At 64.6% G+C, this 54,741-nt stretch carries 60 protein-coding genes; 30 read left to right on the top strand and 30 right to left on the bottom strand.

The genetic code is table 11. The annotated features are described in order from the left end of the window. The first annotated feature begins 84 nt into the window (after positions 1-84). The 3 genes from ACIQ09_RS01815 to ACIQ09_RS01805 all read left to right on the top strand — a co-directional run bounded on the left by ACIQ09_RS01815 (position 85) and on the right by ACIQ09_RS01805 (position 1,560). Positions 85-216 carry a hypothetical protein gene (locus tag ACIQ09_RS01815; RefSeq protein WP_398305216.1) on the top strand — a complete coding sequence of 44 codons (132 nt, stop codon included), beginning with the start codon at positions 85-87 and terminating at the stop codon, positions 214-216. Positions 217-390: 174 nt separating this feature from the next. Beyond that, positions 391-825 (top strand): cyclic nucleotide-binding/CBS domain-containing protein, encoded by a 435-nt coding sequence (locus ACIQ09_RS01810; RefSeq protein WP_398305213.1) that lies wholly within the window; start codon positions 391-393, stop codon positions 823-825. 135 nt (positions 826-960) lie between these two features. Beyond that, positions 961-1,560 (top strand): riboflavin synthase, encoded by a 600-nt coding sequence (locus ACIQ09_RS01805; RefSeq protein ID WP_398305210.1) that lies wholly within the window; start codon positions 961-963, stop codon positions 1,558-1,560. Between the two features lie 6 nt (positions 1,561-1,566). Here the strand turns inward: ACIQ09_RS01805 and ACIQ09_RS01800 are convergent, their stop codons facing one another. Beyond that, complete coding sequence (locus ACIQ09_RS01800; protein ID WP_398305207.1) at positions 1,567-2,439, bottom strand: NF038132 family protein; 873 nt, start codon at positions 2,437-2,439, stop codon at positions 1,567-1,569. A 532-nt stretch (positions 2,440-2,971) separates the two neighbouring features. On the opposite strand from ACIQ09_RS01800, the gene ribBA reads away from it, so the two are divergent. From ribBA to ACIQ09_RS01730, 14 genes are all read left to right on the top strand, one after another. After that, positions 2,972-4,072, top strand: coding sequence for a bifunctional 3,4-dihydroxy-2-butanone-4-phosphate synthase/GTP cyclohydrolase II (gene ribBA, locus ACIQ09_RS01795; protein ID WP_398305204.1), 1,101 nt, complete (start codon positions 2,972-2,974; stop codon positions 4,070-4,072). Between the two features lie 27 nt (positions 4,073-4,099). Then, the gene (gene ribH, locus ACIQ09_RS01790; protein WP_398305201.1) at positions 4,100-4,570 is read left to right on the top strand and encodes a 6,7-dimethyl-8-ribityllumazine synthase; all 471 of its coding nucleotides are present in this window, start codon (positions 4,100-4,102) and stop codon (positions 4,568-4,570) included. Then, positions 4,567-5,043, top strand: coding sequence for a transcription antitermination factor NusB (nusB, locus tag ACIQ09_RS01785; protein WP_398305198.1), 477 nt, complete (start codon positions 4,567-4,569; stop codon positions 5,041-5,043). Before ribH ends, nusB begins: the two co-directional genes overlap by 4 nt. A gap of 31 nt (positions 5,044-5,074) precedes the next feature. After that, on the top strand, positions 5,075-6,043 hold the full coding sequence (thiL, locus tag ACIQ09_RS01780; protein WP_398305195.1) for a thiamine-phosphate kinase: 969 nt from the start codon (positions 5,075-5,077) through the stop codon (positions 6,041-6,043). Beyond that, the gene (locus tag ACIQ09_RS01775; protein ID WP_398305192.1) at positions 6,040-6,519 is read left to right on the top strand and encodes a phosphatidylglycerophosphatase A; all 480 of its coding nucleotides are present in this window, start codon (positions 6,040-6,042) and stop codon (positions 6,517-6,519) included. The genes thiL and ACIQ09_RS01775 overlap by 4 nt, the downstream gene beginning before the upstream one ends. Beyond that, a complete protein-coding gene (gene pncC, locus ACIQ09_RS01770; RefSeq protein WP_398305287.1) occupies positions 6,516-7,004 on the top strand; it encodes a nicotinamide-nucleotide amidase in 489 nt (162 codons plus the stop codon). Before ACIQ09_RS01775 ends, pncC begins: the two co-directional genes overlap by 4 nt. A 161-nt stretch (positions 7,005-7,165) precedes the next feature. Further along, complete coding sequence (gene recA, locus ACIQ09_RS01765; RefSeq protein ID WP_296407151.1) at positions 7,166-8,197, top strand: recombinase RecA; 1,032 nt, start codon at positions 7,166-7,168, stop codon at positions 8,195-8,197. A 28-nt stretch (positions 8,198-8,225) separates the two neighbouring features. After that, positions 8,226-8,675 carry a recombination regulator RecX gene (gene recX / locus ACIQ09_RS01760; protein ID WP_398305188.1) on the top strand — a complete coding sequence of 150 codons (450 nt, stop codon included), beginning with the start codon at positions 8,226-8,228 and terminating at the stop codon, positions 8,673-8,675. Beyond that, positions 8,662-9,384 carry an LPS export ABC transporter ATP-binding protein gene (gene lptB / locus ACIQ09_RS01755; RefSeq protein WP_296407156.1) on the top strand — a complete coding sequence of 241 codons (723 nt, stop codon included), beginning with the start codon at positions 8,662-8,664 and terminating at the stop codon, positions 9,382-9,384. Before recX ends, lptB begins: the two co-directional genes overlap by 14 nt. Before the next feature lie 15 nt (positions 9,385-9,399). Beyond that, on the top strand, positions 9,400-10,863 hold the full coding sequence (locus ACIQ09_RS01750; RefSeq protein WP_398305184.1) for an RNA polymerase factor sigma-54: 1,464 nt from the start codon (positions 9,400-9,402) through the stop codon (positions 10,861-10,863). 16 nt (positions 10,864-10,879) lie between these two features. Next, the gene (gene hpf, locus ACIQ09_RS01745) at positions 10,880-11,203 is read left to right on the top strand and encodes a ribosome hibernation-promoting factor, HPF/YfiA family (RefSeq protein ID WP_398305181.1); all 324 of its coding nucleotides are present in this window, start codon (positions 10,880-10,882) and stop codon (positions 11,201-11,203) included. 159 nt (positions 11,204-11,362) lie between these two features. Further along, positions 11,363-11,848: a PTS IIA-like nitrogen regulatory protein PtsN gene (ptsN, locus tag ACIQ09_RS01740; RefSeq protein WP_398305178.1), complete on the top strand. Its 486-nt coding sequence runs from the start codon at positions 11,363-11,365 to the stop codon at positions 11,846-11,848. Next, positions 11,817-12,752, top strand: a complete 936-nt coding sequence (gene hprK, locus ACIQ09_RS01735; protein WP_398305175.1) for an HPr(Ser) kinase/phosphatase — start codon at positions 11,817-11,819, stop codon at positions 12,750-12,752. Before ptsN ends, hprK begins: the two co-directional genes overlap by 32 nt. A gap of 144 nt (positions 12,753-12,896) precedes the next feature. Continuing rightward, positions 12,897-13,190 (top strand): PsiF family protein, encoded by a 294-nt coding sequence (locus ACIQ09_RS01730; protein ID WP_398305172.1) that lies wholly within the window; start codon positions 12,897-12,899, stop codon positions 13,188-13,190. 75 nt (positions 13,191-13,265) lie between these two features. On the opposite strand, the gene ACIQ09_RS01725 is transcribed toward ACIQ09_RS01730, so the two are convergent. From ACIQ09_RS01725 to ACIQ09_RS01715, 3 genes are all read right to left on the bottom strand, one after another. Further along, positions 13,266-14,126 carry an FHA domain-containing protein gene (locus ACIQ09_RS01725; RefSeq protein WP_398305169.1) on the bottom strand — a complete coding sequence of 287 codons (861 nt, stop codon included), beginning with the start codon at positions 14,124-14,126 and terminating at the stop codon, positions 13,266-13,268. A gap of 99 nt (positions 14,127-14,225) precedes the next feature. Beyond that, the gene (gene ttcA / locus ACIQ09_RS01720) at positions 14,226-15,164 is read right to left on the bottom strand and encodes a tRNA 2-thiocytidine(32) synthetase TtcA (protein WP_398305166.1); all 939 of its coding nucleotides are present in this window, start codon (positions 15,162-15,164) and stop codon (positions 14,226-14,228) included. A 68-nt stretch (positions 15,165-15,232) separates the two neighbouring features. After that, entirely contained in the window at positions 15,233-15,982 is a 750-nt protein-coding gene (locus ACIQ09_RS01715; protein WP_398305163.1) for a pteridine reductase, read from the bottom strand. Positions 15,983-16,093: 111 nt separating this feature from the next. Here ACIQ09_RS01715 and ACIQ09_RS01710 point away from each other — a divergent pair, with 111 nt between their 5' ends. Beyond that, complete coding sequence (locus ACIQ09_RS01710) at positions 16,094-17,254, top strand: class I SAM-dependent methyltransferase (RefSeq protein ID WP_398305160.1); 1,161 nt, start codon at positions 16,094-16,096, stop codon at positions 17,252-17,254. A 77-nt stretch (positions 17,255-17,331) separates the two neighbouring features. Here the strand turns inward: ACIQ09_RS01710 and ACIQ09_RS01705 are convergent, their stop codons facing one another. Further along, positions 17,332-17,538, bottom strand: a complete 207-nt coding sequence (locus ACIQ09_RS01705) for a hypothetical protein (protein ID WP_398305157.1) — start codon at positions 17,536-17,538, stop codon at positions 17,332-17,334. Between the two features lie 221 nt (positions 17,539-17,759). Further along, positions 17,760-18,563 (bottom strand): alpha/beta hydrolase, encoded by an 804-nt coding sequence (locus ACIQ09_RS01700; RefSeq protein ID WP_398305154.1) that lies wholly within the window; start codon positions 18,561-18,563, stop codon positions 17,760-17,762. Between the two features lie 188 nt (positions 18,564-18,751). Between ACIQ09_RS01700 and ACIQ09_RS01695 the strand changes: the two genes are divergently transcribed. Beyond that, entirely contained in the window at positions 18,752-18,949 is a 198-nt protein-coding gene (locus tag ACIQ09_RS01695) for a DUF2905 family protein (protein ID WP_398305151.1), read from the top strand. A gap of 3 nt (positions 18,950-18,952) precedes the next feature. Here the strand turns inward: ACIQ09_RS01695 and ACIQ09_RS01690 are convergent, their stop codons facing one another. From ACIQ09_RS01690 to ACIQ09_RS01675, 4 genes are all read right to left on the bottom strand, one after another. Then, positions 18,953-20,953: a transglycosylase domain-containing protein gene (locus ACIQ09_RS01690; RefSeq protein ID WP_398305148.1), complete on the bottom strand. Its 2,001-nt coding sequence runs from the start codon at positions 20,951-20,953 to the stop codon at positions 18,953-18,955. 46 nt (positions 20,954-20,999) lie between these two features. Continuing rightward, positions 21,000-22,268 carry a multifunctional CCA addition/repair protein gene (locus ACIQ09_RS01685; RefSeq protein WP_398305145.1) on the bottom strand — a complete coding sequence of 423 codons (1,269 nt, stop codon included), beginning with the start codon at positions 22,266-22,268 and terminating at the stop codon, positions 21,000-21,002. After that, complete coding sequence (locus tag ACIQ09_RS01680) at positions 22,265-23,221, bottom strand: complex I NDUFA9 subunit family protein (protein ID WP_398305142.1); 957 nt, start codon at positions 23,219-23,221, stop codon at positions 22,265-22,267. The genes ACIQ09_RS01685 and ACIQ09_RS01680 overlap by 4 nt, the downstream gene beginning before the upstream one ends. Positions 23,222-23,290: 69 nt before the next feature. Next, a complete protein-coding gene (locus tag ACIQ09_RS01675) occupies positions 23,291-25,258 on the bottom strand; it encodes a transglycosylase SLT domain-containing protein (RefSeq protein ID WP_398305139.1) in 1,968 nt (655 codons plus the stop codon). A 40-nt stretch (positions 25,259-25,298) separates the two neighbouring features. Here ACIQ09_RS01675 and ACIQ09_RS01670 point away from each other — a divergent pair, with 40 nt between their 5' ends. After that, positions 25,299-25,919, top strand: a complete 621-nt coding sequence (locus ACIQ09_RS01670) for a 5-formyltetrahydrofolate cyclo-ligase (RefSeq protein WP_398305136.1) — start codon at positions 25,299-25,301, stop codon at positions 25,917-25,919. Here the strand turns inward: ACIQ09_RS01670 and ACIQ09_RS01665 are convergent. Next, a complete protein-coding gene (locus ACIQ09_RS01665; protein ID WP_398305133.1) occupies positions 25,909-26,826 on the bottom strand; it encodes a hydrogen peroxide-inducible genes activator in 918 nt (305 codons plus the stop codon). The two genes, ACIQ09_RS01670 and ACIQ09_RS01665, sit on opposite strands and share 11 nt — an antisense overlap. Positions 26,827-27,014: 188 nt before the next feature. Here ACIQ09_RS01665 and ACIQ09_RS01660 point away from each other — a divergent pair, with 188 nt between their 5' ends. Next, positions 27,015-28,541 (top strand): DegQ family serine endoprotease, encoded by a 1,527-nt coding sequence (locus ACIQ09_RS01660; RefSeq protein ID WP_398305130.1) that lies wholly within the window; start codon positions 27,015-27,017, stop codon positions 28,539-28,541. Between the two features lie 272 nt (positions 28,542-28,813). Continuing rightward, positions 28,814-30,754, top strand: a complete 1,941-nt coding sequence (locus tag ACIQ09_RS01655; protein WP_398305127.1) for a TonB-dependent receptor plug domain-containing protein — start codon at positions 28,814-28,816, stop codon at positions 30,752-30,754. A 34-nt stretch (positions 30,755-30,788) separates the two neighbouring features. On the opposite strand, the gene ACIQ09_RS01650 is transcribed toward ACIQ09_RS01655, so the two are convergent. The 5 genes from ACIQ09_RS01650 to ACIQ09_RS01630 all read right to left on the bottom strand — a co-directional run bounded on the left by ACIQ09_RS01650 (position 30,789) and on the right by ACIQ09_RS01630 (position 37,190). Beyond that, entirely contained in the window at positions 30,789-31,124 is a 336-nt protein-coding gene (locus ACIQ09_RS01650) for a P-II family nitrogen regulator (RefSeq protein ID WP_398305124.1), read from the bottom strand. A 55-nt stretch (positions 31,125-31,179) separates the two neighbouring features. Next, positions 31,180-34,278, bottom strand: coding sequence for an efflux RND transporter permease subunit (locus tag ACIQ09_RS01645; protein WP_398305121.1), 3,099 nt, complete (start codon positions 34,276-34,278; stop codon positions 31,180-31,182). Positions 34,279-34,287: 9 nt separating this feature from the next. Continuing rightward, positions 34,288-35,484, bottom strand: a complete 1,197-nt coding sequence (locus tag ACIQ09_RS01640) for an efflux RND transporter periplasmic adaptor subunit (RefSeq protein WP_398305118.1) — start codon at positions 35,482-35,484, stop codon at positions 34,288-34,290. Between the two features lie 14 nt (positions 35,485-35,498). Then, positions 35,499-36,731 carry a TolC family protein gene (locus ACIQ09_RS01635; RefSeq protein ID WP_398305115.1) on the bottom strand — a complete coding sequence of 411 codons (1,233 nt, stop codon included), beginning with the start codon at positions 36,729-36,731 and terminating at the stop codon, positions 35,499-35,501. A gap of 108 nt (positions 36,732-36,839) precedes the next feature. Beyond that, positions 36,840-37,190 carry a hypothetical protein gene (locus tag ACIQ09_RS01630; protein WP_398305112.1) on the bottom strand — a complete coding sequence of 117 codons (351 nt, stop codon included), beginning with the start codon at positions 37,188-37,190 and terminating at the stop codon, positions 36,840-36,842. Between the two features lie 71 nt (positions 37,191-37,261). On the opposite strand from ACIQ09_RS01630, the gene ACIQ09_RS01625 reads away from it, so the two are divergent. From ACIQ09_RS01625 to lipA, 4 genes are read left to right on the top strand one after another with little or no spacing between them, the layout of a single operon-like run. Beyond that, a complete protein-coding gene (locus tag ACIQ09_RS01625) occupies positions 37,262-38,386 on the top strand; it encodes a D-alanyl-D-alanine carboxypeptidase family protein (RefSeq protein ID WP_398305109.1) in 1,125 nt (374 codons plus the stop codon). Between the two features lie 13 nt (positions 38,387-38,399). Then, positions 38,400-38,669, top strand: coding sequence for a YbeD family protein (locus tag ACIQ09_RS01620; RefSeq protein ID WP_398305106.1), 270 nt, complete (start codon positions 38,400-38,402; stop codon positions 38,667-38,669). Continuing rightward, entirely contained in the window at positions 38,666-39,283 is a 618-nt protein-coding gene (gene lipB, locus ACIQ09_RS01615) for a lipoyl(octanoyl) transferase LipB (RefSeq protein ID WP_398305103.1), read from the top strand. The genes ACIQ09_RS01620 and lipB overlap by 4 nt, the downstream gene beginning before the upstream one ends. An 18-nt stretch (positions 39,284-39,301) precedes the next feature. Then, on the top strand, positions 39,302-40,249 hold the full coding sequence (gene lipA, locus ACIQ09_RS01610) for a lipoyl synthase (protein ID WP_398305100.1): 948 nt from the start codon (positions 39,302-39,304) through the stop codon (positions 40,247-40,249). A gap of 54 nt (positions 40,250-40,303) precedes the next feature. Here lipA and ACIQ09_RS01605 read toward each other — a convergent pair whose 3' ends face one another. After that, positions 40,304-40,750: an NUDIX hydrolase gene (locus ACIQ09_RS01605; protein ID WP_398305097.1), complete on the bottom strand. Its 447-nt coding sequence runs from the start codon at positions 40,748-40,750 to the stop codon at positions 40,304-40,306. Positions 40,751-41,081: 331 nt separating this feature from the next. Between ACIQ09_RS01605 and ACIQ09_RS01600 the strand changes: the two genes are divergently transcribed. Then, positions 41,082-42,863: an alkaline phosphatase D family protein gene (locus ACIQ09_RS01600; protein WP_398305094.1), complete on the top strand. Its 1,782-nt coding sequence runs from the start codon at positions 41,082-41,084 to the stop codon at positions 42,861-42,863. A gap of 156 nt (positions 42,864-43,019) precedes the next feature. Beyond that, entirely contained in the window at positions 43,020-44,018 is a 999-nt protein-coding gene (locus ACIQ09_RS01595; protein WP_398305091.1) for a LysR substrate-binding domain-containing protein, read from the top strand. 60 nt (positions 44,019-44,078) lie between these two features. Here the strand turns inward: ACIQ09_RS01595 and uraD are convergent, their stop codons facing one another. Both uraD and ACIQ09_RS01585 read right to left on the bottom strand, forming a co-directional pair. Next, complete coding sequence (gene uraD, locus ACIQ09_RS01590) at positions 44,079-44,600, bottom strand: 2-oxo-4-hydroxy-4-carboxy-5-ureidoimidazoline decarboxylase (protein WP_398305088.1); 522 nt, start codon at positions 44,598-44,600, stop codon at positions 44,079-44,081. A gap of 44 nt (positions 44,601-44,644) precedes the next feature. Further along, positions 44,645-46,048: a nucleobase:cation symporter-2 family protein gene (locus tag ACIQ09_RS01585; RefSeq protein ID WP_398305085.1), complete on the bottom strand. Its 1,404-nt coding sequence runs from the start codon at positions 46,046-46,048 to the stop codon at positions 44,645-44,647. Positions 46,049-46,343: 295 nt separating this feature from the next. Here ACIQ09_RS01585 and uraH point away from each other — a divergent pair, with 295 nt between their 5' ends. Together uraH and ACIQ09_RS01575 are read left to right on the top strand one after the other, a co-directional pair. Further along, on the top strand, positions 46,344-46,700 hold the full coding sequence (gene uraH, locus ACIQ09_RS01580) for a hydroxyisourate hydrolase (RefSeq protein ID WP_398305082.1): 357 nt from the start codon (positions 46,344-46,346) through the stop codon (positions 46,698-46,700). Beyond that, entirely contained in the window at positions 46,700-47,878 is a 1,179-nt protein-coding gene (locus ACIQ09_RS01575) for a urate hydroxylase PuuD (RefSeq protein ID WP_398305079.1), read from the top strand. The genes uraH and ACIQ09_RS01575 overlap by 1 nt, the downstream gene beginning before the upstream one ends. Before the next feature lie 9 nt (positions 47,879-47,887). Here the strand turns inward: ACIQ09_RS01575 and ACIQ09_RS01570 are convergent, their stop codons facing one another. The 11 genes from ACIQ09_RS01570 to ACIQ09_RS01520 all read right to left on the bottom strand — a co-directional run. Continuing rightward, positions 47,888-48,160, bottom strand: a complete 273-nt coding sequence (locus ACIQ09_RS01570) for a hypothetical protein (RefSeq protein ID WP_398305076.1) — start codon at positions 48,158-48,160, stop codon at positions 47,888-47,890. Positions 48,161-48,521: 361 nt separating this feature from the next. Further along, positions 48,522-49,034: a metal-dependent hydrolase gene (locus ACIQ09_RS01565; RefSeq protein ID WP_296410838.1), complete on the bottom strand. Its 513-nt coding sequence runs from the start codon at positions 49,032-49,034 to the stop codon at positions 48,522-48,524. A gap of 50 nt (positions 49,035-49,084) precedes the next feature. Then, on the bottom strand, positions 49,085-49,471 hold the full coding sequence (locus ACIQ09_RS01560) for a VOC family protein (RefSeq protein ID WP_398305071.1): 387 nt from the start codon (positions 49,469-49,471) through the stop codon (positions 49,085-49,087). Positions 49,472-49,480: 9 nt separating this feature from the next. Further along, on the bottom strand, positions 49,481-50,014 hold the full coding sequence (locus tag ACIQ09_RS01555) for a DinB family protein (protein ID WP_398305067.1): 534 nt from the start codon (positions 50,012-50,014) through the stop codon (positions 49,481-49,483). Positions 50,015-50,780: 766 nt separating this feature from the next. Continuing rightward, positions 50,781-51,182, bottom strand: coding sequence for a hypothetical protein (locus ACIQ09_RS01550; RefSeq protein WP_398305064.1), 402 nt, complete (start codon positions 51,180-51,182; stop codon positions 50,781-50,783). A 266-nt stretch (positions 51,183-51,448) separates the two neighbouring features. Then, positions 51,449-52,009, bottom strand: a complete 561-nt coding sequence (locus ACIQ09_RS01545) for a hypothetical protein (RefSeq protein WP_398305061.1) — start codon at positions 52,007-52,009, stop codon at positions 51,449-51,451. Positions 52,010-52,100: 91 nt separating this feature from the next. Then, entirely contained in the window at positions 52,101-52,601 is a 501-nt protein-coding gene (locus ACIQ09_RS01540) for a hypothetical protein (protein WP_398305058.1), read from the bottom strand. Beyond that, a complete protein-coding gene (locus tag ACIQ09_RS01535) occupies positions 52,591-52,902 on the bottom strand; it encodes a hypothetical protein (RefSeq protein ID WP_398305055.1) in 312 nt (103 codons plus the stop codon). Before ACIQ09_RS01535 ends, ACIQ09_RS01540 begins: the two co-directional genes overlap by 11 nt. Positions 52,903-52,972: 70 nt before the next feature. Continuing rightward, positions 52,973-53,296: a DUF6572 domain-containing protein gene (locus tag ACIQ09_RS01530; RefSeq protein ID WP_398305052.1), complete on the bottom strand. Its 324-nt coding sequence runs from the start codon at positions 53,294-53,296 to the stop codon at positions 52,973-52,975. Positions 53,297-53,746: 450 nt separating this feature from the next. Further along, the gene (locus ACIQ09_RS01525) at positions 53,747-54,205 is read right to left on the bottom strand and encodes a hypothetical protein (protein ID WP_398305049.1); all 459 of its coding nucleotides are present in this window, start codon (positions 54,203-54,205) and stop codon (positions 53,747-53,749) included. Between the two features lie 99 nt (positions 54,206-54,304). Next, on the bottom strand, positions 54,305-54,741 hold a 437-nt coding region (locus tag ACIQ09_RS01520), incomplete at its 5' end, for a hypothetical protein (protein ID WP_398305046.1).

The raw sequence follows: 54,741 nt of genomic DNA, 5'->3' as shown, positions 1-54,741 counted from the left end.
GCATTCCAACGGGCTCGCACGCCCCTTGCGAAACCCGCCCGGACGTTCCATCATGAAGCATCAACCCGATCCGGAGATGCCGACATGATTCGTTCCCTTGCCCTGCTGCTCGCCCTGGCCCTGGGTTTCACCGCGGGCGCTCAAGCCTGTGGCGACAACGCCAAGCACACCAAGCCCGACATGAGCAAACCGGCGGCCCCCAAGACAGGTACCTGACAGGCCAAAAGCACAAGGGCGCCTGCAAGCGCCCTTTTTTACATCCGGAACGCCCCAAGGCCGCAAACACGCATCCGGGGCTGCCACCCACGCGGAGGCGCGTGGGATCTTTTGTTCCTGACCGCCTTTTCCTGTTTCAACGCATCGGCCATTAAACCCATAAAGGAGACACCTATGCCCAACAGAACCCTGAGTCAGGTCGTGGAAGGCCAGACACTGATTTCCGCCATCGCCGACACCTCCGTCCGTGCGGCGGCCATCGCCATGGCCAACAGCAAGGTCGGCGCCATCATGGTGGTGGATGACAAGGGCCAGCTCGCCGGCCTGTTCACCGAACGTGATGTGCTCAACCGGGTCGTGGCCAAGGGGCTTGATCCGGACAAGACGCCCCTGTCGGCGGTCATGACCAGCACGCTGCAGACGGCCTCTCCCGACAAGCCCCTGGCCCACGCCCTGCACATGATGTTCGAAGGCGGCTTCCGCCACGTGCCTGTCGTCGAGAACGGTCGGCCGGTAGGCATGGTTTCGGCCCGCAACGCCCTCGGCCTGGAGATCTGCCAGTTCGAGAAGGAGCTGAAGGACCGCGACCACATCGCCGAGATCCTCTGAGCGCGGCATCCACCCACGCCCCGAAAGGCCCCGCAAGGGGCCTTTCTCCGTTCACGACGCCCTCCCCGGCACGCCCGGGCCCGGCCAAATCGCCTAAGATTGCGCTTTCCCCACCATCAAGAAAGCGTCAAGCCCATGTTTTCCGGAATCGTTGCCGCCACCGGCCGCATCCTGAATGTGTCCCCCCTTGAAGAAGGCGTGCGCCTCACGGTGGACGTCGGCACCCTGGATCTGGACGATGTGCAACTGGGTGACAGCATCGCCAACAGCGGCGTATGCCTCACGGTGATTGCCCGGGACGGCAACACCGTCCAGTTCGATGTCTCCCGCGAAACCCTCAACTGCACAGTCGGCCTGGATGCCCCCGGCGAGGTCAACCTGGAGAAGGCCCTGCGTCTGGCCGACCGCCTTGGTGGTCACCTGGTGACCGGCCACGTGGACGGCCTCGGCGAAGTGCTCCGCTTCGCCCCGGTGGGCGAGAGCCATGAACTGGTGATCCGCGCACCTGCCGCCCTCGCCGGCTACATCGCCCGCAAGGGATCGATTACGGTGGATGGCGTCAGCCTGACCGTGAATCAGGTCGATGGCTGTGACTTCTCCATCAACCTGATTCCCCACACGGTGCAGGTGACCACCCTGCGCCGCCTGGCGACCGGCAGCAAGGTGAACCTGGAGATCGACCTGATCGCCCGCTACTGCGAGCGCCTGCTCAGCATGGACCGCAGCGCGAGCTGACCGGAATCAGCCACGCTTGCGGCGCAGCCCGCCCATCAGGCCCAGGCCCAGCAGCGCCAGGGCCGACGAGGCCGGCGCCGGCACCGTGCTTGAGGGCGGCGTCGTGGCGTCCGGGAAGCGCGCCTGATCCAGACCGGAGAAGTCGAAGGCCAGCGCCGAATCGAAGACTTCGTCGCCCCAGTTGACGACGCCAAACTCCAGGACGAAGTTGCCTGCGCCGGTAAAGGTGTAGTCGGAGTGGATCCAGCCCGACGGGCCGCACGTGTTCGCTGCATCCCAGCAGAAGCCGCTGGATGCCCCGAGCGGGTCCCACACGGTGCTCGACACATTGAAGCCGATCGACGCGCCATCGTTGAGCACCGCATCGAGCTCGTCCGGCAGGCTGTTGTCCTGCTGCCGCTTCAGCACATCCCCCGGCACCACATTGCCCCGCGCCGAGTTGGTGCTGCGGGCGGTGAACAGCCACGCCGCCGTGGTGTTCGTGCCGGCCGTCACCAGCCGCGCCCAGGCGTAATCCTCGTAGCCGCGGCCATCGGTGGAGATGTAGTTGAAGTTCAGGGACAGGGTGTCGTTGGCCTGGGCGCTGAAGACGCTGGAGACCACCGTGGAGCCGTTGTTCGCCGCTTCATTGCCCTTGCCGTCGGTCTTGAGCAGCAGCGGGGAGACGCCCGACACGCCGCCGGCGGTGGAGACGTAACCGAAGCGGGCATTGCCCGTCGGCGAGGTGGTGACGGTGCTGTCGCCGGCAATCAGACCGGTGGCGCCAGTGGCAGCCCAGGTGGTGCCGTCGAGGGACAGCACGGCTGCCTGGGCGACCGGGGCAAGCACCATGGCCGCAAGCCCCCAGGCGAGCTGCACTGAAGAAGACCGGAGTTTCATTGTTTTTCCCTTCCCTTGTTGTCTCGTCCGTCGGGACGTTTCGGTGCGGTGCCGATTGACCGGATGCACACCCGTGCGACCCCGCGGCACAGACATAAGCGCAAACCTCGTGCCACCACCCGTCACACCAACAAGCCACTGATATCAAATACTTTTCCGCCGAAAAACGGCGCCTGACCGACGCGCAGGGGCAAAGAGCCCAGAAAAATCGGGGCATTTACCCCACTTCTGGGGGTCGGCCGCACCGCCGGATGCCCGCCCGCCAGGCGACGCCCGGAATCCTGCCCGCGCGGCAGGAACGGCTTACGGTGGATAAAGTCGCGCTTGGCCGCCCGGGTGTGGGAAAATGGCCGGCCCAGGAAACACTTGACGGCCTGACTGCCCGCTGTCGATCCGACAGGGCACTCAGCACCATGCTCATGAATCGCAGAAGATCACTGAAGAACCCGTCGTTGCGGCCAGGCGGGCCTGTCGCCCGCGAACACGCGCGCCTCCAGGGTCAGCACTCACCCCTTGCCGGAGAATCCTTGCCATGAGCGCACTCGCCCCCATTCAGGACATCATTGCCGACATCAAGGCCGGCCGGATGGTCATTCTCGTGGACGAGGAAGATCGGGAGAACGAAGGCGATATCGTCATCGCCGCCGAGTTCATCACCCCCGAAACCATCAACTTCATGGCCAAGCACGCCCGCGGCCTGATCTGCCTCACCCTGACCGAAGAACGCTGCCGCCAGCTGGGCATCAACCACATGGCGCGGGACAACCGCAGCCAGTTCAGCACGGCCTTCACGGTGTCCATCGAGGCCGCCGAGGGCGTCACCACCGGCATCTCCGCGGCCGACCGGGCACGTACCGTGCAGGCCGCAGTGGCCCGTCATGCCAAGGCCACCGACATCGTCCAGCCAGGCCACATTTTCCCGATCATGGCCAAGCCGGGCGGCGTGCTGATCCGCGCCGGTCACACCGAAGCAGGCTGCGACCTGGCCGGCATCGCCGGGCTGGAGCCCGCATCCGTGATCTGCGAGATCATGAACGACGATGGCACGATGGCGCGCCTGCCGGAACTGATCGAGTTCGCCAGGGAACATGATCTCAGGATCGGCGCCATCCGCGACCTCATCGAGTATCGCGCCCGCACCGAAAAGTTGGTCGAGAAGGTCAGCGAGAAGAACGTGGATACCCCCTACGGCCCCTTCCGCCTGTCGGCCTTCGAGGACAAAACCTCTGGCGAAGTGCACCTGGCCATGGCCTTTGGTGACATCCGCCCCGAGGTGGACACCCTGGTCCGCGTCCACGAGCCCGTCTCGGTGCTCGACTTCCTCGACCCCGCCAGCGGTCGCCACAGCTTTCCGGTGGATGCCGCCCTCAAGCACATTGCCGAGCACGGCCACGGTGTCATCGTGCTGCTCTACCGCCCCCAGACCGGCCAGGATCTCCTGGCCCAGCTGTCCGGTGAAGCCAGCGCCAGCCGCCCCGCCCAGAAGTGGGATCCGCGCCTGTTCGGCATCGGCGCGCAGATCCTGTCCGGCCTCAATGTGGGCCGGATGAAGATCCTCGCCAGCCCGCGCAAGATCCCCAGCATGGCCGGCTTCGGCCTGACCGTCGTCGGCCACGTGGCGCCTGACGCCTGACGCCCAGCCTCACTTACAGGACATCCCATGCCCCGCTACGAAAACATCCGTGAAATCGAACCGAACCTGGACGGCCGTGGCCTCCGCGTCGGTGTCGTCATGTGCCGCTTCAACCTTGACGTCTGCGAGGGCCTGCTGTCCTCGTGTACCGCCGAGCTGCAACGCCTCGGAGTCGCCAGCGACGCCATCACCATCGCCACCGTGCCCGGCGCCCTCGAAGCACCGCTGACCCTGCAGGTCATGGCCCGGAGTGGTCGTTTCGACGCCCTGGTCGCCCTCGGTGCAGTGATCCGCGGCGAGACCTATCACTTCGAACTGGTCTCCAATGAACAAGGCGCCGGCATCAGCCGCGTCACCCTGGATACCGGCGTGCCCATCGCCAACGGCATCCTCACCACCGAAGACGACGACCAGGCCCTGGCCCGCATGCAGGTCAAGGGTGCCGACTGTGCCCAGGCCGCCGTCGAGATGGCCCGTCTCCTGAAGGCACTGGCATGAGCACCCCCAACAAATCTCCCCGCCGCCGCGCCCGCGAGTTCGCCCTGCAGGGCGTCTACCAGTGGCTGCTGAGCCAGGCCCAGCTCACCTCCATCGAAAGCCAGCTCGGCGAAGTCGGCGGTTTCGACAAGTGCGACCGGGATCTCTTCCTCGGCCTGCTGCGCGGCACCATCAGCAACGCGCCCGAGCTGCAAGTGGGCTTCGCGCCCTACATCGATCGCCCGCTCAATGAGCTGTCGCCGATCGAGCGCGGCATCCTGCTGATTTCCACCTTCGAGCTGATCCACCGCCCGGAGACCCCTTACCGGGTCATCATCAACGAGGCCATCGAACTGGCCAAGGGCTATGGCGGCACCGACGGGCACAAGTTCGTGAACGGCGTACTCGACAAGCTGGCCGCCCGCGTGCGCACCGACGAGGTGGAGGCCAACGCCCAGCAGCGCCGCGCCGCCCGCAACGGCGACCAGGGCTGAACCCGGCACTGACGGCGCCCAGCCCATCGCGATGCCCTCCGAATTCGCCCTGATCCGCCGTCACTTCACCCGCCCTGCCCGTCATACTGACCTGGCAGTCGGCGATGACGCCGCCCTGATCCGCGCCCGCCCCGGCATGCAGCTGGCCATCTCCACCGACATGCTGGTGGCCGGCACCCACTTCTTTGCCGATACCGACCCGGAAGACCTGGGCTGGAAGACCCTGGCGGTGAACGTCTCCGACCTTGCCGCCATGGGCGCAGAACCGCGCTGGGTGGTGCTCGCGGCGAGCCTGCCGAGTGCCGACGAAAGCTGGATCGCGCCCTTCGCCAAAGGCTTCTTCGCCTGCTGCGAGGCCTTCGGCATCGATGCCATCGGTGGCGACACCACCCGCGGCCCGCTCAACCTGTGCCCGACCATCTTTGGCGAGGTGCCGGCTGGCCAGGCCATCACCCGCAGCGGCGGCCGGCCGGGCGATGACCTGTGGGTGTCCGGCGCACCGGGCCGGGCCGCCCTCGGTCTGGCTCACCTGAAAGCCGAAGTCCGGCTCGCTGCCGACTGGCGCAGCAACTGCCTGGCGGCCCTGCAACGCCCCCAGCCCCGGGTCGCCCTCGGGCTGGCCCTGCGCGGTATGGCCACGGCCATGCTCGATGTCTCCGACGGCCTGCTGGGCGACCTGGATCACATTCTCGAATTGTCCGCGGTCGGCGCCGAGGTGGATGAGGCCGCCCTGCCCCTGGCGCCGCTGATCGCCGCCTGTGGCGACCCGGCCCGGGCCTTCCAGGCCTGCACCGCCGGCGGCGACGACTACGAGCTGCTGTTCGCCGCACCTGCCGAGCGCCGCGCCGAACTGGCCGCCCTGTCGGCCCGCCTCGACCTGCCCCTGCACCGCATCGGCCGCCTCACCGCCACAGCAGGCCAGCTGCAACTGCGCCACGCCAATGGCCAGCTCGACGACCTGGCCGTCCGCGGCTACGACCACTTCGGCCGCAACACATGAAGCCGACCCTGCGCTTCCTGGTGTCCGACCCAGCCCACTTCATCGCCCTGGGCTTCGGCTCCGGGCTGATGCCGAAAGGCCCGGGCACCGCCGGTACCCTGGTCGGCTGGCTGCTCTTTCCCTTTGTGCGTGCGCCCCTGTCCGACCCCCTGTTCGGTGGGCTGCTGCTGGCCAGCTTCCTGTTCGGCATCCTGGCCTGCGAGCGTACCGGGCGGGCCCTCGGGGTGGCCGATCATGGCGGCATCGTGTGGGACGAGATCGTTGCCATCTGGCTGGTGCTGTGGCTCACCCCACCCACCCTGGCCTGGCAAACCACCGCCTTCGTGCTGTTTCGCTTCTTCGACATCGTCAAACCGCCCCCCATCCGCTGGGTGGACGAGCGCACCCGCGGCGGTCTGGGCGTGATGTTCGATGACCTGCTGGCCGCCGGCTATACCCTGCTGGTGCTGGCTCTTCTCGTGAGGTTGATTGCCTGATGGACGCCCGCCTGGAAACCCTCTCCCACCTGGTCGGCGAGCGCCTGCAGGCCCGCGGCTGGCGACTCGCAACCGCCGAATCGTGCACCGGCGGCTGGGTCGCCGAGGTGGTCACCGCCACCGCTGGCAGCTCGGCCTGGTTCGACTGCGGATTCATCACCTACTCCAACGATGCCAAGTGCGCCCTGCTGGGCGTATCGCCCATGACCCTGGCACGCCATGGCGCCGTCAGCGAGCAGACTACCGCCGCCATGGTGCGGGGCACCCTCGAACGGGCCGAGGCCGACCTGGCCTTATCCATCTCGGGGGTAGCCGGACCCACCGGCGGCTCGCCGGAAAAACCCGTGGGCACGGTGTGCTTCGGCTGGGGCCGCGCGGGTGAAACGCCAGGCACCGCAACCTGTCATTTCGATGGAGATCGGGAGTCCGTGCGCTACCAGGCCGTGATCTTCGCCCTCGAAGAGCTGCTGCGCCGCTACGCCTGAACGGCAGCAGGGAGCCCCCCTGCGATCAAGGTAGACCTTTGCCGATAACTGTATAAAATATCAGTATCGCGCAAGCACACTCTGTACCTGCTGCAGCGCGTCCACCCGCACGCAAACTCTGTGCCATAATCTCCAAAACCCTTTCAGCAAGGATCAGACAGATGGATGACAACAAGGCCAAGGCCCTCGCCGCCGCGCTTTCCCAGATCGAAAAGCAGTTCGGCAAGGGTTCTATCATGCGTCTCGGCGACGGCGAGGTCGAAAGCGACATCCAGACCGTCTCCACTGGCTCGCTGGGTCTCGACATCGCCCTCGGCATCGGCGGCCTGCCGCGCGGTCGGGTCGTCGAAATCTACGGCCCGGAATCCTCCGGCAAAACCACCCTCACCCTCCAGGTGGTGGCCGAAATGCAGAAGCTCGGCGGCACCGCCGCCTTCATCGATGCCGAACACGCCCTTGACGTCACCTACGCCCAGAAGCTGGGCGTGAACGTCGGCGAGCTTCTCATCTCCCAGCCCGACACCGGCGAACAGGCCCTCGAAATCGCCGACATGCTGGTCCGCTCCGGCGGCGTCGACGTGGTGGTCATCGACTCGGTCGCAGCCCTCACCCCCAAGGCGGAAATCGAAGGCGAGATGGGCGATCAGCTCCCCGGCCTGCAGGCCCGCCTGATGTCCCAGGCCCTGCGCAAGCTCACCGCCAACATCAAGCGCACCAACACTCTGGTCATCTTCATCAACCAGATCCGCATGAAGATCGGCGTGATGTTCGGCAGCCCCGAGACCACCACCGGCGGTAACGCCCTCAAGTTCTACGCCTCCGTGCGCATGGACATCCGGCGCATCGGTACCATCAAGAAGAACGACGAGGTGATCGGCTCCGAGACCAAGGTCAAGGTCGTCAAAAACAAGGTCGCGCCCCCGTTCCGCGAAACCCTGTTCGACATCCTGTATGGCGAAGGCACCTCCCGCGAAGGCGAGATCATCGATCTGGGCGTCACCCACAAGTTCGTGGACAAGTCCGGCGCCTGGTATGCCTACAACGGCGAGAAGATCGGTCAGGGCAAGGACAACGCCCGCGAATTCCTGAAGGCCAATCCGCACATCGCCCGCGAGATCGAGAACAAGATCCGCGTCGCCTGCAGCCTGCCCGAGATGGCGGTCATCCCGCCGGTCACCGCAGCCGCAGCCTGAAAGCCCCGAAGGCGAAAGCATCAGGTCGATGGCCCAGAGTCTGCATGAGCGCGCCCTGCGCTGCCTGGCCCTGCGGGAACACTCGCGGGTCGAACTGGCCCGCAAGCTGGACGGGCTGGGTAGCCAGGACGAAGTCAATGCCGAGCTCGATCGCCTGGTCGAGCTCGGGCTGCTCTCCGATGCCCGCTTCGCCGACGCCTACATCCGTGCCAAGGCCACCCGTTTTGGTGCCAGCCGGCTGCGGATGGAACTGGCCAGGCGCGGCGTGGCCCAGGACCTCATCGCCTCCGCCATTGAGGAGAGTAATACCGACAGCGAACTCGACCGGGCCCGCGAAATCCAGCGCCGAAAATTCGCCACGCCACCCGCAGACGCGCGAGAATGGGCACGGCAGGCGAGATTCCTTCAAGGTCGCGGCTTTTCAACCGAAATCATTCGTAGAGTCCTGAGAGAACACCCCGGCGATGAGCCTGCTTAAAGTCAGCAACCTGCGCAAGAAGTACAAGGCCCGCACAGTCGTCCACGACGTCTCCTTCGACGTCGGCAGTGGCGAGGTCGTCGGCCTGCTCGGCCCCAACGGCGCAGGCAAGACCACCTGCTTCTACATGATCGTCGGCCTGGTGGCTGCCGACGGGGGCGAGATCACCCTTGACGACCAGGTTCTGACCCATCGCCCCATCCACCAGCGCGCACGCCTCGGCCTGTCCTACCTGCCCCAGGAAATGAGCGTGTTCCGCAAGCTCACCGTAGCCGAGAACATCCAGGCCGTGCTCGAGCTACAGCACCACGGCAAGGCCCAGATCGCTGCACGCCTCGACGAGCTGCTCAACGAGCTGGGCATCGAGCACCTCCGTGACAGCACCGCCATTTCCCTGTCGGGTGGCGAACGACGCCGTTGCGAGATCGCCCGCGCCCTGGCCACCGACCCGCGCCTGATCCTCCTTGACGAGCCCTTTGCCGGCGTGGATCCGATCGCCGTGATCGACATCCAGAAAATCATCCGCTTCCTGAAGGACAAGGGTATCGGCGTCCTGATCACCGACCACAACGTCCGCGAAACCCTCGGCATCTGCGACCGCGCCTTCATCATCAATGCGGGCGAAGTGCTCGCCAGCGGCCGCCCGGACGAGATCGTCCACAATGAGCAGGTGCGCCAGGTGTACCTCGGCGAACACTTCAGGCTCTGAGCACCGAGACGACTCATGAAGCCCAGCCTCCAGCTCAAACTCTCCCAGCACCTAGCACTGACCCCGCAGCTGCAGCAGTCCATCAAACTGCTCCAGCTGTCCACCCTTGAGCTCAACCAGGAGATCGAGAAAATCCTTCTCGAGAACCCGATGCTCGAACGGGAAGAGCCCGAAGGGGACCTGGGCTCCAGTCGTATCGAAACCCCCGGCCCGGTGGCGCCGGCGGGCAGCGAGGCCGCCCATGAGCGAGACCAGGAGCAATCCCGGGAGGCCGACCGGGAGCGGGAGCCCGACCGGGATTTCGACAACAGCGGTGAAGCCGGCGAGTGGATGGCGGCTGGCAGCGGTAACGGGCAGCGGGACGACGACGACGACGCCGATTTCCAGGAGTTCCAGGCGGCCGTACCGTCCCTGCGTGACCACCTGGACGCCCAGGTGGCCCTGACCCCCCTGTCCGACCGGGATCGGGCCCTGGTGCGCTTTCTCATCGAAGCCCTCGATGACGACGGCTACCTTACCCAGGATCTCGAAGATCTCCTGCCCCTGCTGCCTGCGGAGCTCGAGTTCGAGATCGACGACCTCAACATCGCCCTGCGCCAGATCCAGAGCCTGGACCCGGCCGGCATCGGTGCCACCGACGTGAGCCAGTGCCTGGGCCTGCAGCTGCGTACGCTGCCCCCCAGCGAGGCACGCCAGCTGGCCCTGGCCATTGTTGCCGAGCACCTGGAACTACTCGCCGCCCGCGACTTCCTCAAGCTCAAGCGGGCCCTGCGCTGCAACGACGATGCCCTGCGCGAAGCCCACAACCTGATCCTGGGGCTCAATCCAAGGCCGGGAGCCCAGTTCTCCCAGGCTGACACCCGTTACGTGGTCCCGGACGTGGTGGTGCGCAAGATCCGCAGCGCCTGGACGGTGAGCCTCAACCCCGATGCCATGCCGCGGCTGCGCATCAACCAGTTGTACGCCCAGATCCTGCGCGACAACCGCGGCGCCAGCGGCTCCCTGTCCAGCCACCTGCAGGAGGCCCGCTGGCTGATCAAGAACGTACAGCAACGTTTCGAGACCATCCAACGCGTCTCGCAAGCGATCGTTGACCGCCAGCGCCAGTTCTTCGATTATGGCGATGTGGCAATGCGCCCGCTTACCCTGCGGGAGATCGCCGAGCAGCTGGATCTACACGAATCCACCGTCTCCCGGGTGACCACCCAAAAGTACATGGCCACGCCGCGGGGCATTTTCGAGTTCAAGTATTTTTTCGGCAGTCACGTCGCCACCGACAGCGGTGGTGCTGCCTCCTCGACGGCGATTCGGGCGCTGATTCGCCAGCTCGTGGGGGCAGAAGACAAGAGGAAACCCTTGTCCGACGCGAAGATTGCCGAGTTGTTGGGCCAGCAGGGTATCGTGGTCGCTCGACGGACGATTGCAAAGTACCGCGAGTCCCTCGACATCCCGCCGGTCAGTCTGCGCAAAACCATCTGACAGAAAGGTAGCAACCATGAACCTCAACATCACGGGGCATCACGTCGAAGTTACGCCGGCGATCCGCGAGTACGTCACCTCCAAGCTCGACCGCGTGATCCGGCATTTCGACAACGTGACCAGCGTCGGCGTGATCCTCTCGGTGGAGAAGCTGCGTCAGAAGGCTGAAGTCACCGTTCACGTGCGCGGCAAGGACATCCATGTCGAGAGCGAAGACTCCGACATGTACGCCGCCATCGACGCCCTGACCGACAAGCTGGACCGTCAGGTTCTGAAGTACAAGGACAAGGTCTCCGACCACGGCCATGACTCACTGAAGCACCACGTGGCCGAATCCTGATTCGACGGCGCAAGTAATCCCGTTTTCCCCGGGACCGTTGTGGCTATAATGCGCCCCAGTTGACACAACGGCCCCGGCGGCTCAAGCCTCCGGATCCCCCTGAATCGCCCTTCATCGGAAACCTGTGTCGGTCCTTGCCGCATGCAGGAGAGTCCAAGCATGAATCTCATCGCCAAATTACTGCCGCCGGCCAACGTGGTCGTCGGACTCGAGGCGAGCAGCAAGAAGCGCGCTTTCGAGCAAGCGGGCCTGCTGTTCGAGAATAACCACGGAATCGGCCGAAGCACCGTCTTCGACAGCCTGTTTGCCCGGGAGAAGCTTGGCTCCACCGGGCTGGGACAAGGCATTGCCATTCCCCACGGCCGCATCAAGGGCCTCAAGGACGCCCTTGGCGCCTTCATCCGCCTGGCCGAGCCGGTTCCCTTCGACGCACCCGACGGACGCCCGGTTTCCCTGCTGTTCGTGCTGCTGGTGCCGGAACAGGCCAACGAACACCACCTGCAACTGCTGTCCGAGCTGGCCCAGATGTTCAGCGACCGCGCCTTCCGCGAGCAGCTCCTGAGCGCCCCGGACGCCCTGGCCGCCCATGCCCTCTTCGCCCAGTGGGGAAGCGATGCGCCAGACGACAGTAGCGCGGCTGTTTGACGACAACCTTGAACGCCTGAGGCTGCGGCACATCTGCGGCAGCCTCGCCACCCGCATTTCGGTCTCTGAAGACCGCATCTGGCCGGCCGACATGGTCGGCCACCTGAACCTGATCCATCCCGACCGCCTGCAGATTCTCGGCGCCTCCGAGATCGCCTGGGCCCGGCGCCAGACCCGGGAGAAGGTCATCCACCACGTGCGGGAGATCCTCTCCTACGCACCCCCGGCCCTCATCGTCGCCGACGACGAAGACATCCCCAGCATCATCCGCACGCTGTGCGCCAACGAAGACGTGGCGCTGTTCGCCAGCCCCCTGCCGGCGGCCAACGTCATCGACCACCTGCGCAGCTATCTGTCGCGCAAGCTCGCAGAGCGCGTGGCCCTGCACGGGGTGCTGATGGACGTGCTGGGCCTGGGTGTGTTCATAACCGGGGACTCGGGTGCCGGCAAGTCCGAACTTGCCCTCGAACTGATCTCCCGGGGCCATGGCCTGGTGGCCGACGACATCGTCGAGTTTTCGCGCATCGCCCCAAACGTCCTGGAAGGCCGCTGCCCGGAGCTGCTTCAGGACGTGATCGAGGTTCGCGGCCTGGGCATCCTCAACATCCGCACGATCTTCGGCGAAACGGCATGTCGCCGGAAGATGAAGCTCAAGCTCGTGGTTCATCTGCAGCGCCGCCAGCCCGGTCAGGAAGACCCTCTCCGCCTCAGCCACGATACGGAGGAACAGCTGATCCTGGGCATCCCCGTGCGACGGGTGATCCTGCCGGTTGCGGCCGGCCGCAACCTCGCGGTGCTACTCGAGGCGGCCGTACGCTCCACCATCCTGCTCTTGCGTGGCATTGACTCCACCCAGGAGTTCGTGGATCGCCAGCGCCGGGCCATGGAAGAGAACAGCATCTGAAGCCTGGACACACAAAGCTGCAAAAAAATGTGACCCAGGAGGCGTAATCACGCCCCCGCGCCGTGGGCCGTCAACGCCATGGCACATGCTCCGTTTATGATGGTGTCGCAGTTCCTGATAATCCTTCCTACGAGGAGTGGCCTGATGAAGAAAATGATCCTGAGCGTCGCCGTTTCCCTTTTCGCCGCCAGCCTGGCGCCCGCTGCCCTCGCGGCCGGCACCCAGCAGAACAAGATGAAGGAGTGCAATGCCTCCGCCGGTGAAAAGGAGTTGAAGGGCGACGAGCGCAAGGCGTTCATGAAGGAGTGTCTGTCCGCCAAGCCGGCCAAGACCACCCAGCAGGACAAGATGAAGTCCTGTAACAAGGATGCCGGCGAGAAGGCACTGAAGGGCGATGATCGCAAGAAGTTCATGAGCGACTGCCTGAAGGCGAACTGATTCGCCCTCCCCATCAGCACGAAGGGCCGCATTTGCGGCCCTTCTGCATTTCAGCCCTGCGCGCCGCGCACCTTGTCAGTCGATGGCGAAGGCCACGGCGTCGGACATGTTCTCGGCCGGTGAAAAACCGCAGCCGATATGCCCTTTCTCGCCCAGGATGAACTCGTCGCGCTTGATGCAGTGCTCCGAATTGCCCTCTTCGAGCAGATAGGTGCCATTGGTGCTGGAGTCGGCCAGATAGAACAGACCGCTACGTAACTCAATGCGGGCGTGCTGCCGGGACACCCGCGGATCGGCCACGACAATGTCGTTGCCGGTTTCGCGCCCGAAGAGCAGCGTCGGATGGGCTGCGTCTATGACCCAGTTCTGCCCGCGGAAGCTCACCCGGAGCTGTTTGAGGGCCTGTGCCGCCTCGTGGCGCAACTCTGCCGGGGTCGGCGGCGGGAGATCGCCCAGTTCAAGTGTCGGAAACGGAACCCCGCTGTTTTCTTCCATGCGGCTGAGCATGCGGCGCATGGACGGAGACAGGGCCTCACTGAAGCTCTCGGATACCGATATGGTGTCCGGGTTATGACTGGTAACCAGCCTGACGGCCATCACTTCGGCCTTCTCGTCGGCCTTTTCTGCCTCGGCCTCGAGCACCACTCCGGCCCGCAAGACGAGCTTGATGCCGCTCATGGGCGGCAGTGCCCGCACCCGCTCACGCATCTCCCGGGCGGCGAGCAGAGCTGAATCAGCCTCCGGAAAACGTGCCAGCAAACCGTCCGGGTGCAACTCAAGGCCGCTGGCGGAATAAGCCTCCGCACATCGGGACATCCGGTTCAGGCAGCGCTCGACCGCATAGCCGGCCTCAGCTTCGCCGAGTTTGACGGCAAGGCGTGCACCGCCGGCCACATCGGCATACAGCAGGCAGGCTGCGGAGGAACGCTCAATCATTCTCACAGACTCCGACGACGGTAATTGACGGCTCGCCCGGCACTGCGCCGGCATCCCCGGGGAAGGCCCGGCACAGGTCAGGCGCAAAGGGCTCCGACACTAGTTTCTCCATACCTCGATGGGAATCGCGGCAGACCCGGTCGGAGCTTCGGGCATGTCGGGATTGTCGAAGACTACATCTCCCTGCTCAACCTCTGTATCGCAGGACACCCCCTGAAAATCAAACAAGGCATTGTCGGCCAGATGGGATGGCACCACATTCTTCAAGGCTGTGGAGATGGACACGATACGGCCCGGAAAACGGGCATCCCAATCACGAAGCATAGCCTTGATCTGCTTGCGCTGGGCGTTCTCCTGGCTGCCACAGAGGTTGCACGGGATGATCGGATATTCCATGCCCCGGGCAAAGCGCTCGATGTCCTTCTCGGAACAATAGGCCAGCGGACGGATAACGACATGCTGGCGATCGTCACTGACCAGCTTGGGCGGCATGGACTTCATCTTGCCGCCGAAGAACATGTTGAGAAACAGGGTCTCGATCATGTCATCACGGTGATGGCCGAGGGCGATCTTGGTGGCCCCGAGCTCCTTCGCGGTGCGGTAGATGATGCCCCGGCGCAAGCGCGAGCACAGGGAGCAGGTGGTCTTGCCCTCAGGGATCTTGTCCTTGACGATCTTGTAGGTGTTCTCGGTGACGATGCGGTACTCGACCCCGATGGACTCGAAGTAAGCAGGCAGGACGTGGTCGGGGAAGCCTGGTTGTTTCTGGTCCAGGTTCATGGCCACGATGCGGAAATCGATCGGCGCCCGTTCGCGCAGGGCCAGCAGGATGGACAGCAGGGTGAAGGAATCCTTGCCCCCCGACACGCACACCATGACCACGTCACCGTCGGCAATCATGCCGTAATCACCGATCGCCTCGCCAACCTTGCGCTCGAGGTGTTTCTTGAGGCGCAGGATGGTGTTCGAGAAACGGGACTCCTTCTCCGGGGCGGGGTCGGCGGGTGAAAAAGCGGGGGCTGCCACTACGTGTTCCATGTCAATCCAGTTCAGATGATTATAGTCCGACCGAATATCCGCGCGGCCGGCTTGAAGTGTAAAACAAACTACAGATGGGCACTGCGCCCACCATCGACGGCAATGATCTGCCCGGTGATGTAGGGGGCATCAAAGAGCAGGAAGGCCACGGTCCGGGCGATGTCTGACGGCGCGCCGGTCCGGCCCAACAGGGTGTGGCGGACGATGGCCTCCCGCTCGGCAGGAGGAAACTGCCCATCATCGGGCCATTCTATGGCGCCCGGCGCCACCCCGTTGACACGCACCTGCGGCGCCAGCTCAAGGGCCAGGGCACGGGTCAGGCCGAGCAGGCCGGCCTTGGCCGCCGAATAGAGGGGGTAGCCCTTGAGCGGACGCTCGGCGTGGATATCCACGATGTTGATGATGGCGCCGCCGCTGGCCTTCAAATGAGGCGCCGCCGCCTGGGACAGGAACAGGGGCGCCTTGAGGTTGGAGCCGATCAGATCGGCCCAGGCCGTTTCGTCGATCTCGCCGAGGGCGGTGGGGAAGAAGCTGGAGGCGTTGTTCACCAGCCCGTCCAGCCGCCCGAAACGTTCAAGCACGGCCGACACCAATCCGGGCAGGGCCTTTGTATCAAGCAGATCGGCCTGCAGCACGAGGGCGGAATCAGGCCGCTCGGCATTGAAGCGCGCGGCCAGCGCCTCGGCATCGGCAGAGGAGCTGCGGTAATGCAGGGCCACCCGGGCACCGGCGTCATGCAGGTGTCGGGCGATCTCCGCACCGACGCGGCGGGCACCGCCGGTCACCAGCACGACGGGTGCAATGGAGTGTGTGTTCATTTGTCCCAGGAGGAAATCGACTGCGGGGATGGTAATGATACGGTGCCTCAGCCCTGCCGGGGCACCGGCCGGGGCAGGTAGAATGCCGGCTTTGTCTTCGGCGCCCTCTCCATGAACCTTCCCCAGCCTTCCCCGGACGCCCTCGAACAGAGCGGGCGCCTACTGACCCGCCTGCGCGCCCTGATCGACGCCGAGGGCGGCTGGATCTCCTTCGCCACCTACATGGCCGAAGCCCTGTACGCGCCCGGGCTGGGCTACTACAGCGGCGGCGCCCGCAAGTTCGGTGCGGGGGGCGATTTCATCACCGCACCCGAGCTCACGCCCCTGTTCGGGCAGGCCCTGGCCACCCAGGTCCAGCAGATCATGGACCTGTCGGCCCCCCACGTGATCGAAGCCGGTGCAGGCACCGGCCTGCTCGCCGCCGACCTGCTGCTGGAGTTGGAGCATCGCGGCGCCCTGCCGGAAAGCTATGGCATTCTCGAAGTGTCTGCCGAACTGCGTGAACGCCAGTTCGACACCCTCACCAGCAAGGTTCCCCATCTGGCCGGCCGGGTCAGCTGGCTGGACGGGCTGCCCGAGCGCTTCTCGGGTGCCATGGTGGCCAACGAAGTCCTGGATGTGATGCCGGTGCATCTGATTGCCTGGCGGCCGGAGGGGATTTTCGAGCGAGGTGTGGCCCTGGATGCCGAAGCTCGCTTCGTGTGGGCCGACCAGCCTGCGACCGGCCGGGTGGCCGCGGCCGCCGAGGCCCTCGGCCTGCCCCTGCCGGACGAGGGCGAATACGTGAGCGAGCTGAATCTGGCCGGACGGGCGTGGATTGGCGAATGGGCGGCCCGCCTGGAGCAGGGCGCCCTGCTTCTGGTGGACTACGGCTACCCGCGGGCCGAGTACTACCTGGCCAGCCGCAGCACCGGCACCCTGTTGTGCTATTTCCGGCACCATGCCCACGCCGACCCCTTCCTGTGGCCGGGGCTCAACGACATCACCGCCTTCGTGGATTTCACCGCGGCCGCGGAGGCCGGCTTCGAGGCGGGGCTGGACGTGCTGGGCTACGCGGACCAGGCCAACCTGCTGTTCAATTGCGGAATTCTGGAGTGTCTGGCGCGGCGGGCGCCGGAGGAGAGCACGGATTACATCCGCGCTGCCAAGGCCGTGCAACGCCTGACGGGGCCCCATGAGATGGGCGAACTGTTCAAGGTAATCGCCCTGGGCAAGGGCATCGTGCAGCCGCTGATCGGTTTCCGGCGCGGCGACCGGCTGCACACACTGTAACTATGCGCGGACCCGCCTGACAAGGAAACGCCGGCTCAAGGGCCGGCGCATCCTCCACCCTGCGGGCGTCGGGAGGCTTATTCCTGGAAGCGGTAGACCGCGTTCAGGAAGGCATCCACGTCAGTGGGAACAAAGTGTCGCTCGGGAGACGACACCGGGATCTCCTGCAGGCCAAGGGCAAGTTCGAGGGGCAACAGATTGGCGTTCAGCACTTCTTCGCTGTAGGCCAGGCCGGACTCACCATCCAGGTCCAGGGGGGTGCAGGCACCACTTTCCATATCCATGCAGATCACCATTTCGGCCTCCGTTGCGGGGGGAAGGGATCAGTCCCCGCTGATTTTCTTAACGGCTGCAGCGTCCAAAGGTTGAAGGGACTCCGGCGTGATGCCGGGGGACAAGGAAGCGTCCCCATCAAGACATCGTCCGTGTGCATGGCGCTAGGATGGGCTGCCGACAGATCCGTCGCAATGACGAAGTTCACAACCTGCCGTTTTTTGCCGCCCGATTACAAATCCTGACTTTTCAGCCACTCAATGATCGGGTCGGCTGCTACCCGCCAGTCGCTCTCCATCATCATGCCGTGCCCAAGACCGGGCAGAATCCTTGCCTCCACCCCATAGCGGCGGGCGGTCATGCGCACCTGATCGGGCGGGATCAGCACGTCGTGCTCGGCCCCGAGGACCAGCATGGGCGGCAACTGCATGCGCGACACGAAGGGCAGGTCGAACAGGGACATGTCCCAGATTGCCCGATGGGACTCGGGCTGGCACAAATGGTAGTAGCGCTGCAGGCGCTCCAGCTCGACCACCTCGTGGAACATGGCATGGCGCAGGGTTTCCATCTGGGGCTGGCCGCCACCCATGATGCGGTTCAGGTCACCCATCAGGTTGGGCTTGGAAAAAGCCAGCCCGAACGCAGAACCGAGCAGCCCCTGGGGCGGCACCGACGACATCAGCACCACGGCTGGCGCAGAACGCTTCTCCAGATACTTCTGGAGCACCATGCCGCCCATGGAGTGGCCGATCAGCACCGGGGGCACGGACAGCTTGTCCACCACCTCGGCGACGTCATCCACGTAGTCGGCGATGGAAAAGCTGTCGAGATAGGCCCGCCCACGGCTGCCGCCGTGCCCGGACAGGGAGACGGCGTAAGCCGCATAGCCCTGTGCCGCGAAATGGCGCAGAAAGAACTCGTCCCAACACCACGCCGCCGTGTAGGCACCATGGACGAAGAGCAGCGGGGTCTCATGGGCTTCGCCTTCCGGGCTGCGGCACAGGACCTCCAGGTCACCGAAACGGGCGCGATTCATGCCGGGATGCCCCGCAGACAGGGGCGCAGGGACGCGGGGAGAGAAATCAAGGTCATGAGCTGTTCTGGATTGCTATTGTTGTGGGGACACAACTTACAGCACGCCACCCAAGTGGGAAAGCAGAAAACCTGCCGGCCCGTCCCAATCCGCGGTTAAATCGCGCTTTCGAAGCGAACGGATCAAGGGCAATGCTCAAGTGGTTGCTGGCAATCGTGGTACTGGCGGTAGTGTCGGGCCTGGGCTCCGGCCTGGCGCTGCGACGCTGGCGCATTGGCCATCTCCCGGGTGATCTGCACTTCGACCTGTTCGGTCGCCACATCCACATCCCGCTCACCAGCACGCTGCTCATGTCGCTGCTGGTCTTCCTGGTCATCCGCTGGCTATAGGGCTCAGTCCAGCGGGGCCCGCACCGCAAAGATCACGCTGTCGAGGATCTGGCCCTCGGCCGACACCAGCTCCAGCACATGCCGGCCAGCCACCGGCCGCCAGGCCAGGCGCAGTCCGTTGCTGCCGTTCAGCTTCTCGCCGTTGAGCCGCCACCATGCACCGGCCGGCGCATGGGTAGCGTCAAAGCTCACCCGGAAGGACGGATCGTCGGCCAGCGCCATCGCATCTACCAGGAGACCATCGGCAGGGTAGGTAATCCGCGGCAGGCTGCGCGGCAACCCGACCCGCTCCATCTCGGTTCCGCGGATGAACCACTCCCGGCGCGGGCTTTCAATGGGTGGCTCGAAGACCACCAGGGCCGACACCACCCCCGGTGGCGGCACCAGGCGATGGGCCGCCTGCTGGCGATGCAGCCCCCGCAGGACGTCCTGCCAGGCCTGACTGGCCAGCGCCGGGATGCCCCGCCCCGATGTCCACAGGACCACCGTGAAACGATCCGAATAGCCCGCCCCAAGCGCATCCCGCCCGTCTGCCGCGTACTGGCGATAGACCACCGGCAGGGTGCCCCCCTCCAACTCGGTATCCACCAGGATCTCGCTGACGATGAATGCCGCCTCGGGCCGCAGCATGCGCCGGGGCTGGCGTTCGGACGCAGGCAGCAGGCGCGGAGCCACCCACTGCCCGCCGGCGGGCAGACTGCGATACAAGCCGGCCAGCTGGACGAGGCCGAGCTCGAGGGTATTGCCGCGCGACAACTCCACCTCGACCTGCCGCAGCCGTTCGGCCAGGCTTTCTCCCAACACCCTGCCGACCGTCTGAGCCGGATCAGCCATACCGCCAGCCAGGGCCTGGCGAACACTCACCCACATACGCTCGTCGGGCAGGGTCGGCGCATGATTGGAAAGAGGCTCTTCGATCAGGCTGGCCGCGGTGAGCAGTCGCCGCTCCAGCGCCAGCCCGTAGGCAAAGGGTTGCAGCAGGTTGCCGACGTTGCGTGGCACGGCAATCACGTCGGGCTGGGCCGCCTCGACACCGCCCACATAGGCCAGTATGTCGCCGGTCGCATTGTCCACCACCACCCCGGCAGCCTCACCCAGGCCCGTGCGCCGCAAGGCGCCGAGAAGAACACGCTGGGCCTCCGGATCAAGGGTGCTGATCAGCCGCTCGCCCGGGTGCTGCAGCAGCAGACGCGCCGCGTGGGGCGCCAGATCCCAGCGCGGGCCGGTGTTCTGGCGGTCGAGGCTGGCATTGATGAGGCGCTGGGCCAGGGCGCAGGCGCCTGGCGCGTTGATCCGTTCAGCCAGCACACAGGCACGGTGGGAGACGACTTCGGCCCGGGCATTGGGGCCACGCAGCAGCACCGCCAGAACCAGCGCTTCCGGCCGGCCAAGCTCTCCCGGCCCCTTGCCGAAAAATGCCCGGGACGCCGCATGGACGCCCTGCAGGTCCCCCCGGAAGGGCGCCAGGTTGAGATAGGCCTCGAGGATCTGCTCCTTGGTCCAGCGGGCCTCCAGCGCCTGGGCGGCCAGGGCCTGGTCCCATTTTTGGCCGAAGGAGCGCCGCGGCGCGCCATTACGCCCCAGGGCCAGCTCCGGATCGAGCAGCCCGGCGAGCTGCATGGACAGGGTGGACGCTCCGCGCTTGCGGTCGTACCACAGGTTGTGCCACAGGGAGCCGGCAAAGGCCCGCCAGTCCACCCCCGAGTGTTCGAAGAAGCGCTTGTCCTCGGCCGCCAGCAGAGCCTCCTTGAGGGCGGGCGAGAGGCTGTTAAGGCTGACCCATTCGAGCCGCCGCACCCCCATGTCGAGGCGCCGCTCGGCCAGGGGCGTGCCATCCCGGGCGAGCAGCACGGCCACCGACGGCCGCGCCCCGGCCCGGACTTCGGCAAAACCGGGGATCGGCTGGACAGCCTGGGCCAGCGATGCCGCGACAAGCAGCAGCGCCGGCAGCACAAGGCGCCGGATCAGCAGATCGAGAGCAGGAAAATGGCGGGACGGGTGCATGGGTGGCGGGCATTGTATGCCCCATCCCCCCTGGCCAGACGCGGGATTACTGACGCTCCCCGAGGGGAAAAGTGTCAATCTTCGTATCCTCTTCCACCACCGCAAGCCCCAGCGCCTTGACTGCCCCAACACGGGCCGCATGGACCGCCGCGGGGATGCGCGACTTGTCCTCGAGGCCCCGGGCGATGGCCCCCGCATCCACCCCCCGCACGGCGTGCAGGGCGGCCAGGAGACGTGCCTGTTGGGGATAAGGTCGCCCACCGGCCGGATCGCCACGGCCCCGGTGATCACAGGCACACGCAGCCAGCATGGCCTCGAAGCGCTCTGGCCGGCGCAGCCCGTCGCAGCGCTCGATGAGCTTCACGGTGGTTTCGGGGCGCAGCTGCAAGGCCTGATGGACGATGCCGTGCTCACGGGCCGTCATCACGGCCAGGTCGCGACAGTCGGCCGGGCACTTGAGGCGATCACACACCTGGCGCGCCAGGGTCTCGCTGGCCGCCTCATGGCCATAGTGGTGGGGCAGGATGTGCGCCGGGGTCAGGCCCTTGCCCAGGTCGTGGAACAGGCAGGCCAGGCGCACCGCGAGGGGCTGCCCGGACGCGGCGGCCGCGTCGATGACCAGCAGCTGATGCACGCCCGTATCAACCTCCGGGTGGTAGCGGGCCGGCTGGGGAACGCCGAACAGGCAGTCCAGCTCGGGCAGGATGCGCGCCAGGGCGCCGCAGTCACGCAGCAGCTGGATCATGCGCGAAGGCCGGGCTTCCATGAGGCCGCGGGCCAGCTCCTGCCACACCCGCTCCGGCACCAGGGCATCAACCTCACCGGCAGCCACCATGGCCTGCATCAGTTGCAGGGTTTCGGGCGCCACGCGAAAGTCGGCAAAGCGGGCCGCAAAGCGCGCCACACGCAGGATGCGCACCGGGTCCTCGGCAAAGGCCGGGCTGACATGACGGAAGACCCGCGCCTGCAGGTCGGCCTGGCCGCCGTAGGGGTCCACAAGCACGTCGTCGTCGCCCCGAGCCATGGCGTTGATGGTGAGATCACGCCGGGCCAGGTCCTCTTCGAGGGTCACCGTCGCATCGGTGTGGAAGACGAAACCGGCATAGCCCGGCGCCGTCTTGCGCTCGGTGCGGGCCAGGGCATGCTCTTCGTGGGTGCGGGGATGGAGGAAGACCGGGAAATCCTTGCCGACCGGACGATAGCCCTCGGCCAGCAGGGCTTCCGGCGTGGCGCCGACGACCACCCAGTCCCGGTCCTTCACCGGGAGCCCGAGGAGTTCGTCGCGAATGGCGCCACCGACACAGTAAATCTTCATGAGCGATGGAGCTGGAAGGTGGCAAAACGACAACGCTTGTTGGCCTTGCCCAGATAGATGGGGGCGATGGCCTCCAGGGGGGTGGGCACCCGCCCCCAGGGCTGGGGCGGGCCGGAAGTAACGTTGGGGGCACGCATGGAGCGCACGTTGTCGCGGCTCATCAGCGGCCCGGGCAGCATTTCGAGCACGCCCGCCTGGAGCATGGCCAGCCCTTCGGGCAGGGGAATGACGGGCCGGGGATAGCCGGTCAGATCCCCGACATACTCGACCAGCTCCCGAAGGGAGTACTGGGTGGGGCCGGCCATGTCGAAGGTCTGGCCCGCCGCATCGCTGCGCTGCAGGGCTTCAGCCACCACGTCGGCCACATCCTCCACATATACAGGCTGGAAGCGGGCATCCGCACCGCCCAGGGGCATCACCGGAAAACGCCGGACCAGGCTGGCAAACAGGTTGAGAAAGCTGTCTCCGGGCCCGAAGATCACGGAGGGTCGCAGGATGGTCCAGGCGAGATCCGGCGCAGCCGCGCGAATCGCCGCCTCGCCGTCGGCCTTGGAGCGCTGGTACTCGGACGGCGCGTCGGCGCTGGCGCCCAGGGCACTCACGTGCACGATGCGCTGCACGCCCGCCTGGCGGGCAGCGGCGACCAGGCGCTTGGGAAGCTCCACATGGGCACGGGCAAAGCCGGGGCCGTAGGGCGAGCCGGAGCGCGAATGGAGCACGCCGACCAGGCTCACCACTGCGTCCATGCCGGTCATCAGACTCGCCAGGGTGGGCGGATCGAAGACGTCGGCCTCGACCACCTCAGCGGTGGGCAGGAGCAGCAAGTGACGGGCACGCTCGCGACGACGCGTGGGGATGACAAGGCGGAGGCCGGCGGCCGTGAGGCGCTCAGCCACGGCAGAGCCGACGAAGCCGCTGCCTCCGACGACGAGTACGTTGCGAATGGGGGTCATAAGGGTCTCCTGGGTTGTTCCATAATGACAGATCAAAACCGGAGCAAAGAATTCCCCACCGGACGGTGCTTATTCGAGGCCGGCCCCCGGCGCCGGGCTGCCCATGCTGCCGCTGACGTCGCCGTTGCTGGCGGCAATCGTGCCCAGCCGGCTCTTCAGGGAGGCCGAGCGCCCCTCCAGCAGGAGGGCATAGACGACGGCATTGGCCATCACCTTCTTCACGTAGTCGCGGGTTTCACCGAAGGGAATGGTCTCGGCGTAGATAGCCCCTTCCAGCGGCTTCACGTCCTTCCAGCGCTTGGCCCGGCCGGGGCCGGCGTTGTAGGCGGCAGAGGCCAGCACCGGATGGTTGTCGAGGCCTTCGAGGACCATCCGCATGTAGGTGGTGCCGAACATCACATTGGTGTCGGGATCGCGCAGCCAGCCGACGTTGTAGCCCTTCATGCCGAGCTTGCCGGCAATCCATTGCCCCGTGGTCGGCATGATCTGCATCAGGCCCTGGGCACCAACGCCCGAACGGGCCGAGGTGACAAAACGGCTCTCCTGACGCATCAGGCCATACACCCAACCGGTGTCCAGGTCACGGCTGCGGGCATTGGGCTCGATGCGCTCGCGGTAGGGGGCAAGGTAGCGCAGGCTGTAGTCGTGCTCGCTGCGGGTCCGGTCGGCAGCGTTGATGGCCCGGTCGTAGATGCCGAGTTGCTGGGCGAACTGGGCCGCGGCGAGGAGGAAGCGATCATCCCGGTTGCGCATGGTCCAGTTCCATTCCCGCGTGCCTTCGGTACGCATGTCGAGCCGGAACAGCGCCAGGGCGCGCTGCACGCCCTGGGTCTGGCGCACCCGCTCGGCTTCTTCGTCGCTGGTGGCGCGGGCTTTGTCGGGCAGCTTGAAGCTGCGGCCCAGCTCTTCGTCCGCAAGAATGCTGTAGAAGGTCGGGTGCCCGGCCAGCCGCTCAAAAGCCTGGCGCGCAGCCTCCTTGTTGCCGAGGGCCTGCTGTGCCCGGCCGAACCAGTAGGTCCAGTCGGGCAGATCACGCTGGGCTGCAGGCATGGCCTCAACTGCAGACTTCACGGCCCGCCAGTCGCCGGCACGCAGCGCAGCGCGAACGCGCCAGGCGGCCTGCTCTTCAGACATGGGGGTATCGCCAGCCGCCTTGAACCAGGAATGGGCTTCGGGAAGCAGCTTGGTGGCAGCCTGCCAGGCAATCTGGCCTAGGGCGTAGCCACGCTCAGCCGCATTGAAACGCTCGTCGAGCCGGGCATAGCGCATATACGCGCCCATCGGATCATCGCGGGACAAGCGGGCCAGGGCGATCAGGGCCAGCTCGCGCCCCTGGCGGCTGGCCGCAAAATTGACGGGCTGACGGTCGAGCCAGGTAGACGGGTTGGTGCTGGCCTTGTCCAGATCGGACGGACCCAGCGCCTGCTCGGCCGGCAGCCAGCTGGCCACGGCCCGGGCGCCGGTAAGGCGCTTGGCCTCCATCAGACGCCGGATGCGCGCCCACAGGTCGTCCGGCGCCACCAGCGCTTCGCGGACCAAGGTCTGGAGAACCGGAATGCAGCTTTCCGGGGTATCTACCAAACTGAACCACAGGGGGCGCACTTCACCCAGCACCGCAGCGTCGCCGTTCTGCAGACGAGCCTGATAGTGATAGCAGCGCAGTTCCTGGTCCGGCTGCTCCTGGTACGGAAACTCGGCCGCAAAGCTGCCCCACTCACCCCGCTTGCCCAGGCTGCGCAGCCATTCGCCGCGCACCTTCTCGGCCAGCCAGCTGCCGCTGTTGCGTTCGAGGAAGTCCTGGATGCGGGCCGGATCGAAATCGGCGGATGGGCGGGCGATCTGGTTGGACAGGGCCCAGTATTCGGGATAGGGATCGAGCACGTGACCGGTGGCCGGCGCATTGAGGGCAAGGCGGTTGCGATCACCACTGCGCGCCGCGTCCCGGGCCAGCAGGATGCGCTCGTCACCGGGGTCGCCACCAGCCGGCATGGCCATCCACAAAACTGCCGCCAGTACGGCCCACGCGCTATTCTTCATCGATTTTTGTCCCGCCAAAATGCCGCCGGAGAATAGCACAGTGAACACCCCGAACTCCCCCGCCGGACGCGATATTGCTGCACTGCGAAAAGCCTTGCGCCAGGCGGCCATCGCCGCGCGGGAGACACTGCCCGCCACGGCACGGGCCGAACGCTCGGCCCGCATCGAAATCCACCTGGACGCTTTGCTGGAAACGCTGGCGCCCCGGACCCTGGCTTTTTGCTGGCCGTGGCGTGGAGAGGTGGATCTGGTTGCCTGGACAGGGCGTTGGCTGGCCGCCGATCCACTGCGGCAAGCGGCCTTGCCCGAAGTGACGGGGCCGGCGCAGCCAATGCGTTTCCGGCGCTGGCAGCCGGGCGACGCCATGGCAACGGATCATCACGGCATTCCGGTGCCGGCGCACGGTGCATGGGTAGAGCCGGACATGATCCTGGTGCCCCTCAACGCCTTCGACGCGGCGGGCTACCGGTTGGGCTACGGCGGCGGCTATTTCGACCGCACCCTGGCCGCCCTCGATCCGGCGCCGCTGTGCATCGGCGTGGCCTTCGAACTGGCCCGGACCGAAACCACCCACCCCCAGCCCCACGACCAGCCCATGGACTGGATCGTCACCGAGGCCGGCAGCTTTCGAGCCGCCGCGCGGCCCGACTTCAGCGGCTGACCGGACGCACCCCTTGTAGCGGGCTGCCGAGAATGGCCGCCCGGATGACATCGATGGCCCCGCTGCGGGGATAGGTGACCCGCCAGGCCAGGGCAATGCGCCGGAAGGGTTCCGGTGCCTCGAAGGGGCGCACGGTGAGCAGGGAATTGCCACCGGGCAGGGGGTCGGCAGCGGAGCTGGGCAGCACGGTGATACCGGCGCCGGTGGCCACCATGTGGCGGATGGTCTCCAGGGAGCTGCCTTCCAGGGTGCGCTGCAGGCCCTCGCCGCCGCGGCACAGGGGGCACACTTCAAGCACCTGGTCGCGAAAACAATTGCCGGCCCCGAGCAGCAGCAGCGGCGCCTCGGCGAGGCGGGCGGCCGGGATCGCAGAGTCGGCCTCCCAAGCGTGCCCGGCAGGCATCAGCACCCGGAAGGGTTCGTCATAAACCGCCTGGGTGACGATGCCAGGCTCCTCGAAAGGCAGGGCCACCACGATCACGTCCAGGTCGCCCCGCTTGAGCGACTCAGCCAGCCGCGCGGTATAGTTTTCCTGGATCAGCAGGGGCATGGATGGGGCCGCGGCATGAACCCGGGGGATCAGGTGCGGCAGCAGGTAGGGGCCGATGGTGTAGATCACACCCAGCTTGAGGGGGCCGGACAGGGGATCTCGCCCCGCCGTGGCCAGCTCCTTGATCTGCCCGGCTTCGAGGAGCACCTTTTCGGCCTGGGCGACGATGCGCGCCCCGATGTCGGTGATCTTCACGTCAGCCGCACTGCGTTCAAAGAGGGTGACGGCCAGTTCGTCCTCAAGCTTCTTGATGGCCACCGAGAGGGTCGGCTGGCTGACATTGCAACGTTCGGCCGCATGGCCGAAGTGACGCTCGCGGGCCAGAGCGACAAGATAGCGAAGATCGGTAAGCGTCATCAGGTCACCCCAGGTGGCAATAGTGATTAACTATACAACGTCGCCGCCCAAAGGGCGCACCAGACCGGGCACCTTCGGCGTGGACTTGCACTCCGCCAAAGCGCCCCCATTTTGTAAGCACTTGTTTAAGCACGGAACGCGATCCTCCCCGGGAGCGTCAGTTTTCAGGCTATCAACTGGAGCAATCGATGAAACCTGTCCTGGTTCGGTCCACCTTCGCCTTTTCAGCCCTTGTGCTGGCCCTCTCCGGCTGCCTGCAGGAGGGTGGCGCCATCTCGCCGTCCCACGCCGCCAATGGCGCACCCGCCAGCGTTGCCCCCCCGCCCCAGCTTGCACCCGCCTCCGCCACACCGGCCAGCCGCTACGGGCTGCCCGATTTTTCTGCGCTGGTCGAGCAGGTAGGGCCGGCGGTGGTCAACATCAGCGTCACCCAGAAGGTCTCCCGCAGCGGTGGCGCCACGGCCGGGGAAGACCCCTTCGCCGGCGACCCCTTCTACGATTTCCTGCGCCGCTTCGGCGTGCCCGTGCCCGGCATGCCGGGCAACGGTGGTGGCGGAGGCGGCGGTCGCAGCCCGGAGCAGATCCAGCAGGGCGTTGGCTCGGGCTTCATCGTCAGCGCCGACGGCTATGTGCTGACCAATGCCCACGTGGTCGATGGGGCCGGCGAAGTTACCGTGCGTCTCACCGACAAGCGCGAATTCAAGGCCAAGGTGGTGGGCACCGACAAGCGCACTGATGTGGCCCTGCTCAAGATCGACGCCAGCGGCCTGCCCTTCGTCCGGACCGGCGACGCCGAACGTACCAAGGTCGGCGAATGGGTGGTGGCCATGGGCTCGCCCTTCGGCTTCGAGAACACCGTCACCGCCGGCATCATCAGCGCCAAGGCCCGCCGTCTGCCAGACGAGAACTACGTCCCCTTCCTCCAGACCGACGTGGCCATCAACCCGGGCAACTCCGGCGGCCCCCTGTTCAACCTGGCTGGTGAAGTGGTCGGCATCAACTCCCAGATCTACTCACGCTCGGGCGGCTTCATGGGTATCTCCTTCGCCATCCCCATCGACGTGGCGATGAGGGTGAAGGATCAGTTGCAGAAGTACGGCAAGGTTTCGCGCGGCCGACTGGGCGTGACCATCCAGGGGCTCGATGCCGAGCTGGCCCAGAACTTCGGTCTCGACAAGCCGGGCGGCGCCCTCGTTGCCAACGTCGAGGCGGGGTCTCCGGCCGAGAAAGGTGGGCTGCAGGCCGGTGACGTGGTCATCGGCGTCAATGGCCAAAAGGTGGACAACTCCGCCGATCTTCCGCGCATCATCGGCGAACAGAAACCCGGCACCAGCGTGCGCCTGTCGGTCTGGCGTGATCGCAAGACCCGCGAGATCACGGTCACCCTGGGCGAGCAGGTCGGAGAGAAAACCCTCGCCGCCAACCCTGAACGCAAGAGCGACAGCACCAGCAACAAGCTGGGCCTGAACGGCCGCGCCCTGACCGGACAGGAGGCAAGCCGCCTCGGCATTCCGGGCGGGATCGTCGTCGAAGGTGCCAGCGGCCCGGCCGCCAAGGCCGGCCTGCAGAACGGCGACGTCATCCTCGGCATCAACAACCAAGCCATCACCAGCGTCGAACAGTTCCGCAAACTGCTCGACGCCGCCGGCAACCGCTTCGCCCTGCTCATCCAGCGGGGCGGCAGCCGGATCTTCCTGCCGATCCGAATCAACTGAGGCCGGTGCTGCCCGCCTCCGGGCGGGCAGCACTCAAGTGCATCAATTCACAAGGGAATAGCAAAAGAATACACAGGCGGATCAGCATGCAAGCTTTATAATTCGTGAGCCGGGGCGCGGTTAAAAAACAGGGAAAGCTCCGACCCCACCAAAACAAAAATCGTCCGATGCCCTCGCTGTTCTCCTTGCGGTCCTTGCTCACCGCACTTGCGGGCCTTGCATGCGCACATCCCGTTTTCGCTGTCGACAGCCAGGCGGGATATGGCGCCGAATTGCCTTTTTTCGAGGATCTCCCAACAATTCTGTCGGCCTCCCGACTGCCCCAGGCACTCAATGAAGCCCCCGGAGCGGTCACCATCCTCGACCGGCACTTCATCCAGGCAACCGGCTACCGCGATGTGGCACGACTGCTGCGCCTGGTGCCCGGCATGCAGATCGGCCAGGAACGCGGGCACTCCCAATGGGTTACCTACCACGGCCTGAGCAGCGACTTTCCCACCGAAATCCAGGTGCTCGTAGACGGCCGTTCGGTGTACGCGCCCAGCTCTTTCGGCGGCGTCGACTGGTCTTCCCTGCCCCTGACCATCGACGAGATTGAGCGCATAGAGGTCGTGCGCGGCACCAATTCAAATGCTTACGGCGCCAATGCCTTCCTGGGCGTGATCAACATCATCACCCGGCACAGCCATCAGGAGCGTAGCGCCTCCGGTCAGATCAACGCCGGCAATCGCGGCATCGCCGACATCCGCACCAGCTGGACCGGCGGCAGTGACAACCTGGGCCTGCGCCTGTCGGCAGCGCGGATCCGCGACAACGGCTTCAGGCGCTTGAATGACTCCCGCGTCAGCCAGACCCTCAGCCTGCGCAGCGACTATCGCCTCAACGCCCGGGACGAACTCACCCTGCGCGCCGGCTACAACCGCCTTGAACGCGGCATGGGCTACCCCGATTCGATCTACAACAACAACGGGGAGCGCACCGCCGGAGTCGAAGCCAGCACCATTCACCTGACCTGGCGGCGCACCCTCAACAACGAGGAAGAGTGGTTGGTCAGCGTCTACCGCAACCACGAATCCAACATAGAGCGGTGGACGGCCAGCTCTCCCAGCTTCCCCAATGTGCCCCTGAACCGCAACCGCAGCAGCGACCGGACCAACATTGAATTGCAGCATCGCTTTGCGCTCAACACCCAGGCGCGGCTGGTGTGGGGCCTGGAGGGGCGGCGCGATGAGTCCGATGCGCCCTTCCTCTTTGCAGGCGCCAAACCGCCGAGCGTGAGCATCTACCGGGCGTTCTCCAACCTGGACTGGCACCTGAACCCGGCTTGGCAACTGAACCTGGGCGGGCTACTCGAAAAAAATGGCGATGTCGCCGCCCAGTTCATCCCGCGGGCCTTTCTGAATTGGCAAGCGAGCACCACCGACACCTTCCGGGCCGGCTACGCCAGAGCCTGGCAGCAGCGCAACATGTTCGACATCCATGGCGACGTGCGCGCCTATGCGCCCAACACCGACCCACGGACCAGTGCCCCCATCGCCTGGCCCTACGTGCCCAACCCCGGTCTGCGCACCACATCGGTGGATACAATCGAAGTGGGCTACCTGGGGCGCTTCCCGAGCATGGATGCCACCCTCGACGTGCGGATCTTCAACGAGCGCATCCGCAATTTCGTGGTCCGCCGGAACATCCCTTCGCCCATAGGCCCGCTGGCCCTGGGCGCCCTACCCTCATCGCAGTTCGTCAACCTTGACTCCCCTGTGGTCCTGCGCGGCCTCGAATACCAGCTTCGCGCCAAACCCCGGGCGGGCACCGAGATCCTGTTCAGCCACACCCTGATTGACCGTCACACCGACGCACCGGAAGTGGCCAAGCGCACGGCCCCTTACTCGGCAAGCCTGACCTGGTTGCAAGACTATGGTGCGGGCTGGACGAGCACCGCAAGCATCCTGCGCATGGGCTCCCTGGCCGGCGGCTACGGCTATGTGCCGGGCTGCGATTACACCTCGCCGGACTACACCAGTCTCGATCTGCGCATCGCCAAAGCCTTTCAACTGGATGGCCGCCGGGTGGAGATGGCTATCAACGGCATCAATCTGGGCGAGCGTCACCAGGAGATCGCCGACCGCTCCGAGCAGTGTCTACCGGTGCATCTGAACAAGCCGGTCAATCCGGCCTCCAGCATGGTCTGGCTGTCCCTGGGCGTCGAGCTCTAGGCGAGCGCTCTGCCCCGGACGCCAGCCTGCAGGCTCAGACGCTGTCCGAGCCGACCGTCTTGCGGATGAACACCGCCCTCTGAATTTCCGTGACCCACACCAGCCCATCACCGGTCTGGCCGGTACTGGCCACCTGGACGATCTGCTCGACCAGCGCATCAGCCATCTCGTCCGGGGCAATGATCTCGATCCGCACCTTGTCGGTGAAATCGGTAAGCACCTCCTTGATGGTGTGGGGCGTATGCCGCGAGGTGGCACCACAGCCCGCCACCTTGGTGATGGTCATGCCCGGAAAGCCCGGAATCGCCCGCAGCACCTCGCGCAGACGGGGCAGCTTCTGGGGGCGGATGACGGCAAGAATTTCCTTCATGTGCATTCCTTCATTCTGGGGCGGACCACCCTTTCGGCGGCCCGCCCGGCGGGGATCAGGCTTCGTAGGGGGTGTCGTCAAACCACTTGTACAACGTGGGAAGCACGACCAAGGTCAGCAGCGTGGAGGTGATCAGGCCACCGATCACCACGATGGCGAGGGGGCGCTGCACTTCGGAACCCGGTCCGGTGGCGAACAGGAAGGGGATCAGCGCCAGCAGAGCCACCGTCGCGGTCATCATGACCGGCCGGAAGCGCAGGGTCGCCCCCTGCACCACGGCCTGGGCCACGGGCATCCCCTCGGTACGCAGGCTGCGAATATAGCTGACCAGCACCACCCCGTTGAGCACCGCGATGCCCCACAGGGCAATGAAACCCACCGATGCCGGCACCGACAGGTATTCACCGCTCACCAGCAGGCCGAGCACACCGCCCACGCTGGCGAAAGGCAGCACCAGAATGATCAGGCTGGCCAGCTTGAGTGACCCGAACAGCAGGAAGAGCAGGAAGAAGATCGCCGCCACGGTCACCGGAATGATGATGGTCAGGTGGCCCATGGCCCGCTCCAGGTTCTGGAACTGGCCGCCCCACTCCAGATAGTAGCCATCCTTCAGCTCCACCTTGGACTCAACAGTCTTCTGCAACTCAGCCACGAAGCCGCCCAGGTCACGGTCCTTCACATTGATCGCCACCACCACCCGGCGTTTGGCCAGCTCGCGGGAGATCTGCGCCGGACCATCCACGATATGGATGTGGGCCAGGTTCTCCAGGGCCACCTGCACGCCGCCCGGGGCATTCACCAGGATGTTGCCGATCTTCTCCACGTTGTCGCGGAAACTCTCGGGCAGACGCACCACCGACGCAAAGCGCCGTTCGCCCTCGTACACCTCGGTGGCCTGCTTACCGCCAATGGCCGCCTCGATCACATCATTCACGTCCGACACGTTGAGGCCGTGGCGGGCGATGGCGCTGCGATCGATCTCGATGGACAGGTACTGCTGGCCGGTCACCCGCTCGACGCGGATATCGGTGGCTCCGGTAATGCCCGATGCCACCCGCGCGATCTCCTCGGCCTTCTTCTTGAGCAGTTCCAAGTCGTCACCGAAGACCTTCACCGCCACATCGGAGCGCACCCCGGTGACCATCTCGTCCACCCGGTCGGAGATGGGCTGGGCCATCACCACCTGGGCGCCCGGCAGCACCTTGAGCTTCTCGCGCATGGCGTCGGCAATGGTGTCCTGGGTCCAGCCGGCAGGCCACTCGTCCCGCGGCTTGAGACTGACGATGGGTGTCGACTCGTTCTGGCCCTGGGGGTCGGCCGGCGACTCGCCGCGACCCACGCCGGAGATGGCCGACTTGACGCCCGGCACCTCCATGACCAGCTTCATCGCCTGCATTTCCATCTTGATGGACTCTTCCAGGGAGATGTTGGGCACCCGGTTGATGCCCGGCACCACCGAGCCTTCCTTCATCTCCGGGATGAAGGCCGTCCCCAGGAAGGGGAACATGCCCAGGGTCACCACCAGCAGCGCCAGGCCGCCCACCACCGTCTTGCGGCTGTTGGCCACCGACCAGTGGAGCATCTTCAGGTAGGGCGCCTTGATCTTCGCGATCAGCCAGGTGTCATGCTCCGCACCACCCTTGAGCAGGTAGGAAGACAGCACCGGCGTCAGGGTCAGAGACAGGAACAGGGAAACAGCCAAGGCAATGGCGATGGTGTAGGCCAGGGGCGCAAACATCTTGCCCTCCATCCCCTGCAAGGTCATCAGGGGCAGGAACACCAGGATGATGATGCCGACACCGAAGATCACCGGTGTGGCCACTTCCTGCACGGCGTCGAAGATGACGCGCACCTTGCTCTCCCCTTCCCCCACGTGGCCCAGGCGGGCAAAGGCGTTTTCCACCACCACCACGGAGCCGTCCACCATCAGGCCGATGGCGATGGCCAGGCCCCCCAGGGACATCAGGTTGGCCGAGATACCGTAGTGGTTCATGGCCATGAAGGTGAGCAGCGGCGTCAACACCAGCGTGGCCACCACGATCAGGCTCGAACGCACATCCCCCAGGAACAGGAAGAGCACCACCACCACCAGGGCGATGCCTTCCAGCAACACCTTGATCACCGTCCATAGGGCCGCGTCCACCAGCTCGGAGCGGTCGTAGTAGGGCACGATCTTCAGGCCATCAGGCAGCATGCCCTTGTCGTTGATCTCGGCCACCCGGGCCTTGATGCGGCTGACCACCTCCTTGGCGTTGCCGCCGCGGAGCATCATCACGATGCCGCCCACCGATTCGGTGACACCGTTCTTCACCACCGCCCCCTGACGCACCTCGTGACCGAAGGTCACTTCGGCCACATCGCGGATGTACACCGGTGTGCCGCCCACCTCCTTGAGCACGATGGAGCCGATATCACCCAGGGTCTTGACGAGGCCGATACCGCGGATCAGGTACTGCTCGGAATACTGGGGCAGCACACCGCCCCCGGAGTTGGCGTTGTTGCGGGCCACGGCCTCATACACATCCCGCACCGTCAGACGGTGGTGACGCAAGCGGTCCGGGTTCACCAGCACCTGGTACTGGCGGGCGTAGCCGCCTTGCGAGTTGATCTCCGCCACCCCCGGGATCGAACGCAGGAGCGGGCGCACCACCCAGTCCTGCACGATGCGCCTCTCGGTCAGCTCCTTCTCGGTGAGTTTGCGATCGCCGTCATCGGGATGATCGAGGGTGTACTGGTATACCTCACCCAGACCTGTAGACACGGGCCCAAGCACCGGCACCACGCCCTCGGGCATCCGACTGCCCACTTCCAGCAGGCGCTCCATGACCAGCTGGCGGGCAAAGTACACATCGGTCGCATCTGTGAACACCAGGGTGATCAACGACAGGCCGGGTTTGTTGAGAGAGCGCATCTCCTCCAACCCGGGCAGGCCGGTCATGGAGATTTCCAGGGGGACGGTGACAAAACGCTCCACCTCCTCGGGGGAACGCCCCTTGGCTTCGGTCGCGATCTGCACCTGCACATTGGTAACGTCGGGGAAGGCATCCACCGACAAGCTGCGCGCTGCGTTGAGGCCGAAGGCCAGCAGCACCACAGCCACCACCACCACCACCAGGCGCTGCTGGAGGGCGGCACGGACTAATGATTGAATCATGGCCGGTCCTTATTCCAGTTCCTTGCGCTTGCGCTCGTTGTTCAGGTGGAAGGCACCCTCGACGAGAATCGGCTGTTCAGGCTTAAGCCCCGACAGGACGGCACGCTTGCCCTCCATGTCCGGGCCGAGGCGCACCGGCGTCAGGCGGAACTGCCCCTTGGCCACTTCAACGAACACGTTGTCGGCGTCGCCGTCACGCACTACCGCCTGGGCCGGCACCACCACCCGCTCCACCGGCGCGGCCTGGATCAGCATGGTGGCCAGCATGGCCGGCTTAAGCTGCCGGTTGGTGTTGTCCACCACGCTGCGCACAGTGATCGTGCGGGTCTCGGGGTTCACCGTATCGGCCACATAAATGAGCTTGCCAGTCAGGCGCGAGCCCAGTGCCGGCACTTCGATATCCACGGTCTGCCCGGACTTCACCAGGGCACCCTGCTGCTCGGGCACCTCGGCAGTCACCCACACCCGGGACAGATCCGCCACCACATACAGGGCATCGGCCGGCTGAACCACCTGGCCCGGCGCCACCTGGCGCTCGACCACCGTGCCGGCCATCGTGGACGCCACGGACGTAACCGAGTTGATGGCACCCGTGGTACCCAGCTTGTTGATCGCCCCGGACGACATGCCGAGCACCCGCAGCTGGTCAGCCGCACCGCGCTGCTCCGCCGAGGCAATCGACAACTCGCTCTCCCGACGCTGCAGCTCTGCCTTGCCGATCACGTCGGCGGCAAACAGCTGGCGGGCGCGTTCGACGCTGCGCGCCTGCAGGTCAGCCTGGGCGCGGGCCTTGAGATAGCTGAGCTGGGCCTCACCCAGCTCGGTGCTGTTGATCACCGCCAGGGAATCCCCCACTCGGACCTGCTGGCCCAGGTGGGCCTGGATCTCGATCACGCGGCCGGTCACGGTGGCCCCGATACGGGTCACCCGGGCCTGGTCGAAGTCCACCTTGCCGGCCACCCGCAGGGTGTCCGAAACCTGGGTATTGCCGGCCGAAGTGACCTTGATGGGCGCACCAAAATTGGGCGGAACGGTGACCAGCAGCGGATCGGGGGGCGCCACGCTCACGGCATCACCGGTGCCTTCGCTCAGGGTGGTGGATCCCTGCTCGGCGGCGGGCTTGCCCGCAGGTTTCTGGGCATCCTTGCACCCGGCAAGGACGAGGGCAGCCATCAGCATGGCCAGGGCAGTCGGTCGTAGCTTCATGGGGAGATTCCGTATCATTGGGCAGCGCGCAGGCGCTCGATTTCGATGACGGCCAGCTGCAGCTCGTAGCGGGCGGCGATGAGTTCATTGCGTGCGGCGCGAAAGACGCGCTGGGCGTCCAGGTAATCCAGGATGCCGCGCTCGCCGAAGCGGTAAGCCGCCTCGGCCACCTTCAGGGCCGCCTCGGCCTCACGCAGGATGCCGTTCTCCAGGGCATTCACCTGGTTGCGGGCAATTTCATAGTGACGATAGGAGGCTTCAAGGGCCTGCAGCAGGGTCAGCTCCTGGCTGTCCCGGTCGCTGCGGCTCTTCTGCAGCAGGGCCCCGGCCTCGGCCACCTGGCCGCGACGCTGGTCCCACAGGGGTACGATGGCCATCACGCCGATACGCGTGTTGCGCAGCTCCACATCCCGGTCCTCGGCCACCTTTACGGCCAGCTCCGGATGGCGGCGCAGGCGCTCCAGCTCAAGCTGACGCTCGGCGCGCCGCACCTCGGCCTGGGCCCGGGCCAGCTCCGGGTTGCGAGCCACCACCTCCGTGCGCAGGGCGTCCAGGGACGGCACCATCGGCGCACTGGCCAGGGTCCCCTCCACCTCGAACTCCGTCGGCAGGGACGGACCCACCAGGCCGCGCAGGGCCGCACGGGCCTGGGCGACGCGCAGGATGGCGCTCTCCGCGCTCTTCTGGGCATTCAGCAGCTCAGTGTCGGCCTTGATCAGCTCGTAGCGGGGGGCTTCACCGGTCTGCACCCGCACGGCCACCCGTGCCCGGATCTGCTCGGCCAGGCTCAGGTCCTCCTTGGTGGCGCGCTGCTCCGCCTGACGGCGCAGGAGATCAAAGAAGCGCTGGTCGAGACGGGCCAGCAGATCCACCTCAAAACTGCGCCCTTCGGCCTGGCGCGCCTCCAGCCCGGAGGTGGCGGCGCCAATACGCGCCTCACGCTGCCAGGGGTTGTCGATGCGCTGGCTGAGGGCGAGGCTCTGGGCCCCGCCGGTCGCCACGCCAGGCACCCGGGCCTGGGTACGACCGGCCAGGAATTCGACTTCGGGGTTGGGATAAGCCCCGGCACTGGTGATCTGGGCCCGGCCGGCATCGACCATGGCCCGCGCCGCCTGCAGGGACGGGTGGCTGGCCCGGGCCGCGTCGCGCAGGGCCTGGAGCTTGTAGGGTTCAGCGCCCGGCGGCGCGGCCAGGGCAGGCAGAAGCGTCGCAGCAAGGGCGACGGCCAGGGAAAGCTTCCTGAGCATGGAAATCCTTCAGCGATTGTTCAACGCTGTTATTCAAATCATGAGATGGCAGGGCCGACAAACGGCCCGCCGGAACCAAAGCACATCACCCCGCAAAGGGTGTCCAGCTCAGGCCCGCCTGGGTGGCGGTGAGGTCAGCTTGGGGATCACCGAACGCCACATCGGACGGGCATCATTAGGGGGATCATCAAGCAGGAAGCGGGCCCGGAAACACGCCGTACAGGCGAGGGCCGGGCAATCGAGGGGGTCGAGGCTGCTGAGGTCGAGCTTCTCTTCGGCTGCCGGGTCGAGGGTCTGCACCTGCTCGGCCAGATCGGCCGCCGCATGGTGGTTGTCCACGGCCATGGAGCTGCCTGCCCACAGGAGGACGAGGCAGGCCAGAAAGAGAGAGAGGCTTCGGCGGATCAGGTGCATTGCAGCAATAAAGACCATCCGCGGTACGTGGAGTTCCGCATTCACTTACGATTGGAAGGCGGTTGATGATCGGAGGCGTGACTATAATCGCACTTTTTTCGCTTTTGCACCCCGCCATGCTGCGTCGCATCATCCTGCTTCTGCTCGTCCTGCCCTCCCTCGCCTTTGCCCAGATGACGCCGCCAACGGTCTCCGCACGGGCCTGGGTCCTTCTCGACGTGGGTTCCGGCCAGGTACTCACCGCCGAAAAGCCCGACCAGCGCATCGAGCCTGCCTCGCTGACCAAGCTGATGACGGCCTACCTGGCCTTCTCGGCGGTCAAGAACAAGACCCTGAGCCTGGAGCAGACCGTTCCGGTGTCGGAGAAGGCCTGGAAGGTGCCGGGCTCCAAGATGTTCATCGAGCCGCTGAAGCCGGTTACCGTGGACGAGTTGCTCCACGGCATGATCATCCAGTCGGGCAACGATGCCTGCGTGGCGCTGGCCGAAGCCATCGCCGGCTCCGAGGAGAACTTCGCCCAGCTGATGAACAAGGAAGCCGCCCGGCTGGGCATGAAGAACACTCACTTCGAGAACGCCACCGGCCTGCCCCACCCGTCCCACCTGACCTCGGTGCGCGACCTGTCCATCCTGGCCACCGCCATCATTCGCGACTTCCCCGAGTTCTATCCCATCTATTCCATCAAGGAATACAGCTATAACAAGATCAAGCAGCCCAACCGCAACCGCCTGCTGTTCATCGACCCCACCGTCGACGGCGTCAAGACCGGCCACACCGACAGCGCCGGCTACTGCCTGATCGCCTCGGCCAAGCGCAATGAGCGCCGCCTGGTGTCGGTAGTGGTGGGCACCACCAGCGACAGCGTGCGGGCCCAGGAATCCCAGAAACTTCTCAACTGGGGCTACCTGGCCTTCGACACGGTCAAGGTGTACAGCGCCAACCAGGCGGTGAACGAACTCCGCATCTGGAAGGGCACGGAGAACATGGTCAAGGGTGGCTTCCTGAACGATTTCGTGCTGTCGCTGCCCAAGGGCGACGCCGAGAAGCTCAAGGCCAACGTGGTCAGCCAGCAACCCCTGATGGCCCCGGTCACCAAGGGTCAGACCATCGGCACCCTGCAACTCAGCCTGAACGACAAGCCGGTGGGTGATTACCCCATCGTGGCCCTCGACGACATCCCTGAAGCGGGCTGGTTCGGCCGCTTGTGGGACGCCATCCGCCTGTGGTTCAAGAACCTCTGAGGAGAGTACCCGGATGACTGAAGAACGCACCACCCTGCTCGAATTCCCCTGCGAATTCCCCATCAAGATCATGGGTGCGCGGGTGGATGCCTTTGCCCAGACGGTGATCGATGTGGTGCTGCGCCACGCCCCCGACTTCGACCCCGCCACAGCGCAGATGCGCCCTTCGGCCAAAGGCAACTATCTGGCCATCACCTGCACCCTCACCGCCACCTCCCAGGTCCAGCTCGACGCCTTATACACCGAGCTGTCGTCCCACCCGATGGTGAAGGTCGTCCTGTGATCGTCCGCCACCTGGGCGTCGCGCCCTACGAACCCACCTGGCGCGCCATGCAGGAATTCACCGCCAGCCGTAACGCCACCACCGCGGACGAGCTGTGGCTGGTGCAGCATCCACCGGTGTACACCCTGGGCCAGGCCGGCAAGCCCGAGCACCTGCTCCACGCCACCGAGATTCCGCTGGTCAAGATCGACCGGGGCGGTCAGATCACCTACCACGGCCCCGGCCAGGTGGTGGCCTACCTGCTCCTCGACCTGCACCGACGCCACCTCAAGGTGCGCGAGATGGTCCAGTTGCTGGAGCAGGCCCTCATCGACTGCATCGCCGACTACGGCCTCGACGCCCGCCGCAAGGACGGCGCCCCGGGCGTCTACATCGACGGCGAGAAGGTTGCCGCCCTCGGCCTGCGGGTTCGCAACGGCTGCAGCTACCACGGATTGTCCCTCAACGTCGATATGGACTTGACACCATTTACGTGGATCAATCCCTGCGGCTATAGTGGGCTCAAGACCATACAACTCAAGGACTTCGGCGTGACTGAAGGCCCCGACGAAGTCACCGAACGACTTCTCGGCCACCTCCAGCGACATTTTCCCGACGTCCCTCCCACCGCCTGACCAAAGGACGACAGCCCCATGGATTCCGAGAGCCGCAAGCAGCGTGGCGCGGCCAAGACCGCCCGCATCCCCATCAAGATCGTTCCCGCCGAACGCCTCAAGAAGCCCGACTGGATCCGCATCAAGCTGGGCGCCGGCATCGAGGCCGAACGCTTCAACGAGATCAAGGACACCCTGCGCGAGCACAAGCTGCACACCGTCTGCGAGGAAGCCTCCTGCCCCAACATCCACGAATGCTTCGGCAAGGGCACGGCCACCTTCATGATCATGGGCGACATCTGCACCCGCCGCTGCCCCTTCTGCGACGTGGGCCACGGCCGCCCCGAGCCCCTCGACGTGAACGAGCCAGCCAACCTGGCCAAGACCATCGCCGCCATGCGCCTCAACTACGTGGTGATCACCAGCGTGGACCGGGACGACCTGCGTGACGGCGGCGCAGACCACTTCGTGCAGTGCATCAGCGCCACCCGCGAGGCCAGCCCCAAGACCACCATCGAAGTGCTGGTACCTGACTTCCGCGGCCGCATGGAGATCGCCCTGGACATCTTCGACCAGGCCCCGCCGGACGTGATGAACCACAACCTGGAAACCGTGCCGCGCCTCTACAAGCAGGCCCGCCCGGGTTCCGACTACGCCTACTCGCTGGAACTGCTCAAGCAGTTCAAGGCCCGCCACCCGGAGGTCAACACCAAGTCCGGCCTGATGGTCGGTCTGGGCGAAACCGACGACGAGATCCTCGAAGTGATGCGCGACATGCGCGCCCACAACGTGGACATGCTCACCATCGGCCAGTACCTCCAGCCCTCCGGCGGCCACCTGCCGGTGCTGCGCTACGTGCATCCCGACACCTTCAAGATGTTCGAGACCGAAGCACTGAAGATGGGCTTCAAGAACGCCGCCTGCGGCCCCATGGTGCGCTCAAGCTACTGGGCCGACCAGCAGGCTCACGGGGCGGGGGTGGTCTGACCCCATACCAGGATGCCGGAACACGGGCCCCGCCCGGCCGTTCCGGCAGGCCGCTCAGTGCTGACGCAGGCTGCCGAGCAGGCCTTTCTTGATGGCGATGGTGGTTGGCCGGTTGAAGCGGGCCGGCAGACGCCCGGGCTTGAACCAGCCGAAGTTTGAATGCTCCCGGTTGAGGCGGGGTACCACCTCGCGCTCAAGCCGCAGCAGATAGTAGTGCAGCTCGCGGTCCCCGCCGCCGTGCACGCCGTCCCCGAAGACCCTGCCCAGCTTCACCAGCTGCTTCTCCTTGACCCGCAGGCCGGCCTCCTCGACAAGCTCCCGCAGCAGGGCTGTGCGGGGCGACTCTCCCCGATCCACCCGGCCGCCAAAGAAATTCCACGCCCCCCCGTTGTTCACCACGCTGGAACGTTTTCCGAGCAACACCTTACCGGTGTCTGCGCACTGGATGATGGCCCACACGCCAGCCTTGCGTAACGAGGGATTCAGACGTTCCTTTGCCATGGGATGAGAAAAGAGTTGTGCGGATCAGTCAAACCGGGCAGAGACATCCTCGCGGACCCGGCGGTGTCATCAGGACTTTATATCGGTATTACGTTTCACAGTGCTTACAAGCACAAGCCAAGTTTATACAACCCAAGCATTTTCTTATGCAAGGCCAGAGTGCTCGAAGGCGCGCCATGGATCAGACGGGCCATGCCCCCCGGGAGAGCACGGCCGCAAGGGCCACCGATCCCCTGCCTGGCGCTGAGCCTGCATAAAGGCAGCCACACCAGCGTCACGGCGCTGTCATGCGCGCTTTGTCTAATCGAGGGTCACTTCTGGAGCCTGGACCATGCCGCTCGACAACACCCGCCGCGATTTCATCCGCAACTCTGCGACCCTGCTCACCGCCGCTTCGGCCACCGGCCTCCTCAGCGCCTGTGGCAGCAGCCATGACCGCCCCGCCCAGGCGGATTACCTTTATGGCGTCGCCAGCGGCGACCCCCTCACGGATCGGGTCATCCTGTGGACCCACGCCCGCGCCGGCAACCTGGACACCGCCATCGCCCTCAGCTGGCAGGTGGCATCCGACGCCGAGTTCCGCCAGATCGTCTCCGCCGGCCAGGTGTCCGCCACCGCCGACACCGGCTTCACCGCCAAGGTCGATGCGGGCGGCCTCACTGCGGGCAGCCGTTACTACTACCGCTTCATTGACGCCTCCGGCAAAGCATCGCCGGTCGGCGTCACCCGCACCCTGCCCACCGCGGACGTCAGCAGCGTGAAGTTTGCGGTGTTCTCCTGTGCCATCTATTCCGAGGGCTTCTTCAACGCCTACGATGCCGCCGCCCGCTCCGATGCCGACTACGCCCTGCACCTTGGCGACTACATCTACGAGTACGGGGCCGACCCCGCCAAGTACGGCAATACCGACGCCGTGGCACTCAACCGTGTCACGGCCCCCGCCCACGACATCGTGAGCCTCGACGACTACCGTACCCGCTACGCCCGCTACCGCTCGGACGCCAATCTCCAGGCCGTGCACGCCCGCATGCCCTTCATCGCCATCTGGGACGACCACGAGTTTGCCAACAATGCCTACGTGACCGGCGCCGAAAACCACGACAGCACCACCCAGGGCGACTGGGCCACACGCAAAGCCAACGCCGCACGGGCATATCACGAGTGGCTGCCCATCCGTAGCGACGCCAGCGGAGACCGGCTGAAGATCTATCGCCGCTTCGACTTTGGCCGCCTGCTCAGCCTGCACCTGCTCGACACCCGCATCGAGGGGCGCGACCGCCAGTACGACAACTACGGCGATGCCGACGGCGGCCTGGCCCGCTACGCCGCCGCCCTCGGGTCGGGCAGCGACGCCACCCACCGCATGATCAGCCCCACCCAGCAGGCCTGGCTGGTGGACGGCATCACCCGCTCGGAAGCCGCCTGGCAAATCCTCGGCAACCAAGACATCATGGCCCGGATGTGGATGCCCGCATCGGTGCTGCAGGCCCAGAACACGGCCTTCGCCAACCCCACGCCCGCCAATCAGGCCGCCGTACAGACCGCCATCAGCGACTACCTGGGCGCCAAGCTCACCCGCGCCGCCGGCCAGCCCCTGAGCCCCACCCAGAGCGCCCTGCTATCCGCCACCACCAACCCGCGCCTGCCGTACAACCTGGACGCCTGGGATGGCTACCCCCTGCAGCGGGAAGCCATCCTGCAGTCCATCCAGCCCCTCGGCAAGCGCCTCGTGACCCTGTCGGGCGACTCCCACAACGCGTGGTTTGCCAAGGTGACGACCCTGGCCGGACAGACCGTCGGCCACGAATTTGCCGGCACCTCCGTCAGCTCCCCGGGCTTCGAGTCCCTTGGCCTGGGCGCCCTCGGCCCGGCCCTGGACGGCAGCGTGGCGGCAGCCCAGCTCGGCAGCGCCGCCATCGGCGCCGGGCTGGGGCTGGTGGATGACCTGGCCTACGCCGACACCCGGCAGCGCGGCTACCTGCAATTCACCGTCACCGCCGACGCGGTGAAGGGTGAGTATGTATTTGTCAGCACGGTCAAGAGCAGCAGCTACGCGGCCAGCGTCGGCCGGACCATCACCGTTTCCGCCGCCGGCGGCGTCAGCTACGCCTGACCCACCAACGCACCATGCCGGTGCCGGCGCGTCCTCCAGAGGCCGCCCAGGCACCGGCATGGTCCGTGATGGCGGGCGGCAGGGCCCTGAAACGGCGCTTTTTCACCTGGAACGATTATTGCAGCGCAGCAGGGATATCGTTCAAGGAGCACCAACATGGCCGCGAACTGCACCTGGGATTCCATGGATGTCCATCTGCTGCGCGTACTCCACGCCCTGCTCACCGAATGCAGCGTGAGCAAGGCGGCGCGTCGCCTCAACCAGTCTCAACCCGCTGTCAGCACCGCTCTGCGCCGCCTGCGTGACATCACCGGCGACCAGCTGCTGGTGCGCAGCCGCAACGGCATGACCCCCACCGAACGGGGCGCCGGGCTGCTTGAGCCGGTCAAGATTGCGTTGCAGCAGATCGAAGCCATCGCCGTCCGCCAGGTCAAGTTCGACGCCGCCAGCTCCCGCCGGGTCTTCAACATTGCCACCCCGGACTACCTCAACGCAGTTCTGCTGGGCGAGATTGTGGCCCGCCTGCGCAAGTTCGCCCCCAATTCCCAGGTCGCCTTCCACTCCCTCGGCCCGGATTTCGACTACGCCCGCGCCCTGGAAACCGGCGAGCTGGACGTGGTCATCGGCAACTGGCCGCAGCCCCCGGAAAACCTGCGCATGGCCCCGCTCTTCGACGATGACGTGGTGTGCATCATGCGCAAGGGCCACCCCCTGGCCGGCAGCAAACTGAGCACCGAGGATTACCTCGCCGCCGAGCACCTGGTGCCCACCCCCTATGCCGTCGGGCAGCGCGGCGTCATTGACCTGCACCTGGCCCGCGAACGCCTGAAGCGCAACGTGGTGGCCTACGTCCCCTACTTCGGCCTGGTGCCCTACCTGCTGCTGGAGACCGACATGCTGTTCTCCAGCCCGCGCATCTTCGCCGAACACTGCGCCAGGATGATGCCCCTGACCGTTGTCGAGGCCCCCATCGACTTCCCCAAGATGAGCTTCTACCTGTTGTGGCACGACCGCAGCCATTACGAGGAAGAATGCCGCTGGTTCCGCGAACAGATCACCACGGTGGCGCGCAGCTCCCCGGCCATCCCCCGCGCCCAGGCCGCAGCCGTGACCAGCAGCGTGCAAACCTCCGCTACTGCCGTAGCCGCTCTCTGACGAGACAAGCGGCCCGGCGCGGCCGCCCGCTTGCGGCCTTCCTTGCGGCCTATTCCGCCACTATTCCGCCACCCGCGCCTCCAGGCGCAGCGCCGCGATCCGGGCGATCTGGCGCAGGGCTTCGGCAAACTCCGCCTCAAGATCGTGCCCCAGCCGGCGCTCCATAGCCGCGATGATGTCGCCCCGCCCCAGCCCCCTCACGGCAATGATGAAGGGAAAGCCGAACTTGGCGTTGTAGGCCCCGTTGAGGGCCTGGATCAGTTCGAACTCCTCCGGCGAGCACGCCGCCAGCCCGGCACCGGCCTGTTCTGCCGTTGACTCCCGGGTCAGCTCACCACGCACTGCCGCCTTGCCGGCCAGCTCCGGGTGGGCCCGGATCAGGGCCAGCTGGGCCGCGCGGGGTGCCGCCTGCATGGCGCCCACCAGAGTACCCAGCAGGGCCTCCCGGTTGGCGAAGGGGCGACGCGGCCAGGCCTGCTCGGCCACCCAGGGGGAATGCTCGAAGATGCCGTCGAGGGCCGCCACGAAGGCGGCCTGGTCCAGCTGCGACAGGCTTGCGGCGGTGAAGGTCGGGGTCGTCATGGCAGGGGCTCCGGGCCTGGGGCAAAAAAGGGACGAAACGGGGATCAGTGGAGTTCCGCTTCCAGCGCCATGTGCTTGGCGCTCTCGGCGGCATCACGACGATAGCCGTTGAAGAACAGGTTGAGCAGCACCGCGGTGATGGCCGTCAGCAGGATACCGCTATGCAGCAGGGGCCCCAGCACCTTGGGCATCTGGTGGAAGAACTTGTCGGCCACCAGCGGGATCATGCCGAAGCCGATGCTGATGGCGATGATGTAGGGGTTGAAGCGGTTGGTCTTCAGGTCGGCCGCCAGCAAAATCTTGATGCCCGTGGCGGCAACCATGCCGAACATCACGATGCCGGCACCGCCCAGCACGAACTGGGGCACCGAAGCCACCACGTGGGCCATCTTGGGGAACAGGCCGAAGGCCACCAAAATGGCCCCGCCGGCCACGCATACCCAGCGGCTGCGCACGCCTGTCACCCCCACCAGACCGATGTTCTGGGAGAAGGAGGTGTAGGGAAAGGCATTGAAGATGCCGCCAATCAGGGTGCCCAGGCCATCGGTGCGCAGGCCCTTCTCCAGGTCCTTGGGCGACAGGGGCTTGCCGGTGAGCTCGCCCAGCGCCAGGAACATGCCCAGGGATTCCACCATCACCACGATCATCACGAGGCACATGGTGGCCGCCGAGACCGGATCGAAGGTGGGCATGCCGAACTGGAAGGGATAGACCAGGGCGAACCACTCGGCCTGCTCCAGCCCGTCGAACTTGACCTTGCCCATGGCCAGCGCCACCACAAAACCGAACACCAGCCCCAGCAGCACCGACACATTGGCGACAAAGCCCTTGCCATACTTGGATAGCAACAGGATCACCAGCAACACCGAGAAGGCCACCCCCAGGTGCTCGGGCGCGCCGTAGGCCGGGTTGGGCACCATCTGCCCGGTAGCCAGATCCTTGATCATTGGCACGCCGCCGGCCGCCCAGTTGATGCCGACGCGCATCAGGGTCACGCCGATCACGGCGATGATGGTGCCGGTGACCACCGGCGGAAACAGGGGCAGCAGGCGGCTGATCACCGGCGCAAAGAAGATCCCGAACAGCCCCGCCACGATCACCGAGCCGAATATCGCCGTGATCCCCAGATCGGGGTTGGCGGCCATGGCCAGCATCGGGCTCACGGCGGCAAAGGTCACCCCCATCATCACCGGCAGGCGGATACCGAAGGGGCCGATGCCCAGCGCCTGGATCAGGGTGACGATGCCGCAGCACAGCAGGTCGGCATTGATCAGCAGGGCGATCTGGTCCTTGGGCAGCTTGAGGGCTGCCCCCAGGATCAGCGGCACCGCCACCGCGCCGGCATACATCACCAGCACGTGCTGCAGGCCCAGGGCAAACAGGCGGGGGGTAGGGAGGATTTCATCCACCGGGTGAACCGTGGTGTCAGGGTCGGGACGGGTCGTCACAGGCATCTCCTGGAAGGGCTGCGGACTGACGCCGCGAGCAGATCATGGGGGGATGGCAGGCCGCCGGAGCGTGCTCCGCGACGATGCCGCATGAATCCAGAGTACGGAGCGCGGCCGGGGGCCGACAAGTAGCGGGATCGGATAAGCATCCTGTCGGGTTTCATATGACCCCGCCCACCGCGCCCCCGGGCCCGCATTCCACAGCCTTATTCGCCCAAGCCAATAGGTGATATTCGCCGGCCGCAGAAAACCCCTTTCTATAATCGGGTCACTCCCACCCCTGCCGAGGACCCCCATGGGCCGCCTGACCACCCACGTACTCGACACCGCCCGCGGATGCCCCGCGGCCGGCATGGCCTTTGCGCTGCACCTGCTCGGATCTGACGGCAGCTGCCGTGAGCTGTGCCGCGGGGTCACCAATCACGACGGCCGCGCCGATGCCCCCCTGCTGCAGGGAGAAACCATGGCCGTGGGCAACTACGAGCTGGTCTTTGAGGTGGCGGCCTACTTTGCCGCCGCCAGCGTGCCGCAGTCCGACCCGCCCTTTCTGGGCAGCGTCCCCCTGCGCTTCGGCATTGCCGACACCGCCGCCCACTACCACGTGCCGCTCCTCGTATCGCCGTGGAGCTATTCAACCTACCGGGGCAGCTGATGGACGCTTACCTCATCGAATGGGGCAGCCTGCTGCTGCGCTGGCTTCACCTGATCGTCGGCATCGCCTGGATCGGCTCATCCTTCTACTTTGTGTGGCTGGACAACAGCCTCAAGCCCCCCACCGACCCGGCCCTCAAGGCCAAGGGCGTGGGCGGCGAGCTGTGGGCCGTGCATGGCGGCGGCTTCTACAACCCGCAGAAATACCTGGTCGCCCCGGCCCACCTGCCGGACGATCTGCACTGGTTCAAATGGGAGAGCTATTCCACTTGGCTGTCGGGCTTCGCCCTGATCTCCACCCTGTACTACCTGCAGGCCGGCAGCTACATGGTCGATCCCTCGGTGGCCGCCATCAGCCCGGGCACCGCCGTGGCCATCGGCCTGGGCACCCTGGCCGGCGGCTGGGTGGTGTATGACGTACTGTGCCGCCTGCTCATCAACCGCAGCCAGCTGCTCTTCGGCATCGTCTATTACGCCTTCGTGGTGGCCGTGGCCTGGGCCCTCACCCACCTTCTGTCGGGCCGTGCCGCCTTTATCCACGTGGGCGCCATGATCGCCACCACCATGAGCGGCAACGTCTTCTTCTGGATCATCCCGGGCCAGAAACGGGTGGTGGCCGCCATGCAGCGCGGCGACACCCCCGACCCCATGGACGGCATCCGCGCCAAGCAGCGCAGCTACCACAACAACTACCTGACCCTGCCGGTGCTGTTCTGCATGATCAGCAACCACTACGCCTTCACCTACACCCATGCCCACGCCTGGGCGGTGCTGGCCCTGATCATCCTGGCGGCCGTGCTGATCCGCCACTTCTTCAACCTGCGCCACAAGGGCGCCGTGCGCTGGGAGTTCCCCGCCGCCGCCATCGCCATCCTGGCCGGCGTAGCCATATGGCTGGCCCCGGCGCCGCGGCTTGCCAGTGCCGGCACCACCGCCCCCACCCTGGCCGACATCCAGCCCATCATCAACGCCCGCTGCACCGCCTGCCACGCCGAAAAGCCCACCCTGATGGCCTCCGCGCCGGCCGGCGTACTGCTCGACACCCCCCAGCGCATCGAAGCCCAGGCTCAGCGCATCCACGACCAGACGGTCAAGCTCAAGGCCATGCCCCTGGGCAACGTCACCGGGATCACCGAAGAGGAACGGATGAAGATTGCCGGGTGGTTTGAGGGGCGCTGAGGGCGCCACTCAGGCCCGCGTGGGCGGCTTCCTGCGGCCGAACAGATACACCGCCACCGCCCCGGTGGCAGCCCCGGCCGCAAACCCCTCCCAGGCGTCGATGGGCAGCAGAGAGCGCCCCAGCAGATAGAGCATCAACACCGGCAGGAGCACCGCAAAGATCGCGTTCCCCACATCCCCGGTGCGGATCAGCAGACCGCAGACCATCCACAGAAAGCGGAACAGCCCCACCAGGGCAAGCGCCAGAAAGAAATTCCCGAAAAACTCGAACACCGGAGCCACGCTGCGTTTGTCAGATGGGGCAGATGATGCCAGTCCGCCCGCCAGAGGGGGCCGGAAATGCGGCTGATAAAGGGCCAGGGCAAGCCCCCTCGTGGGGTCGAATTCATCCTAACTTCCTCCGTTTGACGCGTCGTCTGACGGTCGATACGGTCTCTCCTATAGGGGCGATTTGTAGGGGCGACTTCAGTCGCCCACCCCCGCGTCGATCACCGACACACCCTTGATCTCAGCCCGCGGGCGACTGAAGTCGCCCCCACAGTCCCTCCAGCCGCCCTCAGCGCGTCCCATAGACCCCTTCAGCTTCACCCATCGGGTGATACGGCCAGTGGAGGGCAAACCCGCGTCAGCAATGGGTTTGCGCTCATGGTGACGCCTCACCGTGCGCGTCCCGCGGAGCCAGCCGGCTGGCCACGATGAAATACAGCACCGCACCCACCACCCCGCTCCCCAGGCAAAACCAGTGCATGGCCTGCACCGACATCAGCCCGAGCAGACCGTTGTCCCGGGTCAAGGGCCAAAAGGGCTCCACGTCCGCATGCATGATCCCGTCAAGCAGCACATGGCTGAAAGTACCGACGAAAGCCGACAGCACAGCCACCGGCCAACGGATGGGCACAAAGCGGCGACAGCCGATCAGGCGCAAGCCGAACTCCGACAGATACTTCCCGCTGAGGGCCGAAGCGACGCCCAGCAGGGAGGCCCCGATCCAGGTATGGGTGAAGCCATGCAGATGCCCCTCGCCGGTCAGGATCACCACCAGCGGCTGAATATCCATCACGATCTGCGCCCAGCCGAAGACCATCAGGGAAAACGCCCCCTGCAGCACCGCCTTGATCAGGAGCCCCGGCCCCATGTGGAAGGGTGTAAATGGCATACATGCCTCTCAGAAACGCGCTTCAAGCGGCCCCACCAGAGCGCTGCGCCTCACGCGGCAAACTCCCGCACCTGAAACACGTTCCCCTCAGGGTCCATCCCGTTGCACACGGTAAAGCCCGGCCCCTGCCAGTTCTCGGCAAACACCTCGCCCCCCAGCCCCCGCGCCGCAAGCCGTGCCGCATCCAGGCTGGGCACGCTGAAGAAGAACTTGAGCGCCGTATCCTCGCGCCGCTGGGGCGGCGAGGTGATGACGATGCCCTCGGCAAAGGGCGGCGGAATCCGGTGCACCAGCAACTGGATGTCGGCGGATTCGAGCACGATCAGCTCCGGCGTGGCATGCAGGCGGGCCATGCCGGCGACGGCGCAATAAAAATCGGCAACGCGCTCGGGATCGAGGGCGTAGATGAAAAGTCCGGCACGGGCGGGACCTGGCATGGGTGCTCCTTATGCAGTGGTCGGAATGACCGCCAATAGATCGGTGACGCCGACATCCACGCCGGCCTGACACAACAGCGTCGTGACCTGGCCGCGATGGTGCGTCTGGTGGTTGAAGAAGTGCAGCAGCAAGGCCCCGAAACACCGGCTCGAATGGACGCCCGCCATGTTGCTGTAGGCCAGATCGGCCGACAGATGTTCGGGCGTCAGCCCGGCAACCCAGCGCTCGATCAGGGCATCCAGCCCCCGCCGGTACTGGCCCAGCCCCGCCAGATCGTCCGCGAGGGGTTGGGTCAAGGATGCAGGCCGGGGAAACCCGGACAACGCGCCCAGCGCCGGAAACGCCGCCTCGTGCTGCGCAAAGCGGTGCAGCCAGATCGTGTCCGCCACCGCGATGTGATTGAGCGTGCCCAGGATGGAACCAAAGAACGCCCCCTTGTCCGCCGTCAACGCCGCCGGGTCGAGGGTCGCCGCCGCGGCATACAGGCGGTCGTTCATCCAGCGGTTGTATTCGGCCATGAGGGAGGCGGTCTGTGGGGTCATTGGGGGGTCTCGGGTGGGTGGGTGCCGGACGGGCCGGCGGATGGGAAGTCAAGCACAGCCTGGATCGGCATTGGCGTCGCATGAGGCGGGGCGACAGCAAAAGCCAACACCACAAGGACCGCGGAGATTGCATAGCCAATCATGCGCCATGCGCCAGACTCCGCACTCGAGTAGTTGCGTGGGTTCTGACGGACATGGGGAGACTCTCAAGCTAGACAGCAACCTACATCAGATGAAACAGACGAAACAAGCCAACGAAGCGTCATTTAGGCGTGAGGCATGGCGACGATGGCGCCGCCGCATCATTCAAAAAAGCAACTACTTCAAGCCTCTCAGCCCTTCTTGATCTCTCAGGCCATGGATACTCCAGATCAAGCGCAAGCGTATTACTGGAAACCCTCACGGCGCCTTTTACGTTGATTATTCGCTGCCCGCACCGATAGAACTCCACCTCACCTGCCGAAAAATCACCTTCGAAACCACTGGTACGAACCTCAATCTCGACGGGGTATCGATATACAGTGAAGTCAAAGGGAAGATGCATATTTCCCGTGTGCCACCTCTGCCCCTGGAGGACATACGCTTTACCTCCCGAAAGGTCGGGATTTTTCCGAACAAAGGCTTGAGGCACCACGTCAATACCGTTCGCAAAATAGCATCCAGACACTGAGAAAGCACATGCAGCCATCCCAACCAATCGAGCAACCAAACGAATACATCTGGCTACAGAAACCAACGATCCCATAACCTATCAATCTCCTAGAGATCAATCATAAAGACCCGAACGCTCTCCCGGGCTTAGCTTTCTGCAAGACAAATACTGCTCTACAACCAGCTCACGAGGGTACTTTCCAAGATGCCCAAATTTTCCTACTGAACTCAGCTTTCCGACGACCTCAACAAACAGAATCGGCGTCCCTCCGCCCACCTTCTCAGTCTGTTCAACACAAGGCGGAAGTTTATCCAGCCACCAGCGCTCCTTGCTACCAACAAGCGAAAACCTGCTCTCCTCAAAACCGTAAGCATAGTATCCGGAAAAAGTCTCCCCCTCATTGGCGCACAAACAGCCCGAAAAAAGAAATATCGCCAAAAAACCGCGCTGCAATGGTGGCATCAAAGCAACCGACTCCAAAAATCCTGACATAGCGATGAGATGCGTGCAAATCATGCGCACCCCAACTCAAAGTCACTATTTACTTACACGGAACCTCAATCTGATACGAGTACTTTATATTTTTATTTCTGCACTAAGGCACTGAAATGACGAATACATCTCTGGTGAGGCTGCCTTTGCCCATGGGATGGTCTCGCATGCTTGTGCCGTACAGATGGAGGGCAAAAGGATGGCGATGGCGGAAAGTAGTCGCATTTGTGCTGCCTAACGTTGAAGTTGTGGGGCGGCAAAGCCGTCCCACACAAACAAGTGGTTAGGCGTTACTTCCACGGTTTCCACCAACTACTCTTGGTCTTGAGTTCGGCAAGCTCTTCAAATGGAGTGCGGTCAAAGTCCGCGTTGCTTTCATCGTGACGGAATCCACAGAGCTCCTTGGCGAGAATGAGTGGGATATCCATGTGGAAGTGGCCGTCGAGATTCTCGCTGTCCTCGGGTTCTACTGTAGCCAGTAATTCGCGGAAGCGTTGAGGCAGCAGGCCTTGGGAAGAAATATTTTCATTGTCTTCGTCGCCTTGATGCTGGACATGCCAGACGCGCGCACCGTCTCGCCAAAGTTCTACGGACGCAAAGTTGACGTGCTCCTCGATGGCGCACGCGACCGCTCGACAGCCTTTCGAGAGTGCAGACATGCTTTCTGCATTGGCAATTCGGTGATCGCAGCGTTGAGCGGCAACTAAGAACCAGTCGTTTGGCAAGGTATGGCTTGCGACGCCTTTGAACGGATATACGCAGTCTTTCGCCGTCTTGACCAATGACAGTCGCAACAGTGCTTCGTCGGCCGGAAGTGCCTCGACAGCGACCCAAGTTAATGAGATGCCCATGATGTGTGTGCGTAACGCCTAACGTAAAGGTAACCGACCTGCCACTTCCGGCAGATCCGAGCAACCAGAGGGAGCGGCGTTAGCCGCCAGCTTAGGGACAACCGTTTGGATTTCTGATGGAATACTTTCCATTAAACTCAAGTTTTTCATTTATCTTTTTATCTAAGCTCTGAGATAGATCGACAACGAACGTATTACTCTGAAATTCGACGTAGCCTGAAAGCCCCTTTATCTGATATGGAGTGGAATTAGGCCATGCGTAATGCACTGAGATTTGACCAGCTTCATACCTGCCTTTGTTTGCCGGGGAGCGAATTGTGACTAAGAGATTTGATCTTCCACCGACGAACCACTGAATTGGATTGTGAGGCAGATTCGGCCAAGTGCCTTGCAGGCTAGTCATACAAAGCGAACCTTCGCTTGCAAGCTGAACATATTTTTCAAAATCTGGCGGACGAAATGGCCCACCGCAGCCAGAAAGTAGCAGTAAAAATAGGAAAACTGGACCATGCCGCATGGCTGTACCTAACTTGGCCCCAAGGGGGCAGGCAGCTTCTGGCCTGTCCCGCTTGAGCGTAGGGCTAGAGAGCATTGGCAGATTTCTCCTTTTGATGACGCGTACGCCAGAGAACGATAGCCACGACTACCGACCAAATGAGCCACCATGCTATGACAGCAATAATCGCTCCCAAAGTGGTGGCCATGGGCCACCCATCGGAAGAGCCTTGAAGAGTAGGCAGCCCACAGTCTTCCAAAATGGATAATGCAACAAGTGTCGGAATCCAAAAGACGATTCCGAGAATTGGAATAAAGCGGGCAAGCAAGTATTCAAGCAGTAGCGCGCCCCCACCTCCGACAAATGAAATGAGTAACAGTCGTGCCATGCTGATCATTTTCTCTCCGATGTGCTAGCTAAGCCGGCAGCAAAAAGCGTAGCTTTTTGCTGCCGGCTGGAGCGGGAAGTTAGATGTCTTCAACACGATACCCAAAATCCAGTCCCGCATTTTTTATTACTTCCCTGCAGAGGGATAAAAACCTAGCTCCTTCTTCATCCGGCTCAAACTGACATATGACAAAAAGCCTAATTGGCCTTCCCTCTGCAGCTGGGTATGACTCCAATATTTCTCCGCTTTCAACAAATGCCAAGTACGAGTTCAACTTTTCTTGGATCAACAGCAGATGTTCTCTGCCGCCCCATTCAAGGTGATCGGTTGCTGTCAAAGTTACTGAGCCGCTGACGGGATCAGTGCTCATAAAATCGATCACGTTGGCTTGCTCGATGCTCATAGAGAAATCTAACCTCGAATGTAAGGGTCGGCCCGCTTGCGGGACGTCCAGCGGAGGCCGCAGGCCGTAGCAGCCTTGAGCGACTGGTTAGGCCAGGCGCTCATTTACAGACGCCCGCCAAGATAGAAGAAGACGAGCTATTTCCAGGTCGTGCTCCGGCCTCGCTGAAAGCCCCATGCGCTGCGTTGCGATGGAGCTGAGCTCTTCAGCAATTGCAGATTCATTTGCACAATCTCGGACCAAGGCAAAGACTCTGGGCAAATAGCCGTAGTACTCGTCTCGCGCTTGCGGCGTACCCGCGACTCCAATGGGATCCCAGACGTAGTGCAGAACTTCGTCAACGGCACGATAGAGCGCCATATCCTGCGCAGAGAGTTTCTGTCCCATGGCCTAAGGTTAAAAATCACCGCGCGGCCGTAAGGCCGATCCGGTTAATTGCGATGTTAGGCATTATTTCATTACCCCGTTAAGTACGTATGCAATAAAGTTGAGCGCGAGCAATATCAAGGCAGCCAACTGAATGCGCCTAATTAGCTTCGCATACTTGAAAGACTCCTGCGGACCTAAAGAGCCGGCAAGGCGCCGCAATTTTTCATCGTCGGAATGATCATAAGTTTCTGTTGGCGTCAGGTAGGTTTCCAGCTCGTCACCACGAACGCGTCCACCAAGCGCTTGCGCAATTTCAATCATGAGCTGAAGCTGCGCGTCATTAGGCTCTTTTGCCGTGAGTTCCAATGGGCTTGTATCCAACCAGAAGCCTTCTCCCTCACCCATATTTTTTAGTAGTGTTTGCGATGACGAATCGTATGACCACTCGGGAAACTTCGTTGCGAGGGCGATAAAGTCCTGCTCGGAGAATCGCTGGCGTCGTCCAGAAGCAGTCTTGATGATTGAAACGTTGTATCCCATATGAGCGCGCTGCCTAACGTGTAGCTAACCCGACGCCCGTCAGGGTGGTCGAATTGAGCGGAGTGTTGGGCGTTATTACGGAGAAAAAGAAAGTAGAAATCACTGAGCCCCCCCAGCAAAGGCACAAGTGACTCTTTTGATCGAAGCTCCAAGGAGAGGCACTTTTCTCCTGCAGTTTGTCTTTCCGGGAAAGCGAAGCAGAACATCCACCTTGTTATCGCAGACCTCTAGTTCTGTTTCGACGAGGTGGTTTGTTCGCAATGACTGCTTGTTACCGTCGATCCAGATTTCTGCGCCGGGCGGGGTGGTTTGAATGTCAATTGCAATCCTTCGCCGTTCGCAAGGCACGATAACAGAACCTGTGCACCAGTCATTTCCGGTAGGTGGACCAAATTGCGGTGTTGCCAATATAACCGTAGCCGCACCCTCCTTGCTTACCAGGGCAATTGCATCGATATGGCATATTTCCATAAAAATATCGTTCACTTTCATGTGCTTACAACACCCCTGTTCACAGCGCCATATTTTGTGTAGTT

This window comes from Zoogloea sp. (genome assembly GCF_044344315.1).
Taxonomy (GTDB): Bacteria; Pseudomonadota; Gammaproteobacteria; order Burkholderiales; family Rhodocyclaceae; genus Zoogloea.
Note: the sequence above shows the minus strand (reverse complement) of the source record. Positions and strands in the feature narration are given on the sequence as shown.

What these genes read in the sequence shown, in the direction of transcription:
- ttcA (WP_398305166.1), bottom strand. Translation starts at nt 15,164, where the DNA reads ATGGAACACGTAGTGGCAGCCCCCGCTTTTTCACCCGCCGACCCCGCC.
- recX (WP_398305188.1), top strand. Translation starts at nt 8,226, where the DNA reads ATGGCCCAGAGTCTGCATGAGCGCGCCCTGCGCTGCCTGGCCCTGCGG.
- ACIQ09_RS01690 (WP_398305148.1), bottom strand. Translation starts at nt 20,953, where the DNA reads ATGCACCCGTCCCGCCATTTTCCTGCTCTCGATCTGCTGATCCGGCGC.
- ACIQ09_RS01680 (WP_398305142.1), bottom strand. Translation starts at nt 23,221, where the DNA reads ATGACCCCCATTCGCAACGTACTCGTCGTCGGAGGCAGCGGCTTCGTC.
- thiL (WP_398305195.1), top strand. Translation starts at nt 5,075, where the DNA reads ATGCCCTCCGAATTCGCCCTGATCCGCCGTCACTTCACCCGCCCTGCC.
- ACIQ09_RS01535 (WP_398305055.1), bottom strand. Translation starts at nt 52,902, where the DNA reads ATGATCAGCATGGCACGACTGTTACTCATTTCATTTGTCGGAGGTGGG.
- ACIQ09_RS01645 (WP_398305121.1), bottom strand. Translation starts at nt 34,278, where the DNA reads ATGATTCAATCATTAGTCCGTGCCGCCCTCCAGCAGCGCCTGGTGGTG.
- ACIQ09_RS01575 (WP_398305079.1), top strand. Translation starts at nt 46,700, where the DNA reads ATGGACGCTTACCTCATCGAATGGGGCAGCCTGCTGCTGCGCTGGCTT.
- ACIQ09_RS01600 (WP_398305094.1), top strand. Translation starts at nt 41,082, where the DNA reads ATGCCGCTCGACAACACCCGCCGCGATTTCATCCGCAACTCTGCGACC.
- ACIQ09_RS01665 (WP_398305133.1), bottom strand. Translation starts at nt 26,826, where the DNA reads ATGACGCTTACCGATCTTCGCTATCTTGTCGCTCTGGCCCGCGAGCGT.
- ACIQ09_RS01620 (WP_398305106.1), top strand. Translation starts at nt 38,400, where the DNA reads ATGACTGAAGAACGCACCACCCTGCTCGAATTCCCCTGCGAATTCCCC.
- ACIQ09_RS01525 (WP_398305049.1), bottom strand. Translation starts at nt 54,205, where the DNA reads ATGGGATACAACGTTTCAATCATCAAGACTGCTTCTGGACGACGCCAG.
- ACIQ09_RS01605 (WP_398305097.1), bottom strand. Translation starts at nt 40,750, where the DNA reads ATGGCAAAGGAACGTCTGAATCCCTCGTTACGCAAGGCTGGCGTGTGG.
- ACIQ09_RS01685 (WP_398305145.1), bottom strand. Translation starts at nt 22,268, where the DNA reads ATGAAGATTTACTGTGTCGGTGGCGCCATTCGCGACGAACTCCTCGGG.
- ACIQ09_RS01565 (WP_296410838.1), bottom strand. Translation starts at nt 49,034, where the DNA reads ATGCCATTTACACCCTTCCACATGGGGCCGGGGCTCCTGATCAAGGCG.
- ACIQ09_RS01660 (WP_398305130.1), top strand. Translation starts at nt 27,015, where the DNA reads ATGAAACCTGTCCTGGTTCGGTCCACCTTCGCCTTTTCAGCCCTTGTG.
- ACIQ09_RS01675 (WP_398305139.1), bottom strand. Translation starts at nt 25,258, where the DNA reads ATGAAGAATAGCGCGTGGGCCGTACTGGCGGCAGTTTTGTGGATGGCC.
- ACIQ09_RS01550 (WP_398305064.1), bottom strand. Translation starts at nt 51,182, where the DNA reads ATGATTTGCACGCATCTCATCGCTATGTCAGGATTTTTGGAGTCGGTT.
- ACIQ09_RS01635 (WP_398305115.1), bottom strand. Translation starts at nt 36,731, where the DNA reads ATGCTCAGGAAGCTTTCCCTGGCCGTCGCCCTTGCTGCGACGCTTCTG.
- uraH (WP_398305082.1), top strand. Translation starts at nt 46,344, where the DNA reads ATGGGCCGCCTGACCACCCACGTACTCGACACCGCCCGCGGATGCCCC.
- ACIQ09_RS01775 (WP_398305192.1), top strand. Translation starts at nt 6,040, where the DNA reads ATGAAGCCGACCCTGCGCTTCCTGGTGTCCGACCCAGCCCACTTCATC.
- ACIQ09_RS01560 (WP_398305071.1), bottom strand. Translation starts at nt 49,471, where the DNA reads ATGCCAGGTCCCGCCCGTGCCGGACTTTTCATCTACGCCCTCGATCCC.
- ACIQ09_RS01640 (WP_398305118.1), bottom strand. Translation starts at nt 35,484, where the DNA reads ATGAAGCTACGACCGACTGCCCTGGCCATGCTGATGGCTGCCCTCGTC.
- uraD (WP_398305088.1), bottom strand. Translation starts at nt 44,600, where the DNA reads ATGACGACCCCGACCTTCACCGCCGCAAGCCTGTCGCAGCTGGACCAG.
- ACIQ09_RS01750 (WP_398305184.1), top strand. Translation starts at nt 9,400, where the DNA reads ATGAAGCCCAGCCTCCAGCTCAAACTCTCCCAGCACCTAGCACTGACC.
- ACIQ09_RS01730 (WP_398305172.1), top strand. Translation starts at nt 12,897, where the DNA reads ATGAAGAAAATGATCCTGAGCGTCGCCGTTTCCCTTTTCGCCGCCAGC.
- ACIQ09_RS01700 (WP_398305154.1), bottom strand. Translation starts at nt 18,563, where the DNA reads ATGAATCGCGCCCGTTTCGGTGACCTGGAGGTCCTGTGCCGCAGCCCG.
- ACIQ09_RS01540 (WP_398305058.1), bottom strand. Translation starts at nt 52,601, where the DNA reads ATGCTCTCTAGCCCTACGCTCAAGCGGGACAGGCCAGAAGCTGCCTGC.
- ACIQ09_RS01805 (WP_398305210.1), top strand. Translation starts at nt 961, where the DNA reads ATGTTTTCCGGAATCGTTGCCGCCACCGGCCGCATCCTGAATGTGTCC.
- ACIQ09_RS01810 (WP_398305213.1), top strand. Translation starts at nt 391, where the DNA reads ATGCCCAACAGAACCCTGAGTCAGGTCGTGGAAGGCCAGACACTGATT.
- ACIQ09_RS01815 (WP_398305216.1), top strand. Translation starts at nt 85, where the DNA reads ATGATTCGTTCCCTTGCCCTGCTGCTCGCCCTGGCCCTGGGTTTCACC.
- ACIQ09_RS01725 (WP_398305169.1), bottom strand. Translation starts at nt 14,126, where the DNA reads ATGATTGAGCGTTCCTCCGCAGCCTGCCTGCTGTATGCCGATGTGGCC.
- hprK (WP_398305175.1), top strand. Translation starts at nt 11,817, where the DNA reads ATGCGCCAGACGACAGTAGCGCGGCTGTTTGACGACAACCTTGAACGC.
- ACIQ09_RS01530 (WP_398305052.1), bottom strand. Translation starts at nt 53,296, where the DNA reads ATGAGCATCGAGCAAGCCAACGTGATCGATTTTATGAGCACTGATCCC.
- ACIQ09_RS01545 (WP_398305061.1), bottom strand. Translation starts at nt 52,009, where the DNA reads ATGGGCATCTCATTAACTTGGGTCGCTGTCGAGGCACTTCCGGCCGAC.
- ACIQ09_RS01800 (WP_398305207.1), bottom strand. Translation starts at nt 2,439, where the DNA reads ATGAAACTCCGGTCTTCTTCAGTGCAGCTCGCCTGGGGGCTTGCGGCC.
- hpf (WP_398305181.1), top strand. Translation starts at nt 10,880, where the DNA reads ATGAACCTCAACATCACGGGGCATCACGTCGAAGTTACGCCGGCGATC.
- ACIQ09_RS01715 (WP_398305163.1), bottom strand. Translation starts at nt 15,982, where the DNA reads ATGAACACACACTCCATTGCACCCGTCGTGCTGGTGACCGGCGGTGCC.
- ACIQ09_RS01625 (WP_398305109.1), top strand. Translation starts at nt 37,262, where the DNA reads ATGCTGCGTCGCATCATCCTGCTTCTGCTCGTCCTGCCCTCCCTCGCC.
- ptsN (WP_398305178.1), top strand. Translation starts at nt 11,363, where the DNA reads ATGAATCTCATCGCCAAATTACTGCCGCCGGCCAACGTGGTCGTCGGA.
- ACIQ09_RS01705 (WP_398305157.1), bottom strand. Translation starts at nt 17,538, where the DNA reads ATGGATATGGAAAGTGGTGCCTGCACCCCCCTGGACCTGGATGGTGAG.
- ACIQ09_RS01710 (WP_398305160.1), top strand. Translation starts at nt 16,094, where the DNA reads ATGAACCTTCCCCAGCCTTCCCCGGACGCCCTCGAACAGAGCGGGCGC.
- ACIQ09_RS01595 (WP_398305091.1), top strand. Translation starts at nt 43,020, where the DNA reads ATGGCCGCGAACTGCACCTGGGATTCCATGGATGTCCATCTGCTGCGC.
- ribH (WP_398305201.1), top strand. Translation starts at nt 4,100, where the DNA reads ATGCCCCGCTACGAAAACATCCGTGAAATCGAACCGAACCTGGACGGC.
- ribBA (WP_398305204.1), top strand. Translation starts at nt 2,972, where the DNA reads ATGAGCGCACTCGCCCCCATTCAGGACATCATTGCCGACATCAAGGCC.
- lptB (WP_296407156.1), top strand. Translation starts at nt 8,662, where the DNA reads ATGAGCCTGCTTAAAGTCAGCAACCTGCGCAAGAAGTACAAGGCCCGC.
- lipA (WP_398305100.1), top strand. Translation starts at nt 39,302, where the DNA reads ATGGATTCCGAGAGCCGCAAGCAGCGTGGCGCGGCCAAGACCGCCCGC.
- nusB (WP_398305198.1), top strand. Translation starts at nt 4,567, where the DNA reads ATGAGCACCCCCAACAAATCTCCCCGCCGCCGCGCCCGCGAGTTCGCC.
- ACIQ09_RS01555 (WP_398305067.1), bottom strand. Translation starts at nt 50,014, where the DNA reads ATGACCCCACAGACCGCCTCCCTCATGGCCGAATACAACCGCTGGATG.
- recA (WP_296407151.1), top strand. Translation starts at nt 7,166, where the DNA reads ATGGATGACAACAAGGCCAAGGCCCTCGCCGCCGCGCTTTCCCAGATC.
- ACIQ09_RS01695 (WP_398305151.1), top strand. Translation starts at nt 18,752, where the DNA reads ATGCTCAAGTGGTTGCTGGCAATCGTGGTACTGGCGGTAGTGTCGGGC.
- ACIQ09_RS01650 (WP_398305124.1), bottom strand. Translation starts at nt 31,124, where the DNA reads ATGAAGGAAATTCTTGCCGTCATCCGCCCCCAGAAGCTGCCCCGTCTG.